This is a genomic window from Lysinibacillus sp. UBA5994, assembly GCF_002429725.1.
GTDB lineage: Bacteria > Bacillota > Bacilli > Bacillales_A > Planococcaceae > Lysinibacillus > Lysinibacillus capsici.
In genome coordinates this window covers 115,344-172,167 of the sequence record NZ_DJAU01000057.1, presented here as the reverse complement: position 1 = coordinate 172,167, position 56,824 = coordinate 115,344, and the positions used below count along the sequence as shown (strand labels likewise).

Here is a 56,824-nt window from a genome sequence, read left to right as displayed (position 1 = left end):
TTACATTTCGGTTATCAAGCATCGGATACAGTGGCATCTGGAATATAATTGATGGTCCTCCTTTATCACGAGCCATTAATGCAAGTGCTGCTGTTAATCCTCCTCCACCGCTTGCTCCAGCAATTGCCACCCGTTTGACATCGATACCAAGTGATTGGTGCTCATTAGTCATCCAAACTAATCCAGCATAACAATCTTCAATAGCCGCTGGGTAGGGATGTTCAGGCGCTAGTCGGTAATCAATGGATACGACAACGCAGTTAGCTGTCTCAACAAAGCGTTCACATAAAACATCATCCATATCAGGGTGCCCCATGACAAAGCCACCTCCGTGAATCCAAAGCATAGCTGGAAGTTTATCCTGTTCCCGTTTAGCTGGTTCATAGATTTTAACTAGCATTTCGTCCCCATCACCTCTAGGAATCATACAGTTGGTCGTAAGTACATCTTCTGATTTTTTTGAAGGTGGATTGGACAAGAGACCTCGACTCCAAGTTAAATCTTCCTCCAATCGAAAGCCAGGAAATTCTGAGTAAGCCTGCCTTAATTCTGGTAAAATTCGGTTAATGATAGTCATATATACTCCTCCTGTTGAATAATGAATCTTAAAGAAATGGCTTTCCTTCTAGAGCCATTTCAGCTTCCCATTTAGCGACTTCTTCACGTACACGGGGAGCAACTTCTGTTCCAAGCAGTTCTATAGCTTGCATGACTTGATCATGCGGCATGGTACTTAAAGGAACGTATAGCATAAACCGTGTAATTCCTACATGTTTACGAAGATGAATAATTTTTTCAGCAACTGTATCTGGATCACCAACATATAATGCTCCTTCAAAGCTTCTTGCAGCATCATAACTAGAACGGTCATAATAAGGCCAGCCTCTTTCCTTGCCTAATTTATTCATACCAGCCATTGTTGATGGGAAAAATGTGTCTGCTGCCCATTCCGTATTCGATCCAACGAAACCTATTGAATGAGAACCTACCTGAAGTTTTGATAAATCATGACCTGCATGAAGTGCTGCCTTTTTATATAGCTGTACAATCGGTGCAAATTGCATTGGGCTGCCACCAATTATTGCTAGCATAAGGGGTAATCCTAAAAGGCCAGCACGCATAGCAGATTGTTGATTTCCTCCACTAGCCACCCAGATTGGGAGAGATTTTTGAACAGGTCTAGGATACACACCTAAATGATTGATTGCTGGACGATGTCTACCTTCCCAAACTACTTTCTCAGACTGACGAATGCTAAGTAGTAAGTCTAAATGTTCCTCAAATAATTCATCATAATCATGTAAATCGTAGCCAAATAAGGGGAAGGATTCGATAAAAGAACCACGACCTGCCATGATCTCTGCACGTCCATTTGATAGTCCATCCAATGTGGCAAAATCCTGAAAAACACGCACAGGATCTGCCGAAGAAAGGACTGTTACAGCACTTGTGAGTCGAATGTTTTTCGTTTGAGAAGCAGCAGCAGATAGCACCATTGCTGGAGAAGAGGCGGCATAGTCTTCACGATGATGCTCACCAATGCCAAAGACATCCAATCCTACTTGATCTGCAAGAATGATTTCTTCTACTACTTCACGTAAACGCTGTGCATGACTAATTACTTCACCACTGTGAACATCTGGTTTTGTTTCTACGAAAGAAGTAATTCCTATTTCCATTTGTTATCTCTCCAAGTCTAATTTTATTTAGTAAATCGTTTAGTTATTGCCCAAAAAAGAAGAGCAATTGTACTAATAGAGGCTCCGAGTAAGCAAACCCCTCCCCAACCATAATGTGCATACATCTGAGTTGAAGCGATTGAACCGCTAGCACTACCAATAGAATAGAACACCATATAGCCTGCGGTCAGTCGACTTCGTGCTTCTATACGTAATGGGAGAATCATCGTCTGGTTTGTGACATGTACTGCCTGTACTGCCAAGTCAAGTAACACAATGCCAATAATTAATGCCAAGAATGACTTATCTAAATAATTAATAAATATCCAGGAGATAAGTAAAAGCGTTAAAGCAATACCTGTCGTTCTTTGTCCATAGCCTTGGTCAGCAAGTTTACCCGCTTGTGCAGCAGCTAATGCCCCTGCCACACCTACAAGACCAAAAGCGCCAATTACAGTGTGTGATAGAGCCAATGGTGGTGAACTAAGTGGTAGAACAAGGGACGTCCACAAAATACTAAAATCAGCGAAAATTAGCATGGCTAGAATAGAGCGGATACGTAATGTTCGCTCTTGAATAAACAGCGTAAACACGGATTGAATTAGCTGAGAATAGGTGATTGATTTTACTTCACGTTCGCCCCTTGATAAAACTTTTAAAAATATACCACTCATTAGAAGCATGAACGCGGCGGAGGCTAGATAGACAGAACGCCACCCTGCAAGATCTGTTACTAACCCAGCAAAGGTACGAGCAAGTAGTATGCCAATGACAATGCCGCTTGTAACAATGCCTACGACACGACCACGTTCTGTAGAGGAAGCCATAGTTGCAGCGAACGCAACAAGGGTTTGAGTCACGACTGCAAGTAGACCAACTAAGGCCATACCCGCAAATAGCACTACAACATAGGAGGCAGTACCGACTAGAAGCAAAGCAATAGAGGACAATAGCATTTGTCCAATAATCAAGCGTCGTTGGTTTAGTAAATCTCCAAGTGGAACTAGAAGAAGTAAGCCTAGCCCATAGAAAATTTGTGTGACAGTAATAATCAAACCAATAATTGATTGATCAATAGCAAAATCATTCGATAATTCATCTAGCAGCGGCTGAGCAAAATAAATATTGGCGACAGACATTCCGCAGGCTGTAGCGAATAATAATGTTACAGCTTGGGATAAAGAAGATGATTGATTTATATGAATTGCATCATCATTTGCATTGTTCACATTGTAACCTCCCTTTCTAATTGAATTGTAATTATAACATACCGTTCGGTACAAAATAATTATTGGTAAATATATCTTAACTACATTGGATTTGTCAATATTTATTTGGTATATATTTTCTTTTTATTTCGATTGATGAAATGAAATTGACAATAAAAAAAGCCAGATATAAAATAATTACATACTTTTTAGTATCGTAAAATTCAATGATTAACTTACTATTTTTTCCTAATGGGGGTGTATCTATAATGGCAAGAACTCGGGAATTTGATGAGGCAAAAGTGTTAGAGGCAGCAATGCAATTATTTTGGGAGAAGGGATATGAAGCGACTTCTTTAAGTGATCTTACTACTAGAATGGGGATTCAGCGTCCTAGTATTTATTCAACGTTTGGGGATAAAAAGGAACTATTTGAAGCGGCACTTCGTAGATATACGACAACTCGCGCATCCGAAATACGGACTAAACTTCAAAGTTATGCCTCTGTAAAACAGGCGTTTTCTATATTTTTTGAAGATGTGATTACTGCTGAATATACAAAAGATCTTAGTAATGGCTGTTTTTGTATCAATACAATGGTTGAATTAGCTCCACATGATGAGAAGTTCGAGATTTTGACAAGAGAGCATCAACTCTATCTATCAGTAATTTTTCAGGAGACAATTGAACGGGGAATTCAATCAGGAGAACTAGAGGCGAACACGGATTCAAAGTCTTTAGCGCAAGCATTAATTGTTGCGTTAATAGGGTTAACAGTTATGCTGAAATCGCAGCCACAACGCTCGTTTGTTGATAACGCCATTGCAACGACGCTGACATTACTTAAATAATAAGGCAATACCCCTTTAGCACTGCTAAAGGGGTATTGAAAAAATAAGAAAAAAATGCACAAATTTAGTTTATAAAACATAGGATGAATTTATAATTCCTTACAAGCCCATGCGTCAATCTCAACCTTTAAAGCTGGCGTAGCGAGTGCAACGACATACATTAATGTTGTGCATGGAAGATGTTCCCCCAAGAAGTCACTGATAATTTCCTTACGTTGAATAGCATCCATATCCCCCACTAAATAAAAGACGAGCTTTGTAATATCTTGAACCTCCATATCGGCACTATCTAGATTTCTTTTAATATTTTCAAGTGCTATCTTCAATTGAGCTATTGCATCTTCAGGTATAGATCCATCAGCTATCATGCCAATTTGTCCTGATAATGTTAACCATCTCTGAGGTCCCGTCACCTCAATTTGATGAACATAAGGAACAACGGGTGGATGAATGTTCTGAGGGTTTCTCGCAATTTTCATAGAATCAGTCCTTGTCTCTGTTTAATTTATATCTCTAATCAAAATAGCATAAAGTAATAGTTGATAAAAGTTCTATACAAATACCATTATAAAAGAACATACAAATTGGATATGCTGGTTTAAAGGGTTATAATAGATTTATAGAATTTTGGCTAATACGCTGGTAAAGCTTTCACAAAGGATAAGAGTATCGACTTTTTAATTTGACAAGACATACAATTCACTTCAACCCCGCCTTAGGTTTTATACAGACACTTCTAAAAGAAACATACATTTCGTCTTATTTTGAAGGTAGATGGCTATACTCATTAAATGAGAGGGAAATTTTTACATAAGAATGATGCGTATTGTTATAAATCAATTTTATAGTGTAGCCCTAGGTAGCAGAGGCAGCGAGGCCGTTTTGTAGAAGGAGTGAATAAATGAATAATTTCTTTCGGAGTAATGGATTTAAGCGTTTTATTATTCTAGTCGGGATTGCTCTTGCATTATACTTAATGCGTAGTATGATCAATCTAATTTTACTTACGTTTATTATTACTTATTTGATGAACCAGCTTACTACGAAGACAACGAAAAGCATAAGAAAATATACGCCGATGAATGAAAAAGCTGTGACGGTAACATTATACCTTTTACTTGTTGCGGGTATTGTAGCTGTTATTTACAAATATTTACCAATTGTGACCCAGCAGATCACACAGCTTTTCGACCTCATTGCAAGTTTTAATCTTGATCCAGATGACAATGAGATTGCGAGATACTTAGCACCGACTTTTGAGAAAATAGAGCTCGGGAAATATTTAGAGCAAGGTGTGGATTTAACTCTTAAAAATATTACGAATATTGGTAAAATCATTATGCAAATATTGATTTCTCTAATTTTGAGTTTATTCATCTTGTTAGAAAAGAATCGTATTATTGAGTTTACAGCTAAGTTTAAGGATAGTAAAATTGGGCCGCTTTACGATGAGCTTCATTATTTCTCAAGAATATTCATCCGCTCATTTGGTAAAGTAATTGAAGCACAATTTATTATTGCTGCTGTTAACTGTGTGTTATCCGTCATTGCCCTTTCTATTATGGGCTTCCCACATTTGATTGCACTTGGGATTATGCTCTTTATTTTAGGCTTAGTTCCAGTCGCAGGAGTTATCATCTCATTAATACCATTAAGTATTATCGCATATAGCATTGGTGGCTTGATGTACATCGTCTATATTTTAGTTATAGTCATGGTTTTACATGCCATTGAAGCTTACTTCTTAAATCCAAAGCTTATGTCTGCCAAAACAGATTTACCGATTTTCTATACATTTATGGTCATTCTCTTTTCTGAGCATTTCCTTGGTGTATGGGGACTAATCATAGGTATTCCACTATTTATGTTCCTGCTTGATATTCTAGGTGTGACCTCCTCGGAAGACCCTGCGAAGAAATCGGTGAAGGTACACACTGAAAAACAAATGGAATAGTTCCAAACAAAGGAATCATCTACATGCATGATGATTCCTTATTTAATGCACAAGAGGTGTTTATATTGATAAAAGGTCAACAGGTCTATTTAAGAGAAATACGAGAAGATGACAGTGATAGTATTATAAGATGCTTTCAAAATGAAGAAATCATGTATATGACAGGAACGCGGAATATTTTAACAAAGGAACAAATCAAAGAGGCGATCAAACGCTTTAAAGCAGATTCTTCTCGCTATGATTTTGCTATTTGTTTAGTCGATAATGATCAGGTAATTGGTGATTTGGCGATTATGGAAGTTGATTTAGATAATAAAAAGGCAGTGTTCCGTATAGCTTTACATAATATAGAGAATTGTGGCAGAGGTATGGGTTCAGAAGCAGTTAGGCTTGCTCAAAGATTTACATTTGAGAAGCTAAATCTGAATCGCTTAGAATTACAGGTATATTCACACAATAGTAGAGCAATTAAATCCTATGAAAAGGTCGGCTTTAAAAAAGAAGGTGTTTTGAGGCAGGCCTTGTTTATGAATAATACATTTTCTGATGAAATCATTATGAGTCTGTTGCGTGATGAGTATATGAAAATTCAAAAGTAGAAATTTAACCAGCACAGATTTTTGTGTTGGTTTTTTTTTCTGAACACAAGTATAATTGGTAAAAATTTCTGTGTGTGAAGGACAGAAATAGTGTTGAAACTTTCATAGCTGTATTTTTAGTTAAAATGCATTCTAAATCTGATATAGCAAAACTAATTAAGAGACCCAAAATCGTCTTGTTGTTGTAAAACAATTATTTTTTGCAGGCATAAAGGAGAGATGGTAAATGAAAATACAATATCCTACTTTAAAAACGCCTCTTACGATTGGCGTGACAGCACCCTCTAGTGGAGTCGAACAGCATCTTCATCTATTAATAACAGAAGCTGAAAAACAATTAATACAAAGAGGAATGAAAGTTATTATTGGAAATACTACCTGGACGCAGCTTAAAGGTAGAAGTACAACAAAAGAAAAGCGAGTCTCTGAACTTATGGACTATTTATTAGATGAGCGAATAGATGTCGTCATGCCACCGTGGGGAGGCAGTTTTCTAATGGAGTTATTACCTTTAATCGATTGGGACGAATTAAAAAAAGCGGGACCCAAATGGATATTAGGGTATTCAGATATTAGTACTTTATCTTTTGTATACACAACCATGACGGGGTACGCATCCGCACATGGGGTGAATTTTACTGAATTATCTGCACCTCAATGGGATGAACTTTCTTCTAAATGGATAGACGTAATTACATGTAAGACTGGTCATTCAATAACTCAAAGCTCTTCTCACTATTTTCAATCGAGCTGGGAGCAAGTTTATAAAAATCCTGCTACAGGATTTTATTTTGACAGTGAAACCGAATGGAAAGTTCTAAACCAAGAGCGTAGTAATCGTATGACAGGTAGGTTGATAGGTGGCTGTTTAAATACATTGCAAATTCTTATAGGTACGCCCTTCGATTACGTTCAATCATTTATTAACGAATATTGCTCTGAGGAAGGAACAATATGGTATTTAGAAAGTGTTGGTATGGATGCAGCAAAAATCTACCGAGCTTTGTGGCAATTAAAGTATAATGGTTGGTTCAATAAATGTAATGGTGTTCTAATCGGGCGAGCAGGACTATATGAAAATCTAGGGGACTTTACATTGGTGGATGCATTAAGGGATATTTTTGACGAGATGGGAATACCAGTTTTCTATGAAGTAGATATTGGACATGTCCCCCCTCAATTAATTCTAGTGAATGGAGCAGTTGGGGAAGTAATAGTAGAAGAAGGAAGAGGTACGCTAAAAATGCAATTTTGTTAGGCAAACATATTAAAAGGGGACCTTGATGAGGTCCCCTTTCATTTAAGCATGGTCAGGAGATGAAAGGGTTCTTGGATTTTTCCTAATGAACAAGTAAATAAGCAATGCTGTAATTCCTTCTGCTACTGGGAAGGTCCACCAAATAGCCTGCGAGCCAAGTATCTTGGGTAGTATGATGAGAGTAGGGATAAATAAGATAATACTACGTAGTAACATAATTGTTGTAGCAATACGAATTTTTTCAATGGATTGAAAGAATTCTGCGAACACCATGTTGATCCCTAAAAATACATAGCCAATGGCAAAATGTACAAAGCCCTGTGCTGCCATACTGCGAATTTCAAATGAGCTATCTCCAAATAACGCCATTAATTGAGAAGGGAAAAGAAGAGCTATAAGAGCAGTTGTTAATCCTAAAATAAATGCGGTAGCTAAACCGATTTTCAATAAAGCAGTTAATCTTTCAAGTAATCTTGCCCCGTGGTGATAGCTAACTAACGGTTGTAGAGCCATACCGACTCCAAGGAAAATAGTCAGCAAGACAGTATGGATATAATTGACCATTGCATAGGCAGTAACGCCATTCGCACCCAAATAATGTAAAAATGTAACGTTATACAAAATAACGATAACTGCAACGAAAGCTTCAACAATAAAGCTAGGTAAACCTATAGCAAAAATTTTTTTCAAATCTGATAGATTTAAAAATGAAGTGACAAATTTTAATTCAGATTGAGGACGGAAAAAATGAAGACATAGCACAGACGTACCTATAATTGTAGCTATTGCTGTCGCTAAGGCACAGCCAGTCACGCCATAATCTAGTACGAAGATGAAAACATAATTTAAGAGTATATTCAAAGCCGATGTTGTAATTAAGCCCAGCATAGCCAATTTTGGGTTGCCGTCATTCCGAATAAAAATACTTAATAAATTTTCAATTGTGTAAAATATCCCAAAGAGCAAAATTACATGTAAATACTCCTGCACATACGGATACGTATCATCGCTCGCTCCGAATATATAAGAAATGTCCTTTAGATTTAACGCGAGAAATCCAATAATCGTTATCACAACCACTAGCATTGTAGAAAACGCCAATGTAAATAGTTGATGGGCACGTTGCTTATTGCCCTCTCCTAGAGAAATCGAGAAAAGAGTAGCTCCTCCCATGCCAATCCATAGAGAAATAGAAAGCAAAATAGAGAAAATAGGAACAGCTATATTAACTCCAGCTAAAGCTGTAGGTCCCACGCCATGACTAACGAAAATGCCATCTACCAATATATTGACGGACATTAAAAGCATCCCGATCATTGCAGGGAATAAGTATGATAAAAATAATGGTTTCAGTGGCTTTGTTTCAATTGGATTAATGGTTGTCATAACCATGCACCTCCAAAACCATCACTTTTTCCCCTTTATCATCTAGCTCACCATTAAATATAAAACCAAATTGCTTATACAGCTGGATAGCTACAGCGTTATTGTCATAAACACTTAAATATATCTGAAGACAGTTGAACTTTACTGTTAAATATTGAATAAGTTGCTGTAAAAAATGTTTTCCCAAACCTTGTCCTTGGTATTGTTCTGCAATTAGATAGCGATCAAGCCATACTCGTTGACTGTAATCATCATGAGGGAATAAGCCGTACATAGCGAAGCCTATAGCGGTGTTATCTTTATACAGACCTAAAGGCGTAAAGCGTCGATCCATTTCCGCCTCTGCTAAGCATTGTTCTGTAGATTCAATAAAATGTTGCTGATTGTCAGCGATGCGTAATGCTAAAATTTCTTTCTTGTTAAAAGCTGTAATGTCACGAATCTCCGTGAACATAATGTCAAAACCTTTCTATTTTTATTTTGAATAGGTACAATCTAAAGTATATAGTAACTATATAGTCAAGGGAGGAAACTCAAAAAATGCTTAATAAAAATGTAAAGTATTTTACAACTGGTGAATTTGCTAAATTATGTAAGGTGAATAAACAGACACTTATTTATTATGATCAAATTGGTTTATTATCTCCCATCATGAAAGATAGTAAGGACTATAGGTATTATTCACTTGCTCAATATGATTTTTTCGGTGTTATTGAATTATTAAAGGCAGTGGGGATGTCCTTAAAGGATATTCAGCATTATATGGCAGAGAAATCACCTGAAAATTTTTTAGAATTGATGCACCAACAAAAAGAGCATGTTGCGAAAAAGCGTAGAGAACTAGAAATGATTGAGAATATTATTGATGTCAAAATCAAAATGACAGAGGAAGCACTGCATCTAAATTTTAAGGACATCACGATTGAGTATTTTCCTGAAGATACATTATATTTGAGTAAAAATATTGAGAATTCTACAGAAGAGCAGTTTGTGAAGGCTGTATCTGACTTTATTGAGGAATTGGATCGCTCTCAATTAGATACGGGGTATCCCATTGGAGGGATAACAAGAAGAGAGCAAGTGTTAGCTGGGAATTACGATAACTATAGTTATTTGTATATTGAGCAGCCTCATCCAAGAGAAGGGCATCCTTATTTTAAGGCGATAGAGGGTGAATTTGTGATTGGTTATCATGTAGGCCCCTCCTCAAAACTTGGTGAGACATACACACGGCTATTTAATGTCATGCATGAAAAGGGTTATGAGCTAGGTCAGTATGTATACGAGGAATACATTTATGATGCCGTAATGAAAAATCGAGAAGAAGAGTATGTAACCAAAATTATGATGGAAGTAAAGAAAGTAAAATAATTCATTAAGACGTAATAGAAAAGAATGAATATAGCTGAGTCATTTATCATATACGAAGGTTTAGATGGCAGTAAAATAATAGCATTTTGTCATTCTGTTTAAAGTTATCCTAATCAGTAAATGATTTCCTGACGATAAATAAGAAGTATGACATCACATAGCCTTATATGGAGGTTAGAGACAATGTGGATTGAGCGTTGGAATCATTTAGTAGAGCGATTGAAGCAGCAGGGAGCTTGTGTACATCCGATTGAAATGCGGCCAGTCGCTACCGAGCAAGAGTTACAGCAGGTTGAGGAAAGACTTGGTGTACAAATCCCTAATGGGTTTCGTCAACTGTTGCAAAATTGCTCAAAGCAAGTAAGTATTTATTGGTCATTACCAGATGAGGCGATACTTCCCACTGAATTGTTAGATACGCCTTCTGGTGAATTTGGCTGGAGCCTAAAAGCTCTAGACTTTCCTTACTTTGGAGAGAATGATGAATCGTATGAACAGCAATATTTACAATTTTTCACGGCCGGTAATGGAGATGCCCTTCTCCTTAAGCTTGACGACGAAACGGTTTGGTATTGGAGCCATGAAGAAGATGAGCTTGATTTGCTTGCTGCCAGCTTTCATTCGTACGTTGATAATATGACGGCTTTAGGCTGTATTGGCGTAGATTGCGGACAGCATCGTCAATTTTGTAGTGAAAATGGATTGGATATTGAATTGGCTAGCTCACAATTATGGCTAACTTGGCTAGAACAATATTTAAGCTCTAATTTACAGCAGGCTCAATCCAGCTTAGCATCTTTACTTCATTATGTTTCCATGCATGGGGTGAAAAAAACAAGCGTGCAGGAGGCGTTTTTGCATTTTGATGGCGTACAGGTGTATCAGGCACTTCGACATAAGTTAGAGCGAGCTCAATCTCCATCAGAACAAAAGGCGTGGAGTGAAATTTTAGTCAAGATATGTCCGAGTGAGGCGGGAAATTGGGCGAGAGAACTTTGGCAAGGACAGAGTGACGTACCTGATTGGCTGCGTGATTATGTAACAGCACATTGTTTGCCAGTTGATGAAGGACAATCTTTCATCTTAATGGATATCGAAAAAGATAGAATTGATGCCTATACGGCTCTATATCGTCTACGCCAATTTCATCATCCGAATATTATAGACTGGATGAGATCCTATGTCACGTTTCCTATTGATGGGTGGGATACACTTTTGGCTGAGTCACAGCCAAGTGCAGAGACGTTATATGAGTGGTTAAATGGCAACGAAGTAGAGAGGCTAACATCCATCCGAGCTATTTGTCAGATGATGCAGCGAGGAATTACACCTACAACTATGATAGACGAAGAAAAATGGCGTCCTTTGCTGGCATATTGGGTTGAACATGAGGTGCTACAGAAAAACAAACAGCTGTTTAGCCAAGCGCTTAGTTGTTTGGAAAATTGGTTATTAAAATGCTATATGCGACTAAGGGGAGAGTAGATTGAACCATTTTACGATATTTGCTTCCAAAAATGATACAGATGATATTCAGGATAAACTATCCGATGTATTGGCAAAAAGATTCATTATTGAAAAAGATGATAACGAAAATTTATTAAAATCAAGAGGTTTATTTAATAAATATAGATGCTCCATAAATATTTTAACTGAAGATACGCACCCTGATTATTTTGTAAAAAATATACCTGGGATGATGGGCTTTTACGATAAAATTCCATTTAAAGATGAACAGCTAAAAGAACGCATAATGATTCAAATATCAGTGCTCAATACTGTCGTTGCAATCGAAATGAACAAAGAGATGACAGAAGACCATATGCAGCAATTTATAAAATTACTAGCAAGCGTAGGAGGGATTGGTTTCCTATCAGATGGTACTTTGCTGGATCAGAACGGTATGGTTATTGTTTATCCTAATGGAGAATCAGGTCCATCTGATTTTCAACCACATGCTTGTACAAGAAAGATACATGCACTAGAGGTCACATCAGCACAGGGAGAGGCACGAAAAATTAGAACGATAGCCTTTTTAAAAGAGAAGAACATACCTTATGCGGCATCGCTTCCTCAGCTACCACCAGTAGAAAATCTTCAATTTAAAAGCCAAGAGGATATTGCAAGAAGAGCGGTTGCCCTGTTGATTGTTATTCAATTCGCTTGTGATGTAGCACAGAAGGGTGATATTGAGGAGTCTAGAGAGTTCTTTACCAATATGCTACACACATATGAGGTGCATGAATTTTTAACGGAGCATGAAAAATTCTTTCTTGAGGCTCAGCATCCTGGTGCTCAAGAAGCGGTCAATATATCATGGCAATATGAAGCCTATTGGACACTTATCTGGGCATTGGGACTTGTGGAAGAGCTAAATTTCCCTGACGATGTATGTGATTGTGAATATGCAATTCAAGTAGTTTCTCGTTGCGAGACATTTGAGCAATTTTATGGTCAAACGGTACTGCGCAGTAAGGAAGATATAGTGGATGAGGCGGATAAAATTTACAGATTACATTGGGCTTGTGTAGATAGCCGCATCAATGGACAAGAAGCTCCTTTAGCATTAAATGAAAGTGTTGTGATGGAAAGACGGAGAGGCTTATTTTGGATGATTGGATATCAAGACGAAGAATGGGATACTATATCGATGGATACTTAAAATAATAGCAAACTAGGAAATCTAGTTTGCTATTGTTTAATAAGAGAGATTATTTGATATAAGTTGGTTTATTCACCTGATCTATTAAAAGTATACCATCGTATTGGTCGCGCGGAACAAGACTTTCCTGTATCATTCCCCAACTATAGGATAAGCGTGGTTCAAACATCCATGAGTTGCCTCGTTCATTTTGTCGATTGCGTAAATCGATGAATGTGTAAGGTTTATTTGTTGAAGACAGAATATCTTCAATAGATCCTTTGACAGGAGGTAAAACAGGCATAGGTTCTCCCATATTATTAGCTGTCTCTCCACTAGTCATGTATAGACCTAATACATAGCTATATTTCTTATAGATATCAGGTAAACGTTCCCCCATTAATTTAACTGGGTAAGGAGATCCCATTACATCCGATTGTGCTTTACGAATATGATCGTTATGAGCCCATACAATAAACTTTTCTGTAGGGTACACCTCTTCAGCTAACCAAAGTAAGTTCTCCATCATCGCTTGATCTCGCCATTCCATAGTTTGCAAAAATGATTCTATATTATTTTGTTCAATGTCGATATTGGACTGAATTGTTAACTCTATATATTCGTCTGCTAGTCGAATACGATCTGCTAGAGTGCGATCCATTAGTTTTACAATATGAGGCTCTTTTGGATAAGCTGCCTGTAGCTCTTTTTCTTTGAATTGTATTTGTGATTTTACCTGTTTATATACATCAATTATAGTAGCTTTTACTTTTTGATAGCCCTTCAAATCTTTTCCCGAGCTCCATTCAGCAAGTTGCTTCTCAGCTTCATTGAATTGCTGAGCCAACTTAGGGTTTTGCAGCCAATCTCCGTTCGTAAATGCTCCTTGTTGTTGAATATCGAAGCCAGTAAGTACAAGAGGTTGCTCTGTTGCTTGAGTCGATTTTGCATAGTCAAACAGAGGCAAAGTTTCTTTTGTCCACCAAACGCCGAAAATGGCATCCTTCATTGTTTGTAGAGCTGCTTGTTTATCAATTTGTCCTTGAGCATTCATCACATTACCCATACCACTTTCAAAGGCAAGGACATTATAGCCCATATCTTGATGTAAAAATTGTATTAAACGTGTTTTCGCTAGATTGAATTGCGCCACTCCATGAGAGCTTTCCCCTAAAAAGACAATACGTTTATCATGTAATAAAGGTTTTAGCATCTCTAAATCGTCAAATTTGTTAGCGGGAATTTTTTGTCCGTCAAACGTTTCAGGCTGGATGGATGACAGGCTGTATGCATGGTCATTCGCCCATTTTTTCCAATCAAGTAATGTTTCATTAGAAGTCCTAGCTTGTTTGACAGCAGAATCGTTTTTAATAATCTGCTCATTTACAGGGACAGCAGCAGAGACATTTACTACTCCACTTACTGTCATTAAACTTGCCAGTGCAAAACTTAATAAAACCTTATGTTTCCTAGCTTTCCTCATTAATTATCAGCCCTTCACTTTATATTGATACTAATTATAGAAAGGCAAGTTTAAAGTTTAGGAAGAATTTGTTTAAAATTAGTTTAAATTTAGTATGTAAAAAAGAAAAACACCTCCAATTGATGGAGATGTTGGAATGCTATTTATAGTGATACGTACTTGCTCTTACATGGTTACGTTGAATTTGGTTAAACCATGCACGATCCTTTTCTTCTTGTTTTAATGTCCCAACAATGGAGGAAGAGCAGCTCACGCAAATTTTAGCTTGCGTAATCTGTCCACAACGTTCGCATGGAGCCCCTAAATTAGGGAAAATGGAGTTTTTTAATTTTCCTGCTTTTACCCATTTGTAAAGCAGCTCAGATGATACGCCTGTTAGAGCGACAACTTCTTCGTTTGTTAGGTAGCGATTATTTTTTCTTAATAAAAAATGATGTAGCTCTGAAAATATATCCTCTTCTCTCACATCAATTTTCTTTTGAAATAGCAACATAATTAATCATCTCCTCGTCCCATTAATTAATGATTTCATTAATTGTTATGGGTTGTTCGTCATATTTATAATTTTCCCAACGATTGCGTGCAAGCTTGCGATATTTTGGCGAAACATTTCGATCAGCGATTAAGCGTGAAAATCCTTTTTTTGCTTCAGGAATATCACCAAGTCGAAGGCTTAATTCAGCATGTAAAAACTGAATTCTCTCCCCACCTTCTTGATTAGAGGCAAAGGATTTACTATAAAAGTCTCTAGCTGCAAAAAGATAACGCTTTTCGGATTCTTCGTCCTTTTTTAATCGATAGAGCCACGCAATTTTTAAAGCGAAATTCGCCATTAAAAGAGATTCTTCCATTGATGCACGGGATACTAAATAGGCGAGCTTAAAACTGATAATGGCATCATCAATTGTACGTTCCTGACAGATATCCATAGGTTTCTGGAGCTCTTTAATGTATAGTTCATCAATGAGTAGCATGAAAGGTCCATATGTCCGTGTCATAGATTTATGGTAGGCATAACCACAATGTGGACATACGGCAACTTCATATAGCAAAGGGTTTAGGCCATCGTAAACAGGCATGAAATCCGTCTGTTCTTCGATAATTTTATATCGATTAGGGCGAACTTTATATGTTGTAAACTGCTTTTTGCAAAATTTACAATCCACACTACTTTCATAGTAGTAAATGTTAAATGCCATAAGAATCAACTCCTTTGCGTGCACTAAAATTTTATTTCTTTTGTTCTATTTATACGTAAAATTTTATCGTTCAATGTATTTAAGATATTATCTTTTATTTTAACAATTTTGTGTTCTTTGGTATACTCCTTTAGAATTATTAAATAAAAATATTCAAGGAATTTTTAGTTAAATATTATTATAAATACGCTTGTAATAGTTTTTATCGGTGGTGCAAAAGGAAGTTATATAGTTTGCTTAAAGTTTGTCAAAATACTTTCACATATTTCATGGGAGAAAAATTATAAATTGGTTCTAAATGACTATGAAGGAGTGCTCAAAATGAAGTATAATATCGTGTTTTTTGATGTAGACGGCACATTGATTAATTACGAGGATGGCTGTGTGGAAGAAAGTACAAAACAAGCTATTCAGCTATTGCAAGAAAAAGGAATCCATCTTGTAGCGGCTACTGGAAGACCCTTATCTATGTGCTATGAGTTAAAAGCGCTGGGGATTGAAACCTTTATTACTGCAAATGGGGCCTATGTGAAACATAAGGATCTTGTCATACATAAAACTCCGATTGCCAAAGAAATTGTCCACAATGTACAGGCGTTTGCACAGGAACAGCAGCATAGCCTAACATTTTTTACAGAGCAGCTATCCATGAATAGCATACAAAGTCCAGTAGCTTTAAGAGCGATGCAAGAAACTTTATCTTTACGGGATTTTCCACATATAAATGAAAAAATTGTAGATGAAGAGGTTTTTCTCATGTGTCTATATGCGGATGAGCTGGCTGAAAAAAGATATACTAGCCAAGTTTCGAATATATTTTTACAGCGTTGGCATCCTTATATTGTGAATGTATTACAGCAGGATGTTTCGAAGTCTATAGCTATTAAAGCGGTGCTTGATCATTTCAATATTGACCCTAAGAATGCGATTGCCTTTGGGGATGGGGATAATGATATTGACATGTTGGAATATGTAGGAGTAGGAATTGCCATGGGAAATGGTAGTAAAGCTCTAAAAAGTGTTGCGAATTTTGTTACAAAGACATCTACGGATGGCGGTATCAATTTTGCTTTACGTCAGCTTCAAGTCATTTAGAGCGCTGAGGCTACACTATATATAGCAGGTAGATTTTAATAAATTTTAGGTGGGATGATTTATGGCACATCACGTGCAGTCTCTAATTGAACATTACGGATACTTTGGAATTATCGTGATTCTAATTGGAGGTATTGTAGGGGTGCCACTTCCTGATGAGGTGTTTCTAACTTATGTAGGCTATAGTGTTTACCGAGAAAGTCTTGAACATATTCCTGCTTTAGTCAGTGCAATGATTGGTGCGGTTGGAGGCATTACCTTAAGTTACTATATTGGTTATCGTTTTGGCTTACCGTTATTGCAGAAATATGGGCCTAAAATTCATATTACAGAGCAAAAAATTGACTTTACGAAAAAGATGTTTACAAAAATAGGACCTACCCTATTATTAATTGGCTATTTTATCCCCGGGGTACGTCATTTGACAGCGTATATTGCGGCTATTAATAATTATCCTTATAGAAAGTTTGCGCTTTTTGCCTATACAGGGGCATTTATCTGGACGTTCACATTTATATCATTAGGAAAGATGCTTGGAGAGAAATGGCGATTTGTTGGATACTATCTGACTCATTATAGTATCTATCTTATCCTTTTATTTATTGTAGGGATGCTCATTGTTTACTTTCTATTCAAAAAAAGAAATGGACAAACATAAAAGTCGGTATACGCTATACCGACTTTTAAGTTATGGCAAAATAGCAAATGAGCGCACAGGGAAGCCAGATGCTTTTTCTGGCTTAGGTACGATATTGAAGATGATAGCGCCTTTCGCAGGTAGCTTGTCCAAATTCGTCATTAGCTCAATTTGATAGGTGTCTTGGTCAAGTACAAAATATTCGCCATCTAGCTTGCCATTTTTACGAAAATCAGCAGCAGAGTCCGTATCGAAAGTTTCATGACCAATTGCGCTTACCTTGCGTTCTTTTAGTAAAAACTGTAAAGCTTCTAAACCCCAGCCAGGGATATGGTTATGTCCATCTGCATCCTTATTACTGAAAGCCTCTTTATCTGGCCAGCGCTTACTCCAATCTGTGCGTAATGCTACAAATGTTCCTGCTTCAATTTCTCCATGCTTGTCCTCAAAATCAAGAATATCTTCAACACTTAATGAAAAATCATGGTTGCTCGCAGCCTCTTGTGATTTATCAATAACAACAAGGGGAAGAACAAGCTCTTTTAGTTCTAATTCTTCTAAGTAGCGAGTATCTCGCACAAAATGAATGGGTGGGTCGATATGTGTGCCATATTGACCAGGGAACGTGAATTGTTGAGCGAAGAAACCGTCCTTATGAGAAAATAACGTTTCAAATTTAGCGTCCTCAAACATAAAAAAATGTGGTGAATTAGGGCCGAATGTATGTGTTAAGTCAACCCACTGTTTCGATTTTAATAATTGCAATGCTTGTAAAAGTTCATTAGACATCGATTTCCCTGCTTTCTGTAAAAATAGTTGTAAATAAAAAGGAGTCCCCTAATAGAAGAGGACTCCTGCTGCAACAACGGTAGTTCTTCTTCTCATCTTCAAGGCTGATCATTTTGCCAATTGGAATTAGCACCATACTGTTAGCTGGTTGCTGAGACTTCATCGGGCCAATCCCTCCGTCTCTCTTGATAAGAAAAGTAATATAAGAATTTTCAGAAATAACAATACAAACACTTTAGCATAGTTTTTTATAGTTTACAAGTTCACTAGGAATTTTCACCAATTCAAATTTAAGGTGACTCCACAACAATCATTATCAATAAGACGTATTCTAAAACTGTCTGGTGTATAGTTTGTTTCAAATTTCATCGTAATGCCTGTTGATGTGATTAATTTTTCAACCTCTGTTTTATTTGAAAGTTGAGCAGCATTCATTAAATCATGTGCGAATTGTTGGGAGCTATCTATTTTATCCGTAAGTAATTGGGCTTGCTGCATCATTGCCTTTATCCGTGATGCTGAAGCTTTTAATTTGTGTGTATCGACAGGTGGAAAAGGATTATTGGTCGGCATTGCTAGATGTTGCGAAAAGGGTCTAATGGCAAAATGATTAGCGATAGGCGATGTTGGATAATGATAGGGATGCACAAAATACGGATAAGGAATGTAATACAAGGTCATTCCTCCTATCCTATAACTGATATCCTATCTTATGTAGCAAAACGGCTTTCGGTGTTATTAGCAGTGCAATGTTTGTCCTAATCATTGAAAAAGGAAGCTAAAGTAAGCTTCCTTTTAGCCAAGTACATTTAAGACATCATCAATTTTTTTACTATGTGATAAAATGCCATAATTCATCCATGTTAAAAAGTCTACTTCATAGACACAGTTGCTTTTAACGGCAGCTAGGTTTTTCCAAGTAGGAGTTTTTAAAATAGCACGTTCCTCATTTTCATAAATGGAATGTTGTTTATCAAAGGTAATAAATAAATGATCAGCATCTAATTGCAACAATTGAGCAAATGTCAGTTGTGCTTTACGTTGATTGTGCGGAATACTCCATACTAGTGAATGTGGCATTAAACCTAAGTCACGATATAAAATGGGGCCCGTATAGCCACATTCAGGACCCGCATATAGAGTAATGCCAATGGCTGAAATACGGAGAAATGCTACACTTTGCCCATAAACAGATTTGCTAAGAATTCCTTTTGCTTGTTGTACTTTATCTTCATATTGTAGGATTACGTCTTGCATCAAGGAGGTTTTTCCTGTTAGATCTGCAATTTTAAATAAAGTAGATTGCCAATTCTCTCCAGGGTGTGAAAGATGGCAGACGGGGGCTACTTCATCTAAGTGCTGAAAGGATTCCCAACGCTCTACACCAGAATCTAACATAATTAAAGTTGGCTTATAGTAAAAGAGTCGATCCATTTCTCTATTTTGTACATCGATATCTGGCACTTTCTGTAGACCTAAATAGTCTTGTTTCCCCCATTTTGAATGACTGAATTGAGCAATTGGCGTAATCCCAAGCGCAACAAAGAAATCTTCTAAGAATGGTGCAAATACACGTATATGGCTGCTTTGATTTCTTCGATATTGTCCTGGAGAGATGCCGACATGTTCCTTAAAGCGACGATTGAAATAATACTCATTATTAAATCCGACAGACTGGCTAATTTCAAATACTCGATCATTTGTTGTCATTAATAAATGCTTAGCTTTTTCAATACGAAGTTTAGTTAAATAGTGAAGAGGAATTTGTCCCGTAATATCTTTAAAAATGCGCGTGTAATTCCATCTTGGTACGTCAGCTAGCTGTGCTAGCTGCTCAACCGTCCACTCTTTTTCAAAATGTTTTTGTAAATGGTTAACGGACTGCTCAACAGATTGGCGATCATTTTTTTTCATCTGCTTGGGTATGGTTTGATGTAAGAGTAATAACATCAGCTCTTGAAAGTGCACATGCTGTTCAAAAATCGTGTGTTCATCCTCCGCTAACCGGTTTTGATAGATGACTTCTAGCAGTCTATGACATTGTGAAAAGGGGAGAAGATGTCGTTCGCTGATACTTGTAAAATGACTATATGAATTTTGACTATTGCTGAGATTGACAATGTTGAATTGTAACTGATAAAAACAAAGGTGTTCACTTTGAATGTGGATACTAACCGTGTTATTTGGCGGAATCAATATGCACTTTTCTTCACTAAAATGAATGGTGTCATGATCTATGGCTAGCTTTCCGCTACCATTCATTACGATAAAAAGTGTATAGAAATCACTACTAATCAATAACTTTTTTGACGGTTGAATTGAATAAGAGATATTTTGTAACGTATAAACATGTGTTAAGTTACCCATTAATAATTCACCCCTTTTTTTGAATTGGCAGAACAACACAAAGAAAGCCCTCATTAAGAGCTTTCTTTGGAAAATTATTTGACGAACCATTTCTCTAAATCATCATACTTTAGCAAGTTGGCTGTGATTGCGCCAGATTGCCAATATGTGCGATCAGCAATATAAACATGCCCATTTTTTACAGCAGGGAGTGTTTTCCATAGTGTACTATCTAACCATTTAATGGCTTCTTGGTTTTCTTTAGACTCCCATGTTCCGTTTGAAGGGAAAAGGATGATATGATCCGCATCTAATTCCGTGATAGCCTCTTCTGATAAAACCTCGTGAAACTCTGTCATATCACGGGCTAATGGATGTGGTGTTAAGCCTGTCTCTGTGTAAATATAGCCAGAGTAGCGATTTTTAATACCAAATAACGCTAATGTATTATCTGCTACATTTAGTCGTACAACAGCAACTGTTTCGTCTTCGATTGATTCATCTAGTTTTGCTTTTAAATCGGAAACACGTTGCTCATATTGATCAACCATTTCTTTTGCTTTATCGGAAATATTTAAAACATCAGCTATTGTTTTCGCAATTTCACGTGGATCTTGTAGAATATCTTCTTTCAAGCGGTAAGTAGGCGCTACCTTTGAGTATTCATCATACTTTGCCTTGTCCGCGGCACCATCTACAATGATTAAATCAGGCTTGGCTTGTAATAATGTTTCCATGCTACCAGTAATGTCGAACTCAGGAACATCTAATCCTAAATAGTCCTGTTTTCCCCAAGATGGGTGATACCATTGCACAACGGGTTTTACATCCAAAGCAGTTAAATAGTCTTCCAAATAGATAGCAGCTACACGCTGTGGATTTGTAGGAATTTCTACTTTTCCAAACTCGTCTTCTACAATTCTTGTATCTTTAGATGATTGTTCTTCTGTAGCTGTATCCTCTTTTACTTCATTTGAGCCACAGGCACCTAATACGAATATAAGTGCAAAGAAAACTACAAATGAAAAATATCGACCTCTACGCATTTTATTCACTCCTATAGATTTACTAAAACAGTAAGGGTATTCCCTTAAATTAGAATGATAATCATTCTCGTTTGATTCAAGTAAATTATAGGATACTACATATCAACAAACAATACACATTCTCTACTACTTTTTTATACAAAATGAAATTCAGAGAGTTATTGTTTTTTGTTATCGAAAAGTAACCATAAAAGTGTAACAATTGCAGCTAGCATAACCATCAGGAATCCGTATATAGGCGTATGCGCCAACGATTGGTGGCGAATAATAAAGCCTCCGATATATGAGCCTAAAAATATGCCAATATTGAAAGCAGAAATATTCAATGCTGAGGCCATTGAAATTGCTGATGGTATATATTTTTCAGATAGTAGAACAGCATATAGCTGCAATCCTGGGACATTCATAAACATGAACAATCCCATTGTCAGCACCATTATTAATCCCATAATAGGTGATTCAAGAGTAAAGCCAATGCCAAGCAATGCCAATGCAAGTCCAACAAAAATAATAAAGATGGAACGTAGCGGATTATGATTAGCAAAATGACCTCCAAGAGTATTACCGATAGCTACACAAATCCCATAGACAACTAGAATAATGACGACTGTATGTGGGGAATACCCCATATATTGCTCTAAAATAGGTGAAACATATGTGTAGACAACAAAAGCACCGCCGTATCCAATTGCGGTAATGAATAGTATTAAGATCATTCGAATATTGCCTAATACTTTGCCAATATCACGGATAGAGATGGGGTTGCCTTTCGATAATTGGCTAGGTACTAAAAATGCATTACTAATTAAACCGACAATTCCAATGACAACAATAAAAATGAATGACATACGCCAATCTGTTACTTGTCCAATAAATGTACCGAGTGGGACACCTGTTACAGTAGCTAATGTTAAGCCAGTAAACATAAAGGCGATAGCACTTGCTCGTTTATTTGGTTCCACTACATCTGCTGCTATAACAGAAGCGATGGACATAAACACACCATGTGCTAATGCTGAAATAATACGTCCGATTAATAGTAATGCGAAATTAGGAGCTAAAGCGACTGCTAGGTTACCCACTATAAAAATGGACATGACAAGCAATAATACGGTTTTTCGACTAAGGCGGGATGTTAAAGCTGTTAGTAAGGGAGCCCCAACAGTTACCCCTAGTGCATATATAGAAACGGTTAAGCCAGCTGTGCTAAGAGAAATACCAAAGTCATCTGTAATTAATGGTAAAAGTCCGACACTGATAAATTCAGTGGACCCTATACCAAATGCACTGATAGCAAGTGCTAGTAAGGTAAGTTTAGCATTTGGCTTTTTTGATTTTGACATTTTACTACTATCTCCTTTGATTTTTTTTATTATGTGTAGTAATATTCATACATACCAAAAAGATATGTAGAGTACTTTTAGTTACTTTTGGATATTACAGGAGGTTTACGATGCAAAAAGTTTATAATATTGGTGTTGAAGCTACACTAGAAGTTATTGGTGGTAAATGGAAACCAGTTATTCTTTGTCATTTAAACCACCATGGTAAAATTCGAACAAACGAATTTCGACGATTGATCCCAGGTATTTCACAAAAAATGCTCACAAACCAATTAAGGGAACTGGAGCAGGCTGGGTTAATCAATCGAAAGGTCTTCAATCAAGTACCACCAAAAGTTGAATATTCATTAACAGCCTATGGACAAGGAATGGAACCAATTCTGAACATGCTTTGTACGTGGGGTGAAAAACATGTTGAATTATTACAGGATAAAGGTGAAGATGTACTGTTAAAACAACGTGATGATGATATTGCCATGCAGCAAACATCATAATGAGGGGAGAAAGAGACTGTCATATACAAGACAGTCTCTTTCCTCTTTTTAATGCTTATAGAGCAAAGTCAAATTCATCTGGATTTGGTCCAACACGTTGTTCACGATTCATCTCATTGATTAATGCCATTTCTTCGTCTGTTAAAGTAAAGTCAAAGATATCAGCGTTTTGCATCATACGCTCTCTACGTACTGATTTTGGAATTGTAATCACTCCATTTTGTACATCCCAGCGTAAAATAACCTGAGCATTTGATTTTCCGTATTTTGTTGCGATTTTTGAAATTGTTTCATCTTCAAGAAGTCCACCTTGCATTAAAGGTGCCCATGCTTCAAGTTGAATTTGGTGCTTGTCACAGAATGAACGAAGCTCCACTTGTTGTAAGCGTGGGTGGAATTCCACTTGGTTCACAACAGGTTTAATATGAGCAAATGATAATAAGTTATCCAAGTGTGCCACAGTAAAGTTACATACACCGATTGCTTTGATCTTGCCTTGTTCATATAAGTCTTCAAGTGCTTTCCACGATTCAGCATATTTATCTTTACCAGGCCAATGAATTAGATAAAGGTCTAAATAATCTAATCCTAATTTTTTTAGGCTCTCTTCATATGCTGCAATTGTTTCATCATAGCTTAAACCATCGTTCCATACTTTAGATGTGATAAATAAATCTTCACGACGTAAGCCAGTAGATGCTAGAGCTTGTTTAATACCTTCTCCTACACCTGCTTCATTGCCATAAATAGCAGCAGTATCGATGCTTCGATAGCCAACCTCGATAGCATTTTTAACCATTTCTGCAGTAGCGTCATTTTCTACTTGAAAAACCCCTAAACCCATACCAGGCATTTGTAGGCCATTATTTAAAGTGATTGTATCTTGTAAATGAGTAATCATTTTAAGTCCTCCATGTTTTGTGATTATTGGATTGCTTACTCATTATGCTGCTAATAAACTCTCAAAAAAAGTACGTACTTTTTTGTGTCATAGAAACGTAGAGGTAACTTTTGTGAGCTGGCAATGATTAGAGGAATAAAAATATTTATTGATGATGAACGATTAAATAAAAATGTCACACCTGATTGGTCTTAACTACTAGTAAAAAATATCGAGTAGTCTACAAAAGGCTTTGGAGACAATTAAACAAATATTTTTCTTGCGGTAATAAAAGGAAATATACGTTCGGTAGAGAATTAAAGTAGTAATACTTTAAAAAGGGGATTTTGAAGATGAATCGTTTAAATTTAATTACATTAGGTGTTAAAGATATGGTGGAATCTCTAAATTTTTATCGAGAGGGACTGGGTTTTGAAGTGGTGGTATACGGAGAGGAGACGAATCCCGATGTCATGTTCTTTAATAATGGAGGAACAAAAATATCGTTATTTCCAATTGAACGTTTAGTCAAAGATATTAATGAATCCAATCCACCAGAAATTAGCCAAGGCTTTGGTGGAATCACGCTTGCCTATAATGGTAAATCAAAAGAAGAAGTAGATCGAGTCTTTGCATTAGCAAAAAAGGCGGGTGCAGAAATTATTAAGGAGCCCGTAACTGTATTTTGGGGTGGCTATAGTGGATATTTTCAAGATCCAAATGGCTACTATTGGGAAGTTGCCTATGGCGACATGTGGCAGTTTGATGAGAATGATATGCTGATTATTCAATAACTGTTCAAAAAGAGAGCAAACTAACGTTTCTAATTTGTTCTCTTTTTTATTAATCGTTAACAATAATACTTCCTCATTAAATCCACAAAGTTTTGAGCGGCTTTAGATAAATAATGATTCTTCAGCCATACGAGTCCTACTGAGGTGGATAATTCTGCTGATGGAATTTTGTATGTATGAAGTGGTAAATCTCCATATTGCTTTAAAATAGTTTCAGGTACGATAGAGGAGCTAAAGCCAGCAGCAATCAAGTTCATTAACAGTGCCGTATCTGAGCATTCTCCAATAATGTGGGACTGCAACTGGAAGCGAGAAAATGCTTCTAATATCGAATAATGTACGCCTAAGCCTTCAGTGCTTGGTAAAAGGATTGGCCAATTTTGTATGTCAACTAAAGATACATCGTGTTCTAAGAAGTCGAATTTTTTGGATTGTATAAAGTAAAATGGTTCAGTGTACATATGAAGAACAGAGAAATCATCTAATTCTAAAGGTAAGCGAATGATGGCAAGTTCTACAATACGGTCTCTTACTAATTTACATAGATAAGAAGATTCGTTTTGTTGAATTTTATAAGTCACCTTTGGATAATATTGTTGAAATTGTTGTAGTAATTGAGGTAGCTCAATTACTGAAAATGTATTAATGCCCAATGTCAATCGACCATGAAGGCCTAATCCAATATCCTTAACCTCTGCTTCTGCCTCTTCCATTAATTGTGCAACCTGCAACGCATATTTATATAATGTCTTTCCCGCTTCAGTTACTTCAAAATACTTGCCGCTCCTTTCTACCAACTTTGAACCGAGTTCTTCCTCCATCGTTTTTAAATGCTGACTTAATGGTGGTTGAGAAATATGTAACCTTTCAGCCGCAGCAGAAATCTTTTTTTCCTCCACAATTGCTATAAAATAGCGTAGTTGTCTTATATCCAAACATAAACACCCCTCTATTATAGGTAAAACCTAAGTAAATTATATTTCTCTAATATTTTTAATATAGTTAGGGCCATGTTAGCATATTTATCAAAGAAAAAAGAAGTAAAGTTTCTTTTTTCAAGCACCTAAATGTGAAGCGAGCAACGTCGATGAAAAAATAATTCAACTTAGGAGTATATGATTCTTGCATGCTTTGGGGCTTGCCTTGTAATACCGATTCCCTACACCTTTCTAAATGAATTTGAAGCAGTTGATAAAGTAGCAACGTATACTATAAAAGAGCAACTTTTATTAGTTGCTTTTTTCAATAAATCAACGTTTTTGAATTTCCTAAGAAAATAAATAACAGTTCCCCTATAATAACCATGTATGGAAATTATAAATTTCTAATTTTAGTTAAATGTATCAAGGAGGTTGAACATTGATTCGTATATTGTACATAGAAGATGAAAAAGAAATCGGACAATGGGTAAGCAAGGAATTAACTGAACGAGGTTATGACGTGACATGGCTGGAATCAGGGGAGGGGCTTGAGCAACATATTAACTCAAAAGATATTGCTATATTGGATGTGATGCTACCTGGATTGGACGGTTTCTCCTTAGGTAAAAGAATTAAACGGGAAAATAAAGACCTGCCAATTCTAATGTTATCAGCACGAACAGCTGTTGAAGATAAAATTGAAGGGCTGCATTTTGCTGATGATTACCTAACAAAGCCATTTCACCCTGATGAGCTCGTAGCAAGACTGGAAGTATTATTAAGAAGATATCAAAAAAGTGATGATGTACTGACATTGCAGCACCTTAAAATTGATACGAAAGATATGCAAATAATCAATACGATTGATGAAGAAGAAATTCTTTTGACAGGAAAACAATTTTATTTATTACAGTATTTTATTCGTCATTTAAATCAAATTTTAACGAAGGAACAACTCTATGAGGGTGTTTGGGGTGAGAGCTATATAGAAGGTGATAAAACACTCATGGTGCATATTCGTTACTTAAGAGAAAAAATAGAAATCAATCCTGCAAAGCCTATGATTATTGAAACAATCAGAGGCATTGGCTATAGGGTGAAACAATGAAATTTTTTCGATCATTATTAGCGAAATATATGCTCATTATTATATTAGCCATATCTATTGTGCAAATCTCCTATCTGGGTGTTGCTATTTTCGTATTAGGCATTACAAAGACAGGGACAGGAGATTTTTCAAGTGGAGTACTTGTAGAAAGTGATATTGAAGAGCAATGGCATGCACAGGCTAAAAATATGACCAATGCAACAGATGATGCGATTACGCAGTTATTTCAAAAGTGGCAAGAGCAATTTCCTACGGCTTCTATGTTTTGGGTAAGTGAAGAGGGGAACTTACTGACTACATGGAATGTGAAGGATCAGTTACCAGCAAAGTGGACACCAGCCTATACAACTCAATTTATAAAAGAACGTTATGGAGATGATCCATTTACTGTTATTGCCTTCTTAGGTGATGATATATCAAATGGCTTTATTGTATTAGAGATTCCAAGGGTAGCATTTAATCCTCCACTTATAAAGGTCTATGATAACTATGGTAACTTTTTATTTTTTGGTGTTATTGCAGTTATTTTATTTTTTATTGTAGTTTCGCTTCTATTTTTCAAGGGAATTCGAAAAAGACTATTACATCTGCAAGAGGCGATGGAAATACGTGATGTAGATGGTCTACCTATTGAAATTCAGGTGAAAAAACGAGATGAGATTGGGCAATTGGAGCATAGTTTTAACAGAATGGTTTGTGAACTGCGAGACAGTAAACAACGTCAACAGAAGGAAGAACAGCTAAGACGTGAACTGATTGCTAATTTATCACATGATTTACGGACACCTTTAACGAAGGTAAGAGCTCAATCCTATACAATTAGCAAAGAAGCGTTATCTGAGGAAGGGAAGCAAGCATTAAAGGCTATGGACACATCCATAGTGAATATTGATGCTTTAATTGAAAATTTGATGTCCTACACATTGCTTATGGCAAGTAAATATAAGTTTGAACCGAAAGACATCAATGTTATCCGATTTGTAAGGGAACATCTAACGACATGGTATCCAGTTTTCGAGCGAGAAGGTTTTACAATCGATATTGAGCTACAGTCATTTGAACCTGTTGAATGGCGTGTTGATCCATTATGGTTAGGGAGAGTATTTGATAATATTTTCCAAAACGTACTGCGCCACGCGAATAGTGGTAAATATATAAGTGTGAAAACCGAATCGACGGCGTGTTATACAGCATTTATTGTTGAGGATCATGGTCAAGGGATGAAAAATGAGTCGAATGCAAAGGGAGCCGGAATCGGCTTGTCAATTGTTGATGTCATGATAAAGGGCATGCATCTTGAATGGGATATCCATTCCGATCACTCTGGTACTAAAATTATCATAAAAAAATCTGCGAAAGCTTGAGAAATAAATGCTTCGCAGATTTTTTTTATGATAGAAATGATTTTTTAAACAAAATTTAAACTTAGCCCATACCTTTTTTTAAACTTCCCTTTTTAAGATAGTTAAAGAGGTGAGGACATTGGAATATATCGTACAAACACAAAACTTATCAAAACGCTTTGGAAAAGAGCAAGCTGTATCAAATTTGAACTTGCAAATACGCAAAGGTGAAATATATGGATTTTTAGGTCCGAATGGGGCAGGTAAAACGACTACAATTCGAATGCTTCTAGGTTTAATGAAGCCATCTTCTGGAACAATTAAAGTCTTTGAAAAGAATATTACGAAGGAACGTATCCAAATTTTAGCTAAGATTGGTTCGTTGGTGGAAAACCCTTCTTATTATCCACATTTAACAGCATATGAGAATCTAGAGGCACTAAGAAAAATACTAGGTGTACCGAAAACTCGAATCGATGAAGTTTTGGAAATTGTCCGTTTGAAGGAAGCTGCCCATAAAAAGGTCAAAGGTTTCTCTTTAGGAATGAAGCAACGTCTTGGTATTGCTGCTTCTTTACTACATAGTCCTGAATTACTTATTTTAGATGAACCAACGAATGGCCTAGATCCTTCAGGCATTATAGAGATTCGTAATTTAATTAAAAGATTACCAGAGGAATATGGCATGACCATTATAATCTCCAGCCATTTATTATCAGAGATTGATCAAATGGCAACACAAGTTGGGATTGTTTCGAAAGGGAAATTAATTTTCCAAGATTCTATTGAGGCTATGCGTCGATTTGCCCAACCAAAGGTTACCTTTAAAGTAAACAATGGTGAAAAAGGATGGCGCTTCTTATTAGCAAATGGTATTAAGGCAGATTATCAGGGTGGTGTGATTTTCTTAGAAGAGTGCTCGGATGAAAAGGTTGCTCATATTGTCCAAGTTCTTGTTCAGGAAGGTATATCGGTATTCCGAGTCGAGGAAGAGAAACGTTCATTGGAGGATATATTCCTCCAAATGACGATGGGAGAACAGGAAATATGATGGGAAAGCTATTAACTGCTGACTTCTTAAAAATCAAACGTAAAGGATTATGGCTTCTAACGCTTATTGGCCCTTTAGGGGTGGTTGCTCTGCAAATGGTCAATTATGGAGTAAGAAAGGATTATCTCTTACAGCAAAGTGAGGATGATTGGGGCTATTTCTTATTAAATGTGCATTCATTTACACCGCTTGCCATAGTCTTGGGTATTGCCATTGTTACGTCATTCATAGCAAGCATTGAAAATGAGACCAATGCTTGGAAGCAGCTCATTGCATTACCTGTTTCGAAATTAACCGTGTATTTGTCTAAATTTACGTTGTTAGCTATCTTACTATTCTTCGCCTCAACGTTATTAATGTTTTTTACGCTGAGCTACGGGTTGTTTTTAGAATTAGGTGACACGGTACCTTACATGGAGCTAGCCAAATATAGTTATTTCCCTGCTTTTGCAGCATTACCTATCTTGGCACTTCAATTGTGGATAGCGAGTGTAAGTCATAATCAAGGGATTCCTATAACTGTAGGCATTTTTGGGATGATTTTTGCCTATTCTTCCTATGTTCTTCCAGATTGGATGATATGGAAATGGCCATCATTGATGAACCAATGGAATGAGCCGGTGATCAATGTCTTATTAGGCGTAGGAATTGGTATCTTACTCTATATTATCGGCATGGTTGATTTTGCAAGAAGGGACGTGAAATAATGATTACTTTACTTCAAGCTGAGTGGTTTAAGTTACGTAAATCAAAAATGGTACCAATTATTTTAGCAGGACCCATGATTGGACTTTTTATAGGACTATCCGCTAATTTAGAGGACAACATGCAGGGGATTGAAATCAATGAGTGGTATATATCGTTATTTTCGATGAATTTAACATATGCTCTATTATTTTTACCTCTTATTTCTGGTGTTTTTACCAGTCTTATTTGTAGGTATGAACATCAGTCTGGTGGATGGAAGCAACTTTTAGCATTACCAGTAACAAGAGGGAAAGTATTTGTAGCTAAATACATATTGATTATGCTGCTTGTTTTAGCAATGCAGATATTGTATTTAGGCTCGGTCTTTGCTGTTGGGATGGTAAAAGGCTATACAGATTCTTTTCCTATGGAGATTGTTTGGAAAAGCATAGTAGGAGGCTGGGTAGCGACACTGCCATTAGTAGCCTTGCAATTGTGGATGTCCATTATGTTTAAAAGCTTTGCTGCTCCATTTGCTGTTAATGTCATATTTACTTTACCATCAATTTTAGCAGTGAATTCTGAAAGAATTGGTCCGTATTATCCTTGGGCACAACCCTTTTCGATGATGTATATAGGGGGCAATACAGACGATGTATTCTTTGTACCGTGGGAGCAATTGTTAACCGTAGTAGGTGGCGGATTCATCGTATTTTTCCTCGGAGGATATTACTATTTCCAGCGAAAATCTATTTAAGCTAAAAGGAGAATGAGAATGCTGAAACGTAGCTTACGTTTTTTAACTGCATCGATGCTATTAGTAGCTTTAGTAGGATGTGGACAGAGAGAGGCCGTAAAAGATGCCGCACAATATACGAATGAAATTAAAGATATCAACATTCCTGATGATGTAAAAATTATTGGTTTTGGGGAAGCAACACATGGCAATATCGAATTTCAAACATTAAAAAAAGATGTATTTGAAGCGATGATAAAAAATGAAAATGTCCATGTTTTCGTTTTAGAAGGAGATTTTGGTGGGGCCCAACAGATAAATCAATTTATCGAAAACGGTGTCGGAACGGCGGAGGAAGCTATAAAAGCGTTAGACTATGGCATCTACAAAACTGAACAAATGGTAGAGTTTGTGCAGTGGATGCATGACTATAATCAGACAGTTGATGATCAAGAGAAAATTTATTTTTATGGAAATGATATGCAACGCTATGATTACAGCAAAAAGGGGTTACTTGATTTTTACGCCAAGGTACATGCTGACAATGCACGAAAATTCACGACTAAGCTAGAGCATGTTTCCAACAAAACGATGAGAGATTTATCGGATAGTCAGCTACTTGAGCTTGATAAAACGATTGATACAATAATCAACGATTTACAATCAAACAAAGCGATGTATGAGCAAAAATCTTCAAAGGATGAATTCGCATTTGCTGTTCAATATGCGCAAATTATGAAGCAGCGTACGCAATTATTTTTAAATGATGGTAATTATATGAATTTACGGGACGAATATTTAGCTGAAAATTTACAATGGATTGTTGAATATGAAGCAACACAAGGTCATGATAAAGTATTAATGTCTGCTCATAATGGTCATATTGAGAAAACTTCTGCTACGATGGCAGGCTATCAATCGATGGGGCATTATTTAAGTGAGATATATAAAGATCAATATTTTGCGATTGGCACAGACTTTGTGAAAAATACATTCCAGGCACAAAATGGGTCTGGAGCACGAAAGGAATATACGATTGAGCATCACAATGCTTTAGTGGATGCCTTTAGTGACATTGATAATAACATCTTTTATGTGGATTTTGAAGCTGCCAAACAATCGAAGGAGCTGGCGAATATTCTTTCCAAAAAGCAAAGAATGGGCAATATCGGCGATGATTTTCGTCCGTGGTATAAGCTGACACAAATGCTGTACACCATTAAAATGACACCTGAGGAAGCTTATGATGGTCTCATCGTTGTGCAAGAAGCAACACCAACAAAAATAATTGATTAAGCTAAATTTAGCAACCTCCATCAAAAAATCTGTTTCCTTCTCCATTATGATAAAGATGAGGTGAGTAACATGGAGTATAGTCAAGCGACACAAAGAACTATTGCCTATATCGAGGAGCAATTGATGGAAGAAATTTCTTTTGAATGTCTTCCTAATACTGCTGGCTATTCGAAGTACCATCTAAGCCGAATTTTTAAGCAAGAAACGGGAATTACGATTGGTGAATATATTCGTATACGTCGGCTAGCTATGGCAGCGAGTTATTTGATGTACTCTAATGTATCGATATTAACGATTGCTGTAACACTTCAGTTTCAATCACAAGAGGCTTTTACAAGAGCCTTTAAAGAAGTTTATGCTTTACCACCAGGGAAGTATCGAAAAGTAATGCAATCATTAAATATGATGGAGGAGGAACATTACATGGAAACAGTTGAACAGGTTAAAGGTTGGGTGTTGAGTGGTGCTAATCCCGAATTGTATAAATTTCATACAGATGACAAGGTATTTCATTCAGGGAAGCGTTCAGGAGTATTGTATTCCACAACTGCCTCAGCAAATCATGGTCAATTTGCTACAATGATGCAGGGTTTTCAGGCAGCTGACTATAAAGGGAAACGCTTGAAAATGTCATGCTACTTAAAGACGGCAGATGCTACAAAGTGTGGTGCATGGATGCGTATTGACAATGGTACAGGTGATACGATTCAATTTGATAATATGGATCAACGCCCTGTGACAGGTTCTACTGAATGGAATCATTATTCTATTGTCTTAGACGTACCTGAAGAAGGTAATTCCATTTATTTTGGTGTGTTACTAATTGGTTCGGGTAAAGTCTGGGCAGATGGCTTCCGTTTTGAAGAAGTTGACAACAAGGTACCCTCAACTAATATGCTTACGCAGGAACATTTATCAAATCATCCTACTAATCTAGACTTCAGTATGGAGTGAATCAGACAGCACTGACAAAAGTGCAAGATGACTTTTTTGAATAACGTATTGATTACCTCTAATTTGTTAAAGATAACAAGGAGGAGGTGTGAGACGATGGCACAAGAAATTCTTTGTGAAGTCAATAACTGCACATTTTGGGATTCTGGTAACAAATGCACAGCTGAAAAAATTTATGTTGTCAGCCAAAAGGGACAACATGCTTCCAACAGCGAGGAAACAGACTGTAAAACATTCGAACCTGAAACGCATTAATGCCAAAAGGGTAGCCATGTATATGGTTACCCTTTTTCCCTGTCTTTATTAATAAATATCTACCTTTTCTTTGTTAAATAAAAGAGCATGGGCATTTTTTACTTTTTCTTCTACATAATCCAGTGAGTATTTACCAACAGAATCTGTTAAATCCCCAATTGCCCGCGACAAGTTATCAATAATCGGAATTAATTTGTGCATTTCTGTGCGATGCTTTTCTTTGTGCATCTCATCCATAATTTCATATGCAAGACGTTGAATCTTCCTTAGTCGCAATTTCTCAGATTGCATTGAATCCTCCTTATTGAACCAATTTATGATGTCTAATTATATGAGCTACAATAAGGTTTCATGAATAATGTGCTTTAGAAATAATTGCTCGTGTTATGAAGGGCTAGTGCAATTTCCCTTATGCCAACATCAATCTTGGATTCGTCTATATTCGATACATTTAGTTTGATAATACGTTCCCGATAAAATGCATCTAAATAATTGCGTTTAATAGGATCTAACAAAATATTTTGTTGTGCCAAATGATCAATAATCTTAGAAGTATTCACCTGTCTCGGTAGAATGATATGGCTATGCATACAGATTTCCTTAGAGGATTGATAGTCTGCCAGATGAGTTGCTATAGATTGTTGAAGTTGATTTGCTCGGCTTGCATAAGCTTCACTGACTTTCTTCTGATAACGTTCAAACATACCACTTTTCAAGTAGAGCTCTAATGCAGCTTGGGAGATCATGGAGCTATCAATATCAGTGGTATTTTTATACTGTTGAAAGGTATTAATCAAAACATTTGGTAATACGGCAAGTCCGATACGTAAGCCAGGAAACATAATTTTAGAAAAGCTTTTTAAATAAATAACCCGATCCTGTGTATCCTCCGTAAATAGGGGATCTATTTTTGTATTTTGCTCAAAATCCGCTAAATAATCATCTTCAACTATATACACATTATATTTATAGGCAAGTTTTCGTATTGAATCCTTTTCTTTTTTACTATAGGAAGTTCCTAGAGGGTTGTGCAGACGTGGCATCGTATAAAAAAACTTTATGTCGTGTTTACTAAAAATGTTTTCTAGTTCATCTAAATCAATGCCATCCGTTGTTCTTTTGATGCCCATTGCCGGAAGTTCATAGGTTTTTAAATAATCCATATACAAATGATAGCTAGGTTGTTCCACTAAGATCGTTGAGCGACCATTTGGAAAGGGCATTATACTTAGCAAGGATAGAGATTGTTGGACACCTGAAGTAATGAAAATATTTTCTTCCTTTGTAAACAGTTGATAGCTTGTTAATAGTTTTTTTGCTTCCGCTATTAATGACGGTAGGCCTTTTGGTGTCCCATATCTAAATAAATCTGCTTGGTATGTGTCGATGGCCTTATTAATACAATGCTGAAAATCTTGATAAGGGAATGCATGCCAATTGGGCGAAGATGTAGCAAAATCTATGTAATTTTTCATTTTTGGTTGTATGGGCAGTTGATGATCAACAACATAGTAGCCACTTTTAAGCATTGAATAGATAATATGCTGATCCTCCAGTTTTTTTAAAGATGCTAAAATCGTACTCTTACTACAGGAAAATTGCTGTGATAACTGGCGAATCGAGGGGAGTTTTGCCCCTGCTTGAAGTGAGCCTGTTTGGATCTGAGTCAGGAGCTGAGAATAAATCCATTCGTATTTAAGCATACATAACCTCCAGCACATCTGTATCGGTACAGATGTGTTTTTTTTATATCGTCAATAAGTTCTCTATTTAATACGATAACTATACCGGCCGGAATGTTTAAAGAAGGAGTACGATCCTATGTCAGAAAATAGAAATGCCTATATAGCAGCAATAATTTATGCATTTGTCATTGGGCTCTCATTTATGTTTGTGAAAGTTACGTTGACTGTAGCAAGTCCTATTGATATACTTGCACATCGTTTTACTTTTGCATTCATCGGTATTGTTATAATCATGGTAATGACAAAAAATAAGCTAATAATGAACATGCAGGACCTACTAAAAATATTACCGTTAGCCATCTTGTATCCAATTGCTTTTTTTACGTTTCAAGTGCTTGGACTTGCTAAAATTTCCTCATCAGAGGCGGGAATTATTCAAGCGACAATTCCTATTTTTACATTAGCATTGGCAGGTTTATTGTTAAAGGAAAAAGCTACTCGGGGTCAACTTGTATCTGTAAGTTTGTCCGTACTTGGTGTCATCTATCTGTTAATGATGAATGGAGCAAATACTACTATAGGAAATGTCATAGGAAGTGGATTTATTTTACTATCAGCGATTGCGACATCACTTTATAATATTTTTGCTAGAGGGCTTACCAAGAAATATTCTTTACTAGCATTAACATATGTCATGACATTGTGTGGATTTGTTATTTTTAATGGAATGGCTCTTGGAAGTCATATGATGAATGGAACACTCAATGAATTTTTTAAGCCATTAACACATGCTCATTTTGTCTTCGCTATTTTATATTTAGGTATACTATCTTCACTTGGTACATCCTATTTATCTAATTATGCTTTATCTAAATTGGAAGCATCTAAAATGAGTGTCTTTAGCAATTTTGCAACACTTATTACTATTTTGGCAGGGGTCTTATTTTTACAGGAAGATTTCCATCTATATCATCTTATTGGTGGCATCATGATTATTATTGGTGTGATAGGGACGAATTATTTTGGGCGGAAAAATGTAGAACAAGTGAGATAATGAATAGGAACATTTAAATCTGAGCTATTTAGTAAACGGGGTATAATAATCGTTTATAAATGACTTTCTAAATTAGGAGGTTTTTATGGGGAAAATTTATGTTATTAGACATTGTCTAGCACAAGGACAATCACTAGATGCACCCTTAACGCAGAAGGGAATAGAGCAAGCAAATAGTTTAGCTGAATTTTTCAAGAATCTAAAAATTGATCGAATTGTATCTAGCCCTTTCTTAAGAGCAATCCAATCCATTGAACCATTAAGTAGCAGAGAAAGTATGAAGGTTGAAATTGATGAACGTCTTTCGGAGCGGCTTTTAAGTACTAGAGATTTTCCAGATTGGTACGAAAAATTACAGGCGACATTTGTTGATATGGATTTAAAATATGATGGTGGAGAATCCAGTAATGAAGCGATGCATCGAATTGTAGACCTTGTAAAAGATGCATTTGCTCAGGATGTTGATAATACATTAATTGTGAGTCATGGCAATATCATCTCTTTGCTATTGAAGTATTATGATAAGGATGTTGATTTTCACTGTTGGAAAAATTTAAGCAACCCAGATGTTTTTCTACTAAGCCCTAAGCATAATGGAGTAATGATAGAGCGAATATGGGATTCCCCGTATAATGAAGGCTAATATTAAGTGGTATGGTAGGAATTGTTTCTTGCCATACCTTTTATAGTGAAGGAGAGTATGATGGAGACGATATTAAAAGAAATTTTAAGATGGGTTAAACAAGCTGATAAAAAAATCATAATCGGCATTTCTGGTCATGGAGCTGCTGGAAAAACGACATTTGCCAAAAAACTTATACATGCTTTAGATCAAGATGAAGTGAATTATTTAAATACTGATCCGTATATTGTGGATTCGGATATTCGCAAACAATCAATACTTGAATATACATATCAAAATGAGCATCATCGTTTTAAAATGACGGCTTGTCATCCCGCTGCTCATCATCTACCATCATTGGAGCGAGATGTTCAGATGATAAGAGAAGGACTCGATTTAATGACAATCGATACACATTATATGAAAAGTGCATTAATTTCTTCAAAAAAACAGATCACGATAGTAGAAGGAATGTGTGTAGCATTTATAGATCCGCAGTTATTCGATTTAAAGATTTATTTTTATACGGATGGGGCTACAGAACTTAAAAGAAGATCAGATCGTGATGTGCTTGAAAGAGGGACAGATATAAATTATTTAAAACAATCACATGATGAGCGACGTATTCAATATGAATTATTTATGCATCCACATTGCCAACATTTTGATATGGTTATTAAAACTCAGGATGATGAAATCCTTATTGAAAAAAATACACTTGTAAAATAAATGAGGGCCTTCTGCACTTTGAGTAGCGGAAGGCTCCTAACTTTAGTATTGAAATTTCACACGAACAGTAGCATCAATAGCAATTTGTCCCTGTTCTATAGGCGTGATTCCCGAGGATACAGCCATAGAGCGATAAAGGATAGGTGTGTTAGCCTGCTCTTCCACAATCTCTACAGGGAGTGGCTGCAAAGGCAGGTGCATAGTTTCTGCTATTGTTTTCGCCTTCAATTGAGCATTCTGTAGCGCTAAACTTAATGCTTGCTGATAGTAAGCATCGGTATGGTCCATTTTGAACTGAATATTGGTTATTCGATTTGCCCCATTTTCTACAGCCGTATCAATGATTAAGCCCAAATCATTGGTATCCGAAACGTTGACGGAAATGGCGTTGACTACTTCATAGCCATTAAAAATTTGTTTGCCATCTTCGAAATTATATAGTGGTGTGATTGTATAACTAGCAGTTTGAATTTGTTCTCTTGGAATACCAAGTGCGATAAGTGATTGCATAACTTCATTCATGATTGCCGCATTTTCCTGTTGAGGACCTTGTACATGGTTGCCCTGTGTTTGGACTTCAATTTGTAATTGTACAGAGCTTGGTGTAGCCATTACCTGTCCATAGCCGATTACAATCATAGTACGTGATGGATGATGTGTTTGTTGATTGACCTGTGCATAGTACATCTAATACCACCTTTCATAGGTTATATAATCATGCTATGCAAAAATATTTATGATTTGTTTATTCTTTTTAAAAATTTGTCATGGAGCTTTGTGAATAGAAGTAAAGCTAAAATAGCTCCCAGCAAGGCTAAAAACATGTCCCATTGTGCATCCCATTTATCTCCCTGCATGCCTAAAAAATCCTTTGCTCCTTTACTTCCCTTCGAGATTCTTGTGCTTAACCATTCAATGATTTCATAAAAAGCAGCAATTGCGAGCAGAATACTGATCGTAATACCTGTAAGCCAAGCTCCTTTTGTAAGTGGTGTTTTCCTGATTAGTATTTCCCTTATTACGATGGCTAATAAACCTTTTAAAAAATGGCCAAACCTATCATAGTGATTACGTTGTAAATGAAATTCATCTTTTATCCAATTAAAAAGAGGGACTTCCGAATAGGTATAATGCCCACCTATAAATGTCAGGATCGACAAGAGAGCGATAATAAAATAAGAAAATGTGGTAAAGCGAAATTTATGATAAATGCAAACAACGACTGTTATTGCCACAATTCCAGGACTGACTTCAGCTAGCCAATCTAAATAGGAGGACGGCTTTATAACAGACCAGATGAAAACAATTAAAACAATAATAAGTAAGGTGGCGTGTATTTTAACATGTTGCCTACTATTCATACTAACAACTCCCTTTGTCCCACAGTATGGGAAATGGGGAAATTGCTTATTCAAATAGTTAGCAAACAAAAAAGAAAAGCGTCTAGTTGACGCTTTTTTAGCCAATTAGATCATTTTTAAAAGTGCCTCTACACCAGTCATTCCTTCTGTAATACCAAGCTGTTCTGCTTCATATGTTACAGATTCTAATGGAGCTGTTAATAGCTCGTCAATTGTTTTCACGCCTACTGCACGACCAGCAATAATTTTTCGATCAACTAAGCGACTATTTAATAGGCCGACATCTAAAGCACCACACATAATGTAGCCTGTATCATTAGAAATAGTTAGTAATGTTGTTTTAGGTAATTGAACAACTACTGCAGTGAAGAAATGCCCTTTAATCATAATAGGTTCAATTGTCACCATTGAAATCACTCCTTTTCTCTATATACATATGGTGAAGGCTAGCAAGGTGTTCGACATTTTCATGAAAAAAACTAAATATGTTGCTAGATGTATAAGGATGAAAGGAATTAGGGGAAGCATCGGAGGTACTTTTTAACAAAAAGGAATCTACTCAAATGAATAGATTCCTTTTATCCTTTCTTATCTTGTATAAGAAAGCAAAGCAGTTTCTTTAAATTTATGTAATGCATTTGTTGCCTCACGTTTAGAACTATACTCAAACATGCGATAAGTGTTTTCTTCAAATACTGTAATAATCCACATATATGTCATCCCCTTTATTGTGTTGCATAACATTTATATATTTACAATAACTGTTATATATCAGATTTGATTTAATTTTACATCAATAAATAAAAAAATAAAGTACTATTCAAAGATTTTCACATATTGTTCAAAATTATAAAGAACGTTTAAAATTTTTTTGAAATAATTAAAAGGAGAAAACAGACAATCCTTCACAAGTATATTTCCGGGTAATTCGTAAATAGTAAGTTGACGGAGTTCTGTGATTTCGGACTTGGGAGGTGATGCTATGACACGTAATTACGTATTCATTTTTATGGTTTTCTTTTTAATCATCTCGGGATTTTTAGTGCAGGAAGGCTACGCAGATAGAGGTCGTCCTTATTATGAGGAGACAGGTGAAGTTGTTTGGGATATCAAAACAGAGGATAAAATTGTTGCACTCACCTTTGATGATGGTCCACATCCTAAATACACAGCTGCTGTGCTAGATTTATTAGCAAAATATGATGCAAAAGCCACCTTTTTTATTATTGGAAAAAATGCAGAAAAATATCCAGAGCTTGTTTTACGTTCTTATACAGAAGGCCATGAATTAGCAAATCATACGTATACACATCCATTTAAAGTTTCCATCAAAAAATTGCAAGAGGAGCTTCAAAAGACAAATGACACGATTTATAGTATTACTGGTTTTTCCCCAGTTTTATTCCGTCCCGTTGGTGGAAATTACACGGATGCTATGATTAATGCTGCTGTTAAGGACGGCTATAAGGTAGTAATGTGGTCCTGGCATCAGGATACGCAAGATTGGAAAGAGCCTGGTGTAAGAAAAATTGTGCAAAAGGTAATGAAGGGAACAAGGCCTGGAGATGTCATTTTATTTCATGATGGTGGCGGGAACCGTACACAAACAATTCAAGCACTAGAAGAAATACTACCTGCATTAAAAAAGCAAGGCTACACATTTGTTACAATATCCGAGCTGATTGAAAGCAAACAGCAACAAGAGCAAGTTCAATAATGAAAAATGAGCCATCTCAACAATGTTTGAAATGGCTTCTTTTTCACTTAAATAAAAGGTTTGAATTAGAAGAAAATAATTGGAGCTAGCGCAATACCTAAAATTGTTCCTAGAGCAATTCCATAGCCAAAACCTTCTCCTCCATACCCTCCAAATCCCCAAAACCCTAAACCATAACCACTATATCTTCTATCAGGTAGAATCCATACCTGTCTTCTATCTACCCTTGTGATTTCTCCAACATGTACTTTACCAGATGAATCCGAGATTCGAACACGTTTACCATGATATTTACAGCAAAGACTATAAGCATCAGCTGGATTCACACATATCCCTCCTTTCATTGTCATTACAAGCTAATATATGCGATTTGATGCATTTATCACTAGCCGATTGTCTATTCAAGACATATGCTGTGAAGAGGTGATAATATGGCAGTTGTGTCAACGGATAAGTGGTTAGATGAATTTGTAAGTGCTAGAAAATCAACTAGAAAGGATGAGCGAACAAGCTTACAATGCTCGATTCTTTGCGGTCGATTAGTCAAACTATTTCGAGATGGGCTTCCAGAAGAAATTCACTATACATTACAGCAACAGGGTCTTTTTTTACCTCATGAGGAAGTCGATGTTGAAAAATTAAAGAGGCAAAAAGTATGGGCCAGTGTACAGCAGGAGTTCCTATACTTACAGAGGAAATGGAATGGCCCATCAATACCAATTTATATTTTCCCAATTACTCAGCAGCAAACGATAACCAATAAAAATGGTGTCGCTTATCCTCATTCGCTTTTTTTATTTGTGGATGATTTAGAAAAGCAGGAGCTTCAAGCATTATTTGCTCATGAATATAACCATGTTTGTCGTATACACATATTAAAAAAAACTTTAGATGATATGACTTTATTGGATTCTCTCATTTTAGAAGGCTTAGCAGAAGATGCGGTGAAAGATTTATACGGAGAAAGGTGGATTGCTCCTTGGTTACAATCCTACTCAGAAAAAGAACTTTTAGCTTTATGGGAGCATCATTTTTTACCGAATTTACAACTTCAAGGAATCAAACAACATCATCCATTTCTATACGGGGGGGCCCTTCCACCTTGGATAGGCTACTGTATAGGCTACAAAATTGTGCAGTCGTATAAAATGAACCATTTATGCCAACATCCCTTATTCATTTCAAGCCAAGATTTACTTACTGGTTCGAATTTTCCGCTACAATAGAGAAAAGGAGTGATTGTTGTGTCCAATGAATTAAAAAATATATTATTACCAATTGTAGACTCATCAACAAGGGTGCTCATTGTTGGATCCATGCCAGGAAAACAATCGTTAGAGAAACAGCAGTACTATGGCAATCCACGCAATCACTTTTGGCCTATTATGGGTGAGTTATTACAGATAGCGATTCCAAATGATTATACAGAGAGAATAGCCTTATTAAAAAACAATGCAATCGGTCTTTGGGACACGATTGCAACTTGTGAACGTGAAGGAAGTTTAGATGCAGCGATACGCAATGAAAAGCCCAATGATTTTCAAACCCTTTTTGAACAATACCCTAATATTCAATTAGTGCTTTTTAATGGAGCGAAAGCATTTGAGGTTTTTAAAAAGCATATTGGCTTAGGGCTTCTAGAAGGACGAGCCTATAAAAAAATGCCATCAACAAGTCCAATACCAGGGAAAAATATTAAAACGTTCACTGAAAAGCTAGAGGACTGGCAGATTATCCAATCCTATTTAACCTAATCAACAGGGCGAGATTAGCGTGATGAAGTAGCTGCTTTGGGTTGAATACTATTCCTTGTGCTTTTAAACCATTGATAAAAGAGAATATACACAAGAAGGATTTCAATAGCATCTCCACCGTAGTACATGATCTTAGCACCTAGTTCTGCCTCAGTGGATGGTACATGATGAGGCGGATTTGCAAAAATAAATTTTGCCAATATGGCATGAGCAGCCAATGCTACTACTAATGTAAGGGATCGAAAAACATAAGAGTATGAATGTGGAGTAGGATCAATATAAATAAAGGCAATAGTAAACAAATAACCCGCTAGAAAAATATGGAGATGAATGAATACATACAATAGTATATGTTCATGCATCAAATTGAAAAGTGAGGTTGTATAGAGTAACCATAGGCCTCCTACATTTAGAATAGATGCAATAATTGGATGACGAATAAAACGAACATACGGATTTTTTAGTAGTCGAGAGAGAATACGTGCCCTGTTTACTGGTAAGGTTCTTAACAGCAGAGTCATTGGTGCTGCTAAAGCCATAAGTAATGGTGCCAGCATGCCAAGCAATAAATGTCCTATCATATGTGCGTCAAAATGAATATGACTAAGAGCAGCCAATGGGCCGATTAATGTAATCAGAGCACAGACATTTCCAACAATCCAACAGATAGTACGGAAATGAGGCCATTGTTTTTTATGTTGATTCGAAATAATAAATGCGAGGATATAGCCTATAAGAGCTAGAACAAATGGCAAGGCCAGTAGAAGCTGAACCATAATAGGAAAGTTTTGAGCATGAACATCGTGAGAATGCAAGATGCGCCACCTCCTATTGATCTTTTTGATTTGTTTGGAGCAGTAAGACAATACCGATAATTATTAATAGCGCCGCCAATATGTTCCAAACGATATCATAGGGAAGTATTTCAACATTGTAACGAATTTGGTGAAGTTTCATGAATTTATGTTGTATAATTCCATCGTAAAGCTGAAATGAGCCTGCTCCAAGAAAAATACCGCCTAGCCATCTTTTTAGCCAAAACCCATGTTTTCTATTTAGATCAGCCAATAAAAAAGCAGATCCAATGGTAGCAAAAAAGCTGAATGCATGAAATAAACCATCTGAAACTAGTCCAATAGCTGCTGTAGACTTATCATAGAAATGATGCCAGTGTAATAATTGGTGAAAAATCACCTCATCTATAAATGCAACAACCCCAAGCCCAAATAAAATCCCAGTCCACATGTTACGCTGCTTATATTGAAAGCGATTTTCATGCTGATGTTTTTGTTCTTCATACATATTGGTCATATCCAATCCTATCACCTCAAGCTGATTTTCTTTTAGTCTACCCCTGAGATGAGCTCTTAAACAAATATCCCTCAAAACAGTCGTTTGTCAGAGGGAAGTAAGGATGATTGCCAGCTATTATAGTAAGAACCAGCAGGACTGTAAAAGAATTTGAAATGATGCTTCTCAGCTAATGCACGGCTTTTTGATTCTTCTTCAAAACCAATTGCCATCACCTGTGTACCAAATTTATTGCGTATGTGGACAAGCTGTTGCATCATATCGAGTGACCATTTATCTTTTCCTACCACAGGATACGAAAAATCCTCCCACATAATAAAATCAATATATGGTGCTGTATAATCGGCGAGTGTTTGAAATCCCCAATTTTGAGCAACAGATATATTTGGATGTCGTTTTTTGATTTGTTGGATAAAAGATAACATGGCTTCATTTTGCCACTTTTGTTCATCTTCAGGTAAATAGGAATTGATATTACCAACCGTATCTAAAAACACACCGTCTAAGCCTTTCTGAACAATTTGCTGCTCTATTTCTGCTAGCAAAATGTCTTGATAGTGCGTAGAAGTCAAATCCATTAAAAAAGAATCCCATTTGGCAAAATACATTCTTTCACCCTGTTTGTCTCGATAAAAATCTTCTTCCTTTAATTGTTGATAGAGTGCTGTATTCCATTTGTCTGCTTCCATCACATTAATATAGCCGTACACTAAAGTACCGCTTTTTTGAGCATTGACGATATACTTTTGCTGCATTTCAAGAGGTTCTACAATCACTAAATCTAACTTCGTCATGCTCTTGCCAATGGCATCGTTGCCTTTATCTAAGTAGTATGTGTAATCTTTCACATCAGCAAGCTTTGCTTGAATATTTATGGAAGAAGAGACTGAATTTTTAGCAAGCAGCATCCACATACTACCTGCGATAAGCAGGGCTAATAAGAGTATCAATAATTTTTTCATAAGTACTCCTTTTTGAAGGATTTTCCTTCCATTATACAATAATAGGAACTAGGTTACCTTTGGTAAATGGGCAATGGCTCAACGGTGAATCGCCCTTTTACATATATTGAATAATGTAAAAGGAGGGTTTGTGTGTATAATAATCCATTTAGAGAAGATAATTTTAGAAGACCTGGTGGTTGGGGAGGTTATAATGATTTTGAAACAACGTCATTTGGGCCAACTCATTTCGGCCCCCCTCCCGCAGGACAAATGCCAATGAGTACACCACCAGGTTTTTCACCACCAATTCCTGCTTGGCGAGAAGGTTCTAGTGGTATACGCTCCTGTTTATTTAGAAATACGTATATTTGGATGAATAGTGGTAGAAGTTTTTGGTTTTTCCCAACAGCTGTAGGAAGGGAAATCATTGCTGGCTTTAGATGGAGTCGAAGATATGGCTGGTATTTCCGTACCATTTCTAGAAACCAAATTCGTTCCTATGAATGTTTTAGATAGACTTAGCTCAAGGTATGGAGTTTTATTTTTAAAAAAATGATGTTACAATGACGATAACGATGAATGAAGGGAAGATGGGTGGCTAATGAATAACTAATCTTAATTTTTGTATAGGAAATTTTATATTTCACGAACAACAAAAATAGGATTAGTCTGCCCATTTTTCATAATAATTGCTTTATATTCGCAAACCACTGCCGATATTTAGCTACTCCAAAGCTTGTTTTCACAATAATTTTGGAGCTTATTTGTGTATGATATTGTAGCGACTAATCCTTCCAAATGAATTGGAGGGATTTTTTTGTCCCTCCAACTGGAGAGGATGGATAGTATGAAGGAACTTTTAAAATTACAGGATGTACGTTATGAAATAAAGGATATGTTGTTATTTGAGCATGTGACAGGCACAGTAAAAAAAGGCGAAGTCATCGGCATTATAGGGAGGAATGGTGCTGGGAAATCGACATTATTACAATTGATTCAAGGTACATTATCACCAACTATGGGAGTAATTCAGGGAGCACAGGCTTTAAAAATTACATTTGTTGAACAGGAGCTAGCTCATTTTGACAAACTAGAAGTATCCGCAAGAGAAGCTGATCTGCTGGCTAAGTGGCAGGTACCTAATGTGTCATTTGCAGCGTTAAGTGGGGGTGAAAAGCTGAAAATGCGTCTTGCAGAAGGTTTTTCCCAGAATGCTCAAATTTTATTACTTGATGAACCAACGAATCATTTAGATGAACGAAGTACCGCATTCCTCATCAGACAAGTACAAAACTATAAGGGGACAATCATCGTGGTATCACATGATCGCTATTTTTTAGATAAGGTTGCCACAAAAATCTGGTCTATTGAGGAAAAAAGCCTGATTGAACATGATGGCAATTATACAAGCTACATGGCTGATAGGGAACACCGACGATTAACACAGCAACGTGCCTACGAGAAGCAGCAAAAAAACATTGAACGAATTGAGGCTCAAATGTCGGAACTGACGTCTTGGTCACAAAAGGGCCACGCCCAGTCAACAAAACTGGAAGGTTTTAAGGAGTACCATCGTGTGAAAGCAAAGCGTTTAGATTCTCAGGTGAAATCTAAGAAAAAGCGATTAGAGGCTGAACTTGCGAAGACAAGAGTGGAAGCAGTGGAGCCAGAAGCAGAGATTCGTTTTTCTTTAGGCACGAATCAACGAGTTGGCAAGCGCTTACTGGAAATCAAGCATTTATCTTTAAAATTTGGTGAACGCATACTATTTAACGATGTGAATATTACGGCTCAATTTGGAGATAAGATAGCTATCACAGGAAAGAATGGAAGTGGGAAAACAAGCTTTTTAAAAGTTCTTTTAGGCAAGCTAGAAGCTGAGGGTGAAGTATGGGTATCACCAGCTGCAAACATTGGTTATCTGACACAGGAAGTATTTGATTTACCACTTGATCAGACACCAGAGCAATATTTTTATCAAGAGACATTTGAAGAGCGTGCTAAAGTGCGCAACTTGATGAAGAATTTAGGGTTTACACTGACACATTGGACATCTCCCATAGGCAAAATGAGTATGGGAGAACGCGTAAAGTGTAAGCTGATGGCTTATATTTTAGAGGATAAAAATGTTCTTATTTTAGATGAGCCGACAAACCATCTTGATCTACCTTCTCGTGAGCAGTTAGAGCATACTCTTACTCAATATAATGGAACATTGCTTGTCGTTTCACATGATCGATACTTTCTAGAAAAAGTCACGAACAGTGTTTGGGAGCTTCACGGTCAGCACATCAAGAAAAAGTGGACAGAAGTCACACCGAATAAAGTGGATGATACAGCGGCTCTCCGTTTAAAGCTTGAAACGGAAAGGCAAGAGATTTTAGGCAAACTGAGCTTTCTAACAGTAAAAGATAAGGACTACACCATGCTTGATCAGAAGTTTAATGAGCTGACGAAGCGCATCAATGAACTTCAATAGCTGAAGCGTTTAAGTTAACCTTTTTCAGGGGAAAATATGGAGAGAAGGCATTTCTTAAATGGGGGTTAACATGTTGAAAAAGGTAGTATTTCTCTTTTTATTGTTAAGCATTTGTAGCTTAAGTGCTTGTGCTGAACGAAATAAGAATGCACAAGAACATGAGATTGAAACAAGTACATCTGTAGCACTGTCTAATAATGATCAAATTGATGCGGTTCAAGCAACTGAAGCTCTTCAACAAATAAAGGAGCAGATACATTTCAATGTTCCAATAAAAATGCCAACAACGTTACCTATTGCTGAGGGTGCATTTTTATCAGCTACAGCAAGAACACAGGGCGACCAGGTTGAAGTTATTTTTTATGAGAGCAAAGAGAATATGCCAATTAACGATATTCGATTAAAGAAATCAGCGACTGTTATTGGAAGATTGCTGGTCAAGAAATATAAAAGTGTGGAAGGTGCAAGCACACAGATAGCATTTGATAATTTTAATCAAAATGGCGGGCAAGAGGTTGATCTTGGTTACAATATAAAAGGTTATCAAGATGCAGGCGCTGGTTCATTATGGACTGGTTGGAACGAAGGGCGATGGGCAATTGCCACTCATACACGAACTGATAATCCTGATGCAGGTGTCAAACTTGCTAAGCAGGCAGTAGCGTATTTAGAGAACCACATGCTACCTATTCCAAGGCAATATGGCATGGCTCAGCTAGATGTCTATCAATCAGGTAATTTAATAGTGTGGCAGGATGAAAAGCTTGTTTACACACTGGATTCAATCAAAGATCCTTTAAAAGCACTAGCAATTGCTACAGCCTTTTATCAATAATAGAAATCCTAGAGTAATGATGCTCTAGGATTTTTTGTATTATTTTACTTTATACTATTCAGCATTTTTTGGTATTCGCTGAATCTTTGCTGCCATTCATCCATTGGGAAATATTGATGGTCAACGCCATTTAGTAGATCTTTTAACATATCAAGACAAATATGCCATCCTGCTAAATCCTTCGGTGTATGCTCTGTCAGATTTTGAAGTGTCTCCACTAATACCAATAAAGAACCCTTTTCAGTAGAAAATAATTCAAATCTCACCGTATCTGTTCCCCAACCAAATTCTAATACTTCTTTCTCAACATAATCTGTGATGGTTATTTCCTCAAAATTACCTGTTCCATCATTCATATTAAAATGTATTTTCCCGTTCTTACGTAGCTCAATGATTTCTAAATTACTCATCCATTTTTGTAGGTTTTCATTGTTAGTCATAGCGGCCCAAACGGCATCTATTGAATATAGTAATGGCCGTTTGAATGTAGCAATATGGTAATTTGATTGTTTTACAATAGTAGCTAGCACAGACATCCTCCTAATGATAAATTGCTTGAAAAAGTCTAGTGATGCCTAGTTCAATTTCATGCTTTTGTAAATGACCATAGCCAATAATCAATCTGTTATTATATTTTCCCTTTTGAATTGTATGATCCTCTACTGGGTAAACCTTTACACCAAATTGTTCTATTTTCACTAATAAGTTTCGTGTAAAATTAATCTTCTCAAATTCTGCAACTAAGTGCATACCTGTAGAATAGCCAAATATTTTTATGTTATGTGAAAAAGTGGATTGTAAACATTGAATCAGAAAATCACGTTGGCTTTTATAGAACTTCTTCATTTTTGTGATATGTCTTTCCATATAGCCCTCCTGTATAAAGCGAGAAAGGATAAGCTGGTCTAAGGAAGGTGTATGTAAGTCCGTAAACCATTTTAATTGACGGCATTTTTCAGTAAGCTGTGTTGGAAGGATAATGTATCCTATTCTTAATGCGGGAGAGAGAATTTTACTAAAAGAACCGATGTAGAGAACTAGCTCTGGATCTAGGCCCTGTAAAGAGCTAACAGGTGGCCCTTCGTAGCGAAACTCACTATCATAATCATCTTCTATTAAAAAGCAATGATTCTTTCTAGCATACTCAATTAATTGAATTCTACGCTGAATAGGTAAGGTACTTCCTAAAGGAAATTGATGAGAAGGAGTTAGAAAGACAAGTTTAGGATCTATATTATCTGGTAATAGGCTTGTTTTCATCCCGAATTCATCTACTGGTACCGGATAAATGGTAGCACCAGAAGCTTTAAAGATAGTTTGAATATCATTCGTTATAGGATCTTCCATAATAGCAATATCATTAGATGACAGCAATAATCTCGACACAAGCATCATTGCCTGTGTCGCACCAGATGTAATAATAATTTGCTCTGGATGACATTCAACGCCCCTTGTCCTTAATAAGTAGTGGGCAAGAGTATGCCTTAATTCTATGCGCCCCTCTGGAACCCCGTATCCTAATATGGAGGACTCACTATCGTGCCATAGCTGGTGACTTATCCTCGCCCAAGTTTTACGAGGAAACAAGTCGAGTGCTGGAATACCCGAGCGTAAGTTTACAACCTCTTTCCCTACTATTGGATCTCCTGCTTTATTTGTAATAAGAGGTTTGGTCTGTTGTGGTAACAATGTGCCTTCTGCAACAAATGTACCAGCTCCTCTTCGTGCAATTAAAAATCCTTCGGCAAGTAACTGATCATAAGCTTCTAATATGACATTTCTTGATACTTTTAATTCTACTGAAAGCTCTCGTGTTGATACTAATTTTTCACCTGCCTGAAGTTGTCCACTTAAAATTTTTTCCCGTATTTGCTGATAGATTTGACGATTTAAAGGAATATCTAATGCTCGATCTATAGGTATCCATAACATTTTACATACCTCCGATTTGAAAGTGGTACCTTTAAAATCACTTTAAAGTGGTTCTACAGTTACCAATTTTATCATGATAAAGTACTTACCAATACCGAAGAGGGGGAATAAATATGAAGAAAACAGAAGAATTAGTGATTCAGGCCTTAAAAGCCGCGGCACGAGACGAGCGCTTGAAATATGCGGTGCAGCAATCAACAGAGCTCTACCCATTATTATGGAAAGCAGCAAAAAGGTATGTAACAGGAGAAAAAAGAGAGGATGCCATCGCTGCTGCACGTAATTATCTTAATGACAATTATAATATCTCCATTGAATATATTGGGGAAAATACAACCAATTTAAGGGATTGTCAAAGAGCAAAGGATGAGCTTTTACAAGTAATTGAGGAAATGGGGATTTTATCTTTAAAGCAAACAGTATCTTTCGATTTATCTCATATAGGTCTTTCTATTAATGCTGAGATTGCTTATAAGCATCTTGAAGAGCTTACACAAAAAGCTCAGCGGTATGGAATAACTTTGATGATAAGTATGGAAGAGTCCTCAAAGACTAGTGATATTATTACTCTTTACAAAAAAATAGCAACGAAGTATACAAATGTTGGAATTACATTGCAAGTGCATCTTTATCGTACAAAGTTAGATTTACAAGAACTTATGCAATATCCAGGGAAAATAAGACTTGTTAAAGGGGCTTTTCAAGAGTCTGTCGATATAGCCATGATCAGATCAGAAGAACTGAATAAGCATTATCTTGATTATGTTGATCAGTTAGTAAATGCGAATCATCCGTTATCAATCGCTACACATGATGAAATGCTTATTCAAGAGATAGAGCGACGTCAATATCTTGAGAACCCAAATGTTGAAGTTGAGATGCTTTATGGTGTACGCCCTACATTACTCAATGAATTAAGAAGGAAAGATTATCGTTGTAGAGTATATTTAACGTATGGAAATGAGTGGTACTTATATCTTTGCCACCGAATTGCTGAACACCCTGAAAACCTATATTTAGCAGTAACCGATATTATTAATGAATCCATGGAACGAGTAGTATAGAAAAATGAATAGGTGGATCGGGAGTAGTGGGAAAGTTATTGTGGCGATGAGTATCGTTGGTAGTTCAGTTGTTGCGGGCAAATTGGTTGTTCAAAGTTTTCCAATTTTCTTAGCTAATGAACTAAGATTTCTTGTGGCTGCAATTATTTTGATTCCTTTGTGGATAAAGATAGAGGGATTTTCAACATTAAACAGAAAAGAGTTAGTAGCGATTTTTTTACAAGCGTTATTAGGGGTGTTTTTATTTAATCTATTAATGCTCCATGGTCTTTCAAAAACGACTGCTATGGAAGCTGGTATTATTACTGGTACTCTGCCAGTCTGCACGGCATTCCTATCCTATTTTATTTTGAAGGAGAAATTAACGAGGAATATGGGTATTAGCATACTTCTTGCCGTAGTGGGAGCCATCCTTATGAACATTGCTAACCATTCTACTACTAACCATTTTTCAACTTCATTATTAGGCAATCTATTCATTTTAGGTGCAGTATTCTGTGAATCTTTATTTATCATCATTGGTAAGTTAATTTCTTATCGTATGAGTGCTCTTACAGTCTCAACTATGGTTAGCTTATTTGGCGTCATATTATTTTTCCCATTTGCTGTAGCTGAAAGCAGATATTTTGAATTTAAAGAAATATCAGCTGCAGAGTGGGGATTAGTATTGTATTTCGGCATTGTTGTAACCGTCATAGCGTTTCTTTTGATGCAACAGGGTCTTGCAGTAATTTCAGCATCTTGGGCAGGTGTACTTACTAGCTTATTGCCAATTAGTAGTATGATTTTATCTTCTATTCTATTGGATGAAAAAATAACTAATCTTCAGGTCTGTGGTTTTTTCTTAATTATAGCTGCCATCTATTTACTGTCAAAGCAGAAAGGGATACAGAACTAGTGATTTATAAAAAGTTAATTATCGGATAATATTGTAAAAAAAGGAGGGGTGAAGATGACACATCAACAAGCATTGGAACATTATATCCAAGCAACAAATACCCATGATTTTAATCAAGTAAAGGCTATTTTGCATCCACAAGCAATTTATTGGTTTTCTGATAAAACATGCACAACAACAGAGGAGATTGAGGCTTATTTCAAGCATGCATGGAATGTCATTAAAGAAGAGGTTTATTCAGCTACTGATGTAAAATGGTTAACCGTTGATGAAACGACGGCTACCTGTCTTTATACATATCACTATGAAGGCTATCATAACGAAAAATTTGTATCAGGTAGCGGTAGAGCAACTAATATTTTTACATTAGTTAACGATCAATGGAAGGTAATTCATGAGCATTTGAGTAGTGGTCATTAAATTATTTTCAATGTAACTTGAACAAGCAACAATATAATAATCAATGTTAGTAGTGTTTTGGCTATTTTTAATGGAATGTATGGGAGCACTATAAGACCTAATTGGGAGCCTATAATGGAGCCAACTGCCATAGCAATTGCATAGTGCCATTGAATAAAGCCAGTGTGATAAAACACAATAAATGCTCCTGTACAGCTCCCGAAGAGGAGTACTCGAGTGAGCTGTACAGCCTTTATGTAAGTATGATGAGTACGTAGATAGTGTAAGATGCTAAATGTCGAAGAGCCAGGGCCGAAACCACCATCATACATAGCGATGAAAAATGGTTGCCAAAAATGAGGTGCTTGATGTTCTAGCGAATCAGGAACTTCCGTCAACGCCTTATTTTTCAAAGTTACGACTAAAGCCAAAAGAAGTAGTACACAGGCCATATAGTTCATAGTTTGCTCAGACAGCGAAACCGCTAAAAGTGAGCCGCAAATCCCCCCAACAATAGCAAGAGCTATATATTTGATGATAGATGTGAGATGTAGCTCCTTCTGATAGAGTAGAAAAAAAATACTGGATAAAGATGAAATGCCTGTCGAAAATTTGTTTGTGGCAATACTTGTTTGAATAGGGATACCGACAAGCATCATGGCAGGAAGTGTAATTAGTCCACCACCCCCTGCAAGTGTACCGATAAAAGCAGCTACCATCCCGATACATACGAGTGTTAAAGAAATGTTTGTATAGAAAAGTCCAACTAAGCTAAGTAGTACAAATAATAACAGCATGATCATTTTATTCATAAGCTTCTCCCTTTCTTTTATTAGCTTTAGGGTAAATGGTGTTAATGTATAAATCTAATATATAATTTTTAGTGATTTATAAATTTAATTTATATTAATGGAGGCTGACAGAATGAGGTTGCTTCAATCGGAGGAAGAGCTGAAGAACTTAATTGCATCTGATGACTGGGTGATGAGCATTTTATCCACAGTAGAAAACTTGCAACTACCAGATTGGTGGATATGCGCAGGAATTATTCGCTCAAAGGTATGGGATTACCTTCATAATAAAAAAGAAAGAACACCAATTGCTGATATTGATGTGATATATTTTGATAAAGAAAATTTAGCAGAAGAAGTAGAGAAGCAGTATGAGCGAGAACTGAGAAAGTTATCTCCAAACGAGCCTTGGTCCGTGAAAAATCAAGCACGAATGCATGTCCTAAATGGTAGTAAACCATATCAGTCTGCTGTTGATGGAATCTCTCATTTCCCAGAAATCCCAACGGCAATTGGAGTAAAATTATCAGATGGGGTACTAGAGATTGCAGCACCGTACGGTATTCATCTTTTAGGAGCAGGCATAGTAGAGCCAACATCGTTTTACCTAGAAAATAAGTATGCCTATGCGATTTATCGTCAAAGAATTCAGCAAAAACAATGGCATTTATGTTGGCCAGAATTGAAAATTCATCTTCAATAAAAAAAGAAAGAGGGGGAACAATTGCAACAAGATAAAACCTATGTCATTAAACACTATATAAAATCTTTAGATTGGATAGATAATTTACGAGGGTTATCTGAGGCACAATGGCGTATGCCCATTGAACCTGGGAAATGGTCGGTTGCAGAGGTAATTGGGCATCTTCCTCCATGGGACAAGTTTGTGCAAAATTACCGAATTCCTTTTCTCTTTACAGATGAGCGTCTGCCGAAAGGGCCAGATGTAGCACATTTGAATACGATGGCAGCTAAGAAAAGCCGTGAACAAACAATGGAGGAAACATTGAATGATTTTATTTCCACAAGGCGTCAATTATTGCAGGATATTCAGCAATGGACAGATGAGCAATGGCAACAGTCATTTAAAATTGGGCAGTCAGAAATGACTATAATCGACTATTTTGTAGGATTAATCAATCATGATTTACATCATTTTTCACAGATTCAGAATGTTATACATGTATAGGAGTTAGCATATGGATATCAAGTATTTAATTGATTACTTTGCACATGCTTCTGTAAAATTTACAGATGTTTTTACTAAAAAAATGGAGCCAGGTGAAGTAGATGCTGGTAGAACAACAGCTCCAGAAAAGTGTGGTTTAGTAGTGCCACTTGCAGGGAGTGCGATCTTTAGCTTTAATGGAACCCCCTATATGATGGAGCCAGGAATGATTGCCCATGCTGGCCCCCAGATGCCGATAGAAGTGAGAGCGACTGGCCATAAAGGTTGGGAGTATGCAGTTGTTCATTACAGCCTACCTACAGAAGAAATAAATCTATATCCACTAGCCGAGCAACATTTTCTAATCAATACAGGCTTTAACACACAAATTATTAGCCATGTTCAGCAATTAGTAGAAAGCTATTCCTTTCCTGGTAATATGGCTGTATTCAAGTCTAAGACATTATTTATGAATTTGTTGGAAGATATCCTTGTAGCGGCAAAAATGCAGGTTTTAGATAGTGCCAGCGAATTAATGGAACAGGCATTACAGTATATACATGAAAATTATGCACAGCAAATCTCAGTATCAAATATCTCGATGGAATTGGGCATTGAGCGTCGTCGTTTTGCTTATTTATTTGAGCAGCATACAGGTATGAATCCAAGTACATATATAACAGAATACCGTATACGACGTGCGAAAGACTTACTAGAATATGGTGGAATACCTGTAGCTGAAATTGCGGAATGTGTTGGATATGTAGATTGTTTTTATTTTAGCAGAGTATTTAAAAAGTGTACGGGTTTATCTCCCTCAGCCTATCGCAAGTTAAAAATAGAGGAAGCCAGATATGTATAATTGACTGTTTCTTATAAAAAAGAAGCAGTTTTTTTATTGCTTAAATCGGCAAAAATCCATGTCATTTTCGAAATCGTCCATTCACAATCTTTTTTCACTTTGTTAGGATAGTATCCGTAAATGATAATGAGTATCAATTATATATTGACTTATATATGAAAACGATTATCATTATCAATATGAGCTCGTTAGGGGAGAATATCTATGAATAAATATTTTAAAATGTGTGCACCAGCACTATTAGCATTATCACTGGCTGCATGTGGAACAGACAAAGCTGAGGAAGCAACATCAACAGCTAATACAGCAGAGACAAGTGCAACAGAATCACAGACAGAGCAAGCTAAATCAACGCAGACCATCACGTACTTAGGCGAGCAATATGAGCTACCAGCCGAAGTAAAGAACATTGTCGCTGCCAGTCTTGAATCAATGGAAGATGCGGCAATGCTTGGTATTAAGCCAGTAGGTGTTCTAGAAGTAGGTGGAAAAGTTCCTGCCTATCTAGCAACAGATTTTGAAGGAGCTACACTTGTAGGAAATAAAATGGAGCCAAATGCAGAAGCCATTCTTAATCTGGATCCTGATGTAATTGTGGGTACTTCGAAATTCCCTGAAGAAACGGCTGAAAAGCTCAACAAAATTCAAACAATGATTCCATACTCACATATTTCAACAAATTGGAAAGAAAATTTAACATTGCTTGCACAATTAGCTGGGAAGGAAGAGGATGCAAAGAAAATCATCTCTGACTATGAAGCCAAAGTTGCTGATGCCCAAGTAAAATCCAAGGAGCAATTAGCAGATAAGCAAGTATTAATCATCCGTGTTCGTGGTGGAGTGATGTACATCTATCCAGCAGGCGTTTATTTAAACCCTGTTCTATATGAAGATTTAGGAGCACCTGTACCAGAAGTTGTTACAACAGCTAAGGCGCAAGCGGAACTATCACTTGAAACATTAGCACAAGTAAATCCAGATGTGATTTTCCTGCAATTCGAGGATTCCGAGAATAAGGATACGCCAAAAGCTTTAGAGGAGCTACAAAAGAATCCAATTTTCACTAGCTTAAAGGCAACACAAAATAATCAAGTTTTCGTCAACACAATTGAGCCATTAGCACAAGGTGGTACTGCTTGGTCTAAGGTGAAATTCTTAGATGCTGCGGCTGAAAAATTATTTAAATAGTATAAACAGGCTGGTAGTAGATTTGGTGATATCACCGGGCTATTACCAGCCTTTTGTAAGATGTGGCATTTTTCATTGCAGGCGTTGTTAAGGGTATACACTTAAGTGATTGATATTGTGTACCGCAAAATGGATAAAGAAAAAGGTGTGAAAGTTGAAAAAAACAAACATAGTGTCGTTTTCAATATTAGCGATATCTCCTTTCCTTATTGCCCTTGTGGCACTTATTTCTGTTATGTATGGGACAAAAGATATTAGTGCCATTACAGTATGGCAGTCGATGACAGCATTTGATCCATCGGATGTCGATCATCAAATTATAAGAACAGGCCGTATTCCAAGAGTTGCCGCGGTATTACTAGTTGGAGCATTTTTAGCAGTTGCCGGTGCAGTCATGCAGGGGATTACACGAAACTATTTAGCCTCGCCTTCATTAATGGGTGTCAATGATGGCTCTGCATTTGTCATTACATTAGCCATTGTTTTTTTTCCTGGGCTACCAAACTATCAAATGATTTTATTATCGATGCTTGGTTCTGCATTGGGAGCTGGTATTGTCTTTGGTTTTGGCTCGTTAATCCGCAATGGCTTATCTCCAGTAAGGCTAGCCATAATTGGAACGGTCATT

Annotated in this window: 65 protein-coding genes and 1 riboswitch (2 of these 66 only partly in view); of the genes, 36 read left to right on the top strand and 29 right to left on the bottom strand. The window is 36.6% G+C overall.

Features of this window, described 5'->3' with window-relative positions; translation table 11 throughout:
- The 3 genes in view from B3D98_RS19730 to B3D98_RS19720 are tightly spaced (at most 28 nt apart) and all read right to left on the bottom strand, a layout consistent with a single transcriptional unit that may run on beyond the window.
- Positions 1-577, bottom strand: partial view of an alpha/beta hydrolase gene (locus B3D98_RS19730; RefSeq protein ID WP_054549694.1) — the 5' portion only. 365 nt of this gene lie to the left of the window's left edge; 577 of the gene's 942 nt are visible here — the first part of the coding sequence; the start codon lies at positions 575-577; its stop codon lies off the left edge, out of view.
- A 28-nt stretch (positions 578-605) separates the two neighbouring features.
- On the bottom strand, positions 606-1,679 hold the full coding sequence (locus B3D98_RS19725; RefSeq protein ID WP_279493375.1) for an LLM class flavin-dependent oxidoreductase: 1,074 nt from the start codon (positions 1,677-1,679) through the stop codon (positions 606-608).
- Positions 1,680-1,702: 23 nt separating this feature from the next.
- The gene (locus tag B3D98_RS19720; RefSeq protein ID WP_288585488.1) at positions 1,703-2,908 is read right to left on the bottom strand and encodes an MFS transporter; all 1,206 of its coding nucleotides are present in this window, start codon (positions 2,906-2,908) and stop codon (positions 1,703-1,705) included.
- 248 nt (positions 2,909-3,156) lie between these two features.
- On the opposite strand from B3D98_RS19720, the gene B3D98_RS19715 reads away from it, so the two are divergent.
- Positions 3,157-3,738 (top strand): TetR/AcrR family transcriptional regulator, encoded by a 582-nt coding sequence (locus tag B3D98_RS19715; RefSeq protein WP_048394004.1) that lies wholly within the window; start codon positions 3,157-3,159, stop codon positions 3,736-3,738.
- An 89-nt stretch (positions 3,739-3,827) separates the two neighbouring features.
- On the opposite strand, the gene B3D98_RS19710 is transcribed toward B3D98_RS19715, so the two are convergent.
- Positions 3,828-4,217: a RidA family protein gene (locus B3D98_RS19710; RefSeq protein ID WP_288585485.1), complete on the bottom strand. Its 390-nt coding sequence runs from the start codon at positions 4,215-4,217 to the stop codon at positions 3,828-3,830.
- A 422-nt stretch (positions 4,218-4,639) separates the two neighbouring features.
- Here B3D98_RS19710 and B3D98_RS19705 point away from each other — a divergent pair, with 422 nt between their 5' ends.
- From B3D98_RS19705 to B3D98_RS19695, 3 genes are all read left to right on the top strand, one after another.
- On the top strand, positions 4,640-5,692 hold the full coding sequence (locus tag B3D98_RS19705; protein ID WP_048394009.1) for an AI-2E family transporter: 1,053 nt from the start codon (positions 4,640-4,642) through the stop codon (positions 5,690-5,692).
- Between the two features lie 23 nt (positions 5,693-5,715).
- Entirely contained in the window at positions 5,716-6,291 is a 576-nt protein-coding gene (locus B3D98_RS19700; protein ID WP_288585481.1) for a GNAT family N-acetyltransferase, read from the top strand.
- 226 nt (positions 6,292-6,517) lie between these two features.
- Positions 6,518-7,549 (top strand): S66 family peptidase, encoded by a 1,032-nt coding sequence (locus tag B3D98_RS19695; RefSeq protein WP_048394013.1) that lies wholly within the window; start codon positions 6,518-6,520, stop codon positions 7,547-7,549.
- Between the two features lie 42 nt (positions 7,550-7,591).
- Here the strand turns inward: B3D98_RS19695 and B3D98_RS19690 are convergent, their stop codons facing one another.
- On the bottom strand, positions 7,592-8,935 hold the full coding sequence (locus B3D98_RS19690; protein ID WP_288585477.1) for an MATE family efflux transporter: 1,344 nt from the start codon (positions 8,933-8,935) through the stop codon (positions 7,592-7,594).
- The gene (locus tag B3D98_RS19685) at positions 8,922-9,389 is read right to left on the bottom strand and encodes a GNAT family N-acetyltransferase (protein ID WP_048394017.1); all 468 of its coding nucleotides are present in this window, start codon (positions 9,387-9,389) and stop codon (positions 8,922-8,924) included. The genes B3D98_RS19690 and B3D98_RS19685 overlap by 14 nt, the downstream gene beginning before the upstream one ends.
- A gap of 86 nt (positions 9,390-9,475) precedes the next feature.
- Between B3D98_RS19685 and B3D98_RS19680 the strand changes: the two genes are divergently transcribed.
- The 3 genes from B3D98_RS19680 to B3D98_RS19670 all read left to right on the top strand — a co-directional run bounded on the left by B3D98_RS19680 (position 9,476) and on the right by B3D98_RS19670 (position 12,968).
- Positions 9,476-10,306 (top strand): MerR family transcriptional regulator, encoded by an 831-nt coding sequence (locus B3D98_RS19680; protein WP_009370580.1) that lies wholly within the window; start codon positions 9,476-9,478, stop codon positions 10,304-10,306.
- A 183-nt stretch (positions 10,307-10,489) separates the two neighbouring features.
- Positions 10,490-11,791 (top strand): SMI1/KNR4 family protein, encoded by a 1,302-nt coding sequence (locus tag B3D98_RS19675; RefSeq protein ID WP_288585473.1) that lies wholly within the window; start codon positions 10,490-10,492, stop codon positions 11,789-11,791.
- Position 11,792: 1 nt separating this feature from the next.
- Complete coding sequence (locus tag B3D98_RS19670) at positions 11,793-12,968, top strand: DUF4272 domain-containing protein (protein ID WP_288585470.1); 1,176 nt, start codon at positions 11,793-11,795, stop codon at positions 12,966-12,968.
- A gap of 49 nt (positions 12,969-13,017) precedes the next feature.
- Here B3D98_RS19670 and B3D98_RS19665 read toward each other — a convergent pair whose 3' ends face one another.
- From B3D98_RS19665 to B3D98_RS19655, 3 genes are all read right to left on the bottom strand, one after another.
- A complete protein-coding gene (locus tag B3D98_RS19665; protein ID WP_048394022.1) occupies positions 13,018-14,430 on the bottom strand; it encodes an erythromycin esterase family protein in 1,413 nt (470 codons plus the stop codon).
- Between the two features lie 139 nt (positions 14,431-14,569).
- Entirely contained in the window at positions 14,570-14,923 is a 354-nt protein-coding gene (locus B3D98_RS19660; RefSeq protein WP_016993423.1) for a hypothetical protein, read from the bottom strand.
- Between the two features lie 22 nt (positions 14,924-14,945).
- A complete protein-coding gene (locus tag B3D98_RS19655; protein ID WP_016993422.1) occupies positions 14,946-15,629 on the bottom strand; it encodes a DUF2225 domain-containing protein in 684 nt (227 codons plus the stop codon).
- Positions 15,630-15,950: 321 nt separating this feature from the next.
- Here B3D98_RS19655 and B3D98_RS19650 point away from each other — a divergent pair, with 321 nt between their 5' ends.
- Complete coding sequence (locus tag B3D98_RS19650) at positions 15,951-16,724, top strand: Cof-type HAD-IIB family hydrolase (protein ID WP_054549687.1); 774 nt, start codon at positions 15,951-15,953, stop codon at positions 16,722-16,724.
- 61 nt (positions 16,725-16,785) lie between these two features.
- The gene (locus B3D98_RS19645) at positions 16,786-17,382 is read left to right on the top strand and encodes a DedA family protein (RefSeq protein WP_066037945.1); all 597 of its coding nucleotides are present in this window, start codon (positions 16,786-16,788) and stop codon (positions 17,380-17,382) included.
- Between the two features lie 30 nt (positions 17,383-17,412).
- On the opposite strand, the gene B3D98_RS19640 is transcribed toward B3D98_RS19645, so the two are convergent.
- From B3D98_RS19640 to B3D98_RS19620, 5 genes are all read right to left on the bottom strand, one after another.
- A complete protein-coding gene (locus B3D98_RS19640; protein WP_048394025.1) occupies positions 17,413-18,150 on the bottom strand; it encodes a cyclase family protein in 738 nt (245 codons plus the stop codon).
- A gap of 89 nt (positions 18,151-18,239) precedes the next feature.
- Positions 18,240-18,345: riboswitch (SAM riboswitch) on the bottom strand.
- Positions 18,346-18,426: 81 nt separating this feature from the next.
- Positions 18,427-18,831: a hypothetical protein gene (locus B3D98_RS19635; protein WP_288585465.1), complete on the bottom strand. Its 405-nt coding sequence runs from the start codon at positions 18,829-18,831 to the stop codon at positions 18,427-18,429.
- Positions 18,832-18,945: 114 nt separating this feature from the next.
- Entirely contained in the window at positions 18,946-20,517 is a 1,572-nt protein-coding gene (locus tag B3D98_RS19630) for an AraC family transcriptional regulator (RefSeq protein WP_066037946.1), read from the bottom strand.
- A gap of 74 nt (positions 20,518-20,591) precedes the next feature.
- Positions 20,592-21,542, bottom strand: a complete 951-nt coding sequence (locus B3D98_RS19625; RefSeq protein WP_066037947.1) for an ABC transporter substrate-binding protein — start codon at positions 21,540-21,542, stop codon at positions 20,592-20,594.
- A gap of 158 nt (positions 21,543-21,700) precedes the next feature.
- Complete coding sequence (locus B3D98_RS19620; RefSeq protein ID WP_054549682.1) at positions 21,701-22,885, bottom strand: MFS transporter; 1,185 nt, start codon at positions 22,883-22,885, stop codon at positions 21,701-21,703.
- A 110-nt stretch (positions 22,886-22,995) separates the two neighbouring features.
- Between B3D98_RS19620 and B3D98_RS19615 the strand changes: the two genes are divergently transcribed.
- Positions 22,996-23,379 carry a winged helix-turn-helix transcriptional regulator gene (locus B3D98_RS19615; protein ID WP_016992625.1) on the top strand — a complete coding sequence of 128 codons (384 nt, stop codon included), beginning with the start codon at positions 22,996-22,998 and terminating at the stop codon, positions 23,377-23,379.
- 55 nt (positions 23,380-23,434) lie between these two features.
- Here B3D98_RS19615 and B3D98_RS19610 read toward each other — a convergent pair whose 3' ends face one another.
- On the bottom strand, positions 23,435-24,280 hold the full coding sequence (locus B3D98_RS19610; protein WP_016992626.1) for an aldo/keto reductase: 846 nt from the start codon (positions 24,278-24,280) through the stop codon (positions 23,435-23,437).
- A 332-nt stretch (positions 24,281-24,612) separates the two neighbouring features.
- Between B3D98_RS19610 and B3D98_RS19605 the strand changes: the two genes are divergently transcribed.
- On the top strand, positions 24,613-25,053 hold the full coding sequence (locus B3D98_RS19605) for a VOC family protein (RefSeq protein ID WP_048394038.1): 441 nt from the start codon (positions 24,613-24,615) through the stop codon (positions 25,051-25,053).
- A gap of 56 nt (positions 25,054-25,109) precedes the next feature.
- On the opposite strand, the gene B3D98_RS19600 is transcribed toward B3D98_RS19605, so the two are convergent.
- Positions 25,110-25,988 (bottom strand): LysR family transcriptional regulator, encoded by an 879-nt coding sequence (locus B3D98_RS19600; protein ID WP_288585457.1) that lies wholly within the window; start codon positions 25,986-25,988, stop codon positions 25,110-25,112.
- A 424-nt stretch (positions 25,989-26,412) separates the two neighbouring features.
- On the opposite strand from B3D98_RS19600, the gene B3D98_RS19595 reads away from it, so the two are divergent.
- From B3D98_RS19595 to B3D98_RS19560, 8 genes are all read left to right on the top strand, one after another.
- Entirely contained in the window at positions 26,413-27,081 is a 669-nt protein-coding gene (locus B3D98_RS19595) for a response regulator transcription factor (RefSeq protein WP_115673124.1), read from the top strand.
- Entirely contained in the window at positions 27,078-28,445 is a 1,368-nt protein-coding gene (locus tag B3D98_RS19590; RefSeq protein WP_288585455.1) for a sensor histidine kinase, read from the top strand. The genes B3D98_RS19595 and B3D98_RS19590 overlap by 4 nt, the downstream gene beginning before the upstream one ends.
- Positions 28,446-28,563: 118 nt before the next feature.
- On the top strand, positions 28,564-29,475 hold the full coding sequence (locus tag B3D98_RS19585; protein WP_103118950.1) for an ABC transporter ATP-binding protein: 912 nt from the start codon (positions 28,564-28,566) through the stop codon (positions 29,473-29,475).
- Entirely contained in the window at positions 29,472-30,182 is a 711-nt protein-coding gene (locus B3D98_RS19580) for an ABC transporter permease (RefSeq protein ID WP_288585452.1), read from the top strand. Before B3D98_RS19585 ends, B3D98_RS19580 begins: the two co-directional genes overlap by 4 nt.
- On the top strand, positions 30,182-30,919 hold the full coding sequence (locus B3D98_RS19575) for an ABC transporter permease (protein ID WP_066037953.1): 738 nt from the start codon (positions 30,182-30,184) through the stop codon (positions 30,917-30,919). The genes B3D98_RS19580 and B3D98_RS19575 overlap by 1 nt, the downstream gene beginning before the upstream one ends.
- Before the next feature lie 18 nt (positions 30,920-30,937).
- A complete protein-coding gene (locus B3D98_RS19570; protein WP_288585448.1) occupies positions 30,938-32,194 on the top strand; it encodes an erythromycin esterase family protein in 1,257 nt (418 codons plus the stop codon).
- A gap of 69 nt (positions 32,195-32,263) precedes the next feature.
- The gene (locus tag B3D98_RS19565; protein WP_048394047.1) at positions 32,264-33,148 is read left to right on the top strand and encodes a helix-turn-helix transcriptional regulator; all 885 of its coding nucleotides are present in this window, start codon (positions 32,264-32,266) and stop codon (positions 33,146-33,148) included.
- 96 nt (positions 33,149-33,244) lie between these two features.
- On the top strand, positions 33,245-33,403 hold the full coding sequence (locus B3D98_RS19560) for a DUF1540 domain-containing protein (protein WP_004231699.1): 159 nt from the start codon (positions 33,245-33,247) through the stop codon (positions 33,401-33,403).
- Between the two features lie 48 nt (positions 33,404-33,451).
- Here the strand turns inward: B3D98_RS19560 and B3D98_RS19555 are convergent, their stop codons facing one another.
- Positions 33,452-33,694, bottom strand: coding sequence for a hypothetical protein (locus B3D98_RS19555; RefSeq protein ID WP_004231701.1), 243 nt, complete (start codon positions 33,692-33,694; stop codon positions 33,452-33,454).
- Between the two features lie 74 nt (positions 33,695-33,768).
- The gene (locus B3D98_RS19550; RefSeq protein WP_288585438.1) at positions 33,769-35,106 is read right to left on the bottom strand and encodes a PLP-dependent aminotransferase family protein; all 1,338 of its coding nucleotides are present in this window, start codon (positions 35,104-35,106) and stop codon (positions 33,769-33,771) included.
- Positions 35,107-35,224: 118 nt separating this feature from the next.
- Between B3D98_RS19550 and B3D98_RS19545 the strand changes: the two genes are divergently transcribed.
- The 3 genes from B3D98_RS19545 to B3D98_RS19535 all read left to right on the top strand — a co-directional run bounded on the left by B3D98_RS19545 (position 35,225) and on the right by B3D98_RS19535 (position 37,493).
- A complete protein-coding gene (locus tag B3D98_RS19545; RefSeq protein WP_103118947.1) occupies positions 35,225-36,142 on the top strand; it encodes a DMT family transporter in 918 nt (305 codons plus the stop codon).
- 85 nt (positions 36,143-36,227) lie between these two features.
- Positions 36,228-36,785 carry a histidine phosphatase family protein gene (locus tag B3D98_RS19540; protein ID WP_288585436.1) on the top strand — a complete coding sequence of 186 codons (558 nt, stop codon included), beginning with the start codon at positions 36,228-36,230 and terminating at the stop codon, positions 36,783-36,785.
- A gap of 60 nt (positions 36,786-36,845) precedes the next feature.
- Positions 36,846-37,493 carry a uridine kinase family protein gene (locus B3D98_RS19535; RefSeq protein WP_054549670.1) on the top strand — a complete coding sequence of 216 codons (648 nt, stop codon included), beginning with the start codon at positions 36,846-36,848 and terminating at the stop codon, positions 37,491-37,493.
- A 42-nt stretch (positions 37,494-37,535) separates the two neighbouring features.
- Here B3D98_RS19535 and B3D98_RS19530 read toward each other — a convergent pair whose 3' ends face one another.
- The 4 genes from B3D98_RS19530 to B3D98_RS19515 form a co-directional block, all read right to left on the bottom strand.
- Positions 37,536-38,180, bottom strand: coding sequence for an SIMPL domain-containing protein (locus B3D98_RS19530; RefSeq protein WP_048394056.1), 645 nt, complete (start codon positions 38,178-38,180; stop codon positions 37,536-37,538).
- Between the two features lie 47 nt (positions 38,181-38,227).
- Positions 38,228-38,854: a DUF2238 domain-containing protein gene (locus tag B3D98_RS19525; protein WP_054549669.1), complete on the bottom strand. Its 627-nt coding sequence runs from the start codon at positions 38,852-38,854 to the stop codon at positions 38,228-38,230.
- A 105-nt stretch (positions 38,855-38,959) separates the two neighbouring features.
- Entirely contained in the window at positions 38,960-39,262 is a 303-nt protein-coding gene (locus B3D98_RS19520) for a YunC family protein (protein WP_004231716.1), read from the bottom strand.
- 180 nt (positions 39,263-39,442) lie between these two features.
- On the bottom strand, positions 39,443-39,565 hold the full coding sequence (locus tag B3D98_RS19515) for a hypothetical protein (RefSeq protein WP_004231718.1): 123 nt from the start codon (positions 39,563-39,565) through the stop codon (positions 39,443-39,445).
- A 271-nt stretch (positions 39,566-39,836) separates the two neighbouring features.
- Between B3D98_RS19515 and B3D98_RS19510 the strand changes: the two genes are divergently transcribed.
- The gene (locus tag B3D98_RS19510; protein WP_053075725.1) at positions 39,837-40,571 is read left to right on the top strand and encodes a polysaccharide deacetylase family protein; all 735 of its coding nucleotides are present in this window, start codon (positions 39,837-39,839) and stop codon (positions 40,569-40,571) included.
- A gap of 65 nt (positions 40,572-40,636) precedes the next feature.
- Here B3D98_RS19510 and B3D98_RS19505 read toward each other — a convergent pair whose 3' ends face one another.
- Complete coding sequence (locus B3D98_RS19505; RefSeq protein WP_004231722.1) at positions 40,637-40,897, bottom strand: hypothetical protein; 261 nt, start codon at positions 40,895-40,897, stop codon at positions 40,637-40,639.
- 105 nt (positions 40,898-41,002) lie between these two features.
- Between B3D98_RS19505 and B3D98_RS19500 the strand changes: the two genes are divergently transcribed.
- Together B3D98_RS19500 and B3D98_RS19495 are read left to right on the top strand one after the other, a co-directional pair.
- A complete protein-coding gene (locus tag B3D98_RS19500; protein WP_115673127.1) occupies positions 41,003-41,797 on the top strand; it encodes a DUF2268 domain-containing protein in 795 nt (264 codons plus the stop codon).
- A gap of 18 nt (positions 41,798-41,815) precedes the next feature.
- Entirely contained in the window at positions 41,816-42,325 is a 510-nt protein-coding gene (locus B3D98_RS19495; protein WP_066037962.1) for a DNA-deoxyinosine glycosylase, read from the top strand.
- Between the two features lie 14 nt (positions 42,326-42,339).
- Here the strand turns inward: B3D98_RS19495 and B3D98_RS19490 are convergent, their stop codons facing one another.
- From B3D98_RS19490 to B3D98_RS19480, 3 genes are all read right to left on the bottom strand, one after another.
- Complete coding sequence (locus B3D98_RS19490) at positions 42,340-43,140, bottom strand: cytochrome c oxidase assembly protein (RefSeq protein WP_288585425.1); 801 nt, start codon at positions 43,138-43,140, stop codon at positions 42,340-42,342.
- Positions 43,141-43,153: 13 nt separating this feature from the next.
- On the bottom strand, positions 43,154-43,636 hold the full coding sequence (locus tag B3D98_RS19485; RefSeq protein ID WP_196333044.1) for a DUF2243 domain-containing protein: 483 nt from the start codon (positions 43,634-43,636) through the stop codon (positions 43,154-43,156).
- A 71-nt stretch (positions 43,637-43,707) separates the two neighbouring features.
- Positions 43,708-44,598, bottom strand: a complete 891-nt coding sequence (locus B3D98_RS19480) for an endo alpha-1,4 polygalactosaminidase (RefSeq protein ID WP_054549665.1) — start codon at positions 44,596-44,598, stop codon at positions 43,708-43,710.
- A 132-nt stretch (positions 44,599-44,730) separates the two neighbouring features.
- Here B3D98_RS19480 and B3D98_RS19475 point away from each other — a divergent pair, with 132 nt between their 5' ends.
- The 3 genes from B3D98_RS19475 (at position 44,731) to B3D98_RS19465 (ending at position 47,894) form a co-directional block, all read left to right on the top strand.
- On the top strand, positions 44,731-45,096 hold the full coding sequence (locus B3D98_RS19475; protein ID WP_054549664.1) for a hypothetical protein: 366 nt from the start codon (positions 44,731-44,733) through the stop codon (positions 45,094-45,096).
- A 331-nt stretch (positions 45,097-45,427) separates the two neighbouring features.
- On the top strand, positions 45,428-47,059 hold the full coding sequence (abc-f, locus tag B3D98_RS19470) for a ribosomal protection-like ABC-F family protein (protein WP_115673163.1): 1,632 nt from the start codon (positions 45,428-45,430) through the stop codon (positions 47,057-47,059).
- Positions 47,060-47,129: 70 nt separating this feature from the next.
- Positions 47,130-47,894, top strand: a complete 765-nt coding sequence (locus tag B3D98_RS19465; protein ID WP_233732233.1) for a hypothetical protein — start codon at positions 47,130-47,132, stop codon at positions 47,892-47,894.
- A gap of 44 nt (positions 47,895-47,938) precedes the next feature.
- Here B3D98_RS19465 and B3D98_RS19460 read toward each other — a convergent pair whose 3' ends face one another.
- Positions 47,939-48,430 (bottom strand): SRPBCC family protein, encoded by a 492-nt coding sequence (locus B3D98_RS19460; RefSeq protein ID WP_244205556.1) that lies wholly within the window; start codon positions 48,428-48,430, stop codon positions 47,939-47,941.
- 4 nt (positions 48,431-48,434) lie between these two features.
- On the bottom strand, positions 48,435-49,826 hold the full coding sequence (locus tag B3D98_RS19455) for a PLP-dependent aminotransferase family protein (protein WP_115673130.1): 1,392 nt from the start codon (positions 49,824-49,826) through the stop codon (positions 48,435-48,437).
- A gap of 113 nt (positions 49,827-49,939) precedes the next feature.
- On the opposite strand from B3D98_RS19455, the gene B3D98_RS19450 reads away from it, so the two are divergent.
- Genes B3D98_RS19450 through B3D98_RS19440 form a run of 3 tightly spaced genes read left to right on the top strand, consistent with a single transcriptional unit; the run spans position 49,940 to position 52,208 of the window.
- A complete protein-coding gene (locus B3D98_RS19450) occupies positions 49,940-50,890 on the top strand; it encodes a proline dehydrogenase family protein (RefSeq protein WP_054549661.1) in 951 nt (316 codons plus the stop codon).
- Positions 50,891-50,894: 4 nt separating this feature from the next.
- Positions 50,895-51,788 carry a DMT family transporter gene (locus B3D98_RS19445; protein ID WP_054549660.1) on the top strand — a complete coding sequence of 298 codons (894 nt, stop codon included), beginning with the start codon at positions 50,895-50,897 and terminating at the stop codon, positions 51,786-51,788.
- A gap of 54 nt (positions 51,789-51,842) precedes the next feature.
- Positions 51,843-52,208: a YybH family protein gene (locus tag B3D98_RS19440; protein ID WP_066037968.1), complete on the top strand. Its 366-nt coding sequence runs from the start codon at positions 51,843-51,845 to the stop codon at positions 52,206-52,208.
- On the opposite strand, the gene B3D98_RS19435 is transcribed toward B3D98_RS19440, so the two are convergent.
- Positions 52,205-52,999, bottom strand: coding sequence for a sulfite exporter TauE/SafE family protein (locus tag B3D98_RS19435; protein ID WP_054549658.1), 795 nt, complete (start codon positions 52,997-52,999; stop codon positions 52,205-52,207). The two genes, B3D98_RS19440 and B3D98_RS19435, sit on opposite strands and share 4 nt — an antisense overlap.
- A gap of 112 nt (positions 53,000-53,111) precedes the next feature.
- On the opposite strand from B3D98_RS19435, the gene B3D98_RS19430 reads away from it, so the two are divergent.
- The 5 genes from B3D98_RS19430 to B3D98_RS19410 all read left to right on the top strand — a co-directional run.
- Positions 53,112-53,681 carry a nucleotidyltransferase family protein gene (locus B3D98_RS19430; protein ID WP_054549657.1) on the top strand — a complete coding sequence of 190 codons (570 nt, stop codon included), beginning with the start codon at positions 53,112-53,114 and terminating at the stop codon, positions 53,679-53,681.
- Positions 53,682-53,702: 21 nt separating this feature from the next.
- A complete protein-coding gene (locus B3D98_RS19425) occupies positions 53,703-54,167 on the top strand; it encodes a DinB family protein (protein WP_103118936.1) in 465 nt (154 codons plus the stop codon).
- A 10-nt stretch (positions 54,168-54,177) separates the two neighbouring features.
- The gene (locus tag B3D98_RS19420) at positions 54,178-55,008 is read left to right on the top strand and encodes a helix-turn-helix domain-containing protein (protein ID WP_048394085.1); all 831 of its coding nucleotides are present in this window, start codon (positions 54,178-54,180) and stop codon (positions 55,006-55,008) included.
- Between the two features lie 204 nt (positions 55,009-55,212).
- Complete coding sequence (locus B3D98_RS19415; protein WP_009370609.1) at positions 55,213-56,196, top strand: ABC transporter substrate-binding protein; 984 nt, start codon at positions 55,213-55,215, stop codon at positions 56,194-56,196.
- A 154-nt stretch (positions 56,197-56,350) separates the two neighbouring features.
- On the top strand, positions 56,351-56,824 hold the start of the coding sequence (locus B3D98_RS19410) for a FecCD family ABC transporter permease (protein WP_048394088.1). The gene runs 534 nt beyond the window's last position; 474 of the gene's 1,008 nt are visible here — the first part of the coding sequence; it begins with the start codon at positions 56,351-56,353; the stop codon falls past the right edge of the window.

Excerpts from the sequence above, each read along its gene's own strand:
- B3D98_RS19725 (WP_279493375.1), bottom strand. The coding sequence starts at position 1,679 with ATGGAAATAGGAATTACTTCTTTCGTAGAAACAAAACCAGATGTTCAC.
- B3D98_RS19715 (WP_048394004.1), top strand. The coding sequence starts at position 3,157 with ATGGCAAGAACTCGGGAATTTGATGAGGCAAAAGTGTTAGAGGCAGCA.
- B3D98_RS19710 (WP_288585485.1), bottom strand. The coding sequence starts at position 4,217 with ATGAAAATTGCGAGAAACCCTCAGAACATTCATCCACCCGTTGTTCCT.
- B3D98_RS19705 (WP_048394009.1), top strand. The coding sequence starts at position 4,640 with ATGAATAATTTCTTTCGGAGTAATGGATTTAAGCGTTTTATTATTCTA.
- B3D98_RS19700 (WP_288585481.1), top strand. The coding sequence starts at position 5,716 with ATGCATGATGATTCCTTATTTAATGCACAAGAGGTGTTTATATTGATA.
- B3D98_RS19695 (WP_048394013.1), top strand. The coding sequence starts at position 6,518 with ATGAAAATACAATATCCTACTTTAAAAACGCCTCTTACGATTGGCGTG.
- B3D98_RS19690 (WP_288585477.1), bottom strand. The coding sequence starts at position 8,935 with ATGACAACCATTAATCCAATTGAAACAAAGCCACTGAAACCATTATTT.
- B3D98_RS19685 (WP_048394017.1), bottom strand. The coding sequence starts at position 9,389 with ATGTTCACGGAGATTCGTGACATTACAGCTTTTAACAAGAAAGAAATT.
- B3D98_RS19680 (WP_009370580.1), top strand. The coding sequence starts at position 9,476 with ATGCTTAATAAAAATGTAAAGTATTTTACAACTGGTGAATTTGCTAAA.
- B3D98_RS19675 (WP_288585473.1), top strand. The coding sequence starts at position 10,490 with ATGTGGATTGAGCGTTGGAATCATTTAGTAGAGCGATTGAAGCAGCAG.
- B3D98_RS19665 (WP_048394022.1), bottom strand. The coding sequence starts at position 14,430 with ATGAGGAAAGCTAGGAAACATAAGGTTTTATTAAGTTTTGCACTGGCA.
- B3D98_RS19660 (WP_016993423.1), bottom strand. The coding sequence starts at position 14,923 with ATGTTGCTATTTCAAAAGAAAATTGATGTGAGAGAAGAGGATATATTT.
- B3D98_RS19655 (WP_016993422.1), bottom strand. The coding sequence starts at position 15,629 with ATGGCATTTAACATTTACTACTATGAAAGTAGTGTGGATTGTAAATTT.
- B3D98_RS19650 (WP_054549687.1), top strand. The coding sequence starts at position 15,951 with ATGAAGTATAATATCGTGTTTTTTGATGTAGACGGCACATTGATTAAT.
- B3D98_RS19645 (WP_066037945.1), top strand. The coding sequence starts at position 16,786 with ATGGCACATCACGTGCAGTCTCTAATTGAACATTACGGATACTTTGGA.
- B3D98_RS19640 (WP_048394025.1), bottom strand. The coding sequence starts at position 18,150 with ATGTCTAATGAACTTTTACAAGCATTGCAATTATTAAAATCGAAACAG.
- B3D98_RS19635 (WP_288585465.1), bottom strand. The coding sequence starts at position 18,831 with ATGACCTTGTATTACATTCCTTATCCGTATTTTGTGCATCCCTATCAT.
- B3D98_RS19630 (WP_066037946.1), bottom strand. The coding sequence starts at position 20,517 with ATGGGTAACTTAACACATGTTTATACGTTACAAAATATCTCTTATTCA.
- B3D98_RS19625 (WP_066037947.1), bottom strand. The coding sequence starts at position 21,542 with ATGCGTAGAGGTCGATATTTTTCATTTGTAGTTTTCTTTGCACTTATA.
- B3D98_RS19620 (WP_054549682.1), bottom strand. The coding sequence starts at position 22,885 with ATGTCAAAATCAAAAAAGCCAAATGCTAAACTTACCTTACTAGCACTT.
- B3D98_RS19615 (WP_016992625.1), top strand. The coding sequence starts at position 22,996 with ATGCAAAAAGTTTATAATATTGGTGTTGAAGCTACACTAGAAGTTATT.
- B3D98_RS19610 (WP_016992626.1), bottom strand. The coding sequence starts at position 24,280 with ATGATTACTCATTTACAAGATACAATCACTTTAAATAATGGCCTACAA.
- B3D98_RS19605 (WP_048394038.1), top strand. The coding sequence starts at position 24,613 with ATGAATCGTTTAAATTTAATTACATTAGGTGTTAAAGATATGGTGGAA.
- B3D98_RS19590 (WP_288585455.1), top strand. The coding sequence starts at position 27,078 with ATGAAATTTTTTCGATCATTATTAGCGAAATATATGCTCATTATTATA.
- B3D98_RS19580 (WP_288585452.1), top strand. The coding sequence starts at position 29,472 with ATGATGGGAAAGCTATTAACTGCTGACTTCTTAAAAATCAAACGTAAA.
- B3D98_RS19575 (WP_066037953.1), top strand. The coding sequence starts at position 30,182 with ATGATTACTTTACTTCAAGCTGAGTGGTTTAAGTTACGTAAATCAAAA.
- B3D98_RS19570 (WP_288585448.1), top strand. The coding sequence starts at position 30,938 with ATGCTGAAACGTAGCTTACGTTTTTTAACTGCATCGATGCTATTAGTA.
- B3D98_RS19565 (WP_048394047.1), top strand. The coding sequence starts at position 32,264 with ATGGAGTATAGTCAAGCGACACAAAGAACTATTGCCTATATCGAGGAG.
- B3D98_RS19560 (WP_004231699.1), top strand. The coding sequence starts at position 33,245 with ATGGCACAAGAAATTCTTTGTGAAGTCAATAACTGCACATTTTGGGAT.
- B3D98_RS19555 (WP_004231701.1), bottom strand. The coding sequence starts at position 33,694 with ATGCAATCTGAGAAATTGCGACTAAGGAAGATTCAACGTCTTGCATAT.
- B3D98_RS19550 (WP_288585438.1), bottom strand. The coding sequence starts at position 35,106 with ATGCTTAAATACGAATGGATTTATTCTCAGCTCCTGACTCAGATCCAA.
- B3D98_RS19545 (WP_103118947.1), top strand. The coding sequence starts at position 35,225 with ATGTCAGAAAATAGAAATGCCTATATAGCAGCAATAATTTATGCATTT.
- B3D98_RS19540 (WP_288585436.1), top strand. The coding sequence starts at position 36,228 with ATGGGGAAAATTTATGTTATTAGACATTGTCTAGCACAAGGACAATCA.
- B3D98_RS19535 (WP_054549670.1), top strand. The coding sequence starts at position 36,846 with ATGGAGACGATATTAAAAGAAATTTTAAGATGGGTTAAACAAGCTGAT.
- B3D98_RS19530 (WP_048394056.1), bottom strand. The coding sequence starts at position 38,180 with ATGTACTATGCACAGGTCAATCAACAAACACATCATCCATCACGTACT.
- B3D98_RS19525 (WP_054549669.1), bottom strand. The coding sequence starts at position 38,854 with ATGAATAGTAGGCAACATGTTAAAATACACGCCACCTTACTTATTATT.
- B3D98_RS19520 (WP_004231716.1), bottom strand. The coding sequence starts at position 39,262 with ATGGTGACAATTGAACCTATTATGATTAAAGGGCATTTCTTCACTGCA.
- B3D98_RS19515 (WP_004231718.1), bottom strand. The coding sequence starts at position 39,565 with ATGTGGATTATTACAGTATTTGAAGAAAACACTTATCGCATGTTTGAG.
- B3D98_RS19510 (WP_053075725.1), top strand. The coding sequence starts at position 39,837 with ATGACACGTAATTACGTATTCATTTTTATGGTTTTCTTTTTAATCATC.
- B3D98_RS19500 (WP_115673127.1), top strand. The coding sequence starts at position 41,003 with ATGGCAGTTGTGTCAACGGATAAGTGGTTAGATGAATTTGTAAGTGCT.
- B3D98_RS19485 (WP_196333044.1), bottom strand. The coding sequence starts at position 43,636 with ATGACCAATATGTATGAAGAACAAAAACATCAGCATGAAAATCGCTTT.
- B3D98_RS19480 (WP_054549665.1), bottom strand. The coding sequence starts at position 44,598 with ATGAAAAAATTATTGATACTCTTATTAGCCCTGCTTATCGCAGGTAGT.
- abc-f (WP_115673163.1), top strand. The coding sequence starts at position 45,428 with ATGAAGGAACTTTTAAAATTACAGGATGTACGTTATGAAATAAAGGAT.
- B3D98_RS19465 (WP_233732233.1), top strand. The coding sequence starts at position 47,130 with ATGTTGAAAAAGGTAGTATTTCTCTTTTTATTGTTAAGCATTTGTAGC.
- B3D98_RS19460 (WP_244205556.1), bottom strand. The coding sequence starts at position 48,430 with ATGTCTGTGCTAGCTACTATTGTAAAACAATCAAATTACCATATTGCT.
- B3D98_RS19455 (WP_115673130.1), bottom strand. The coding sequence starts at position 49,826 with ATGTTATGGATACCTATAGATCGAGCATTAGATATTCCTTTAAATCGT.
- B3D98_RS19450 (WP_054549661.1), top strand. The coding sequence starts at position 49,940 with ATGAAGAAAACAGAAGAATTAGTGATTCAGGCCTTAAAAGCCGCGGCA.
- B3D98_RS19445 (WP_054549660.1), top strand. The coding sequence starts at position 50,895 with ATGAATAGGTGGATCGGGAGTAGTGGGAAAGTTATTGTGGCGATGAGT.
- B3D98_RS19440 (WP_066037968.1), top strand. The coding sequence starts at position 51,843 with ATGACACATCAACAAGCATTGGAACATTATATCCAAGCAACAAATACC.
- B3D98_RS19435 (WP_054549658.1), bottom strand. The coding sequence starts at position 52,999 with ATGAATAAAATGATCATGCTGTTATTATTTGTACTACTTAGCTTAGTT.
- B3D98_RS19430 (WP_054549657.1), top strand. The coding sequence starts at position 53,112 with ATGAGGTTGCTTCAATCGGAGGAAGAGCTGAAGAACTTAATTGCATCT.
- B3D98_RS19420 (WP_048394085.1), top strand. The coding sequence starts at position 54,178 with ATGGATATCAAGTATTTAATTGATTACTTTGCACATGCTTCTGTAAAA.
- B3D98_RS19415 (WP_009370609.1), top strand. The coding sequence starts at position 55,213 with ATGAATAAATATTTTAAAATGTGTGCACCAGCACTATTAGCATTATCA.